This window comes from Peribacillus sp. NPDC097197, from assembly GCF_050278025.1.
In the GTDB taxonomy this organism is placed as follows: Bacteria; Bacillota; Bacilli; order Bacillales; family DSM-1321; genus Peribacillus.
Genome location: NZ_JBNNST010000003.1, coordinates 57672 through 115342, shown reverse-complemented (window position 1 = coordinate 115342; position 57671 = coordinate 57672). Strand labels below are relative to the sequence as shown.

The 57671-nt window shown below is 43.5% G+C and carries 58 protein-coding genes (2 of these 58 cut by a window edge); 40 read left to right on the top strand and 18 right to left on the bottom strand.

The genetic code is table 11. The features are described 5' to 3' along the window. Together ACQKL6_RS05180 and ACQKL6_RS05175 are read left to right on the top strand one after the other, a co-directional pair. Positions 1-1013, top strand: partial view of a putative polysaccharide biosynthesis protein gene (locus ACQKL6_RS05180; protein ID WP_402957837.1) — the 3' portion only. 589 nt of this gene lie to the left of the window's left edge; the window shows 1013 of its 1602 coding nt (coding positions 590-1602); the start codon falls outside the window, past its left edge; the stop codon is at positions 1011-1013. A 124-nt stretch (positions 1014-1137) separates the two neighbouring features. After that, entirely contained in the window at positions 1138-1860 is a 723-nt protein-coding gene (locus ACQKL6_RS05175; protein WP_402874702.1) for a pseudouridine synthase, read from the top strand. 81 nt (positions 1861-1941) lie between these two features. Here ACQKL6_RS05175 and ACQKL6_RS05170 read toward each other — a convergent pair whose 3' ends face one another. After that, complete coding sequence (locus tag ACQKL6_RS05170; RefSeq protein ID WP_402874705.1) at positions 1942-2163, bottom strand: DeoR family transcriptional regulator; 222 nt, start codon at positions 2161-2163, stop codon at positions 1942-1944. A gap of 522 nt (positions 2164-2685) precedes the next feature. Between ACQKL6_RS05170 and ACQKL6_RS05165 the strand changes: the two genes are divergently transcribed. Then, the gene (locus tag ACQKL6_RS05165; RefSeq protein WP_402874708.1) at positions 2686-3036 is read left to right on the top strand and encodes a hypothetical protein; all 351 of its coding nucleotides are present in this window, start codon (positions 2686-2688) and stop codon (positions 3034-3036) included. A gap of 58 nt (positions 3037-3094) precedes the next feature. Here the strand turns inward: ACQKL6_RS05165 and guaC are convergent, their stop codons facing one another. Continuing rightward, positions 3095-4078 (bottom strand): GMP reductase, encoded by a 984-nt coding sequence (guaC, locus tag ACQKL6_RS05160; protein WP_427650704.1) that lies wholly within the window; start codon positions 4076-4078, stop codon positions 3095-3097. Between the two features lie 320 nt (positions 4079-4398). Here guaC and ACQKL6_RS05155 point away from each other — a divergent pair, with 320 nt between their 5' ends. Continuing rightward, a complete protein-coding gene (locus ACQKL6_RS05155; protein ID WP_427650703.1) occupies positions 4399-5451 on the top strand; it encodes an NAD(P)/FAD-dependent oxidoreductase in 1053 nt (350 codons plus the stop codon). A gap of 51 nt (positions 5452-5502) precedes the next feature. On the opposite strand, the gene ACQKL6_RS05150 is transcribed toward ACQKL6_RS05155, so the two are convergent. From ACQKL6_RS05150 to ACQKL6_RS05135, 4 genes are all read right to left on the bottom strand, one after another. After that, positions 5503-7449: an FtsX-like permease family protein gene (locus ACQKL6_RS05150; protein WP_402986705.1), complete on the bottom strand. Its 1947-nt coding sequence runs from the start codon at positions 7447-7449 to the stop codon at positions 5503-5505. Next, positions 7439-8200, bottom strand: a complete 762-nt coding sequence (locus tag ACQKL6_RS05145) for an ABC transporter ATP-binding protein (protein WP_402986704.1) — start codon at positions 8198-8200, stop codon at positions 7439-7441. Before ACQKL6_RS05145 ends, ACQKL6_RS05150 begins: the two co-directional genes overlap by 11 nt. Before the next feature lie 101 nt (positions 8201-8301). Next, positions 8302-9306, bottom strand: a complete 1005-nt coding sequence (locus tag ACQKL6_RS05140; RefSeq protein ID WP_427650702.1) for a sensor histidine kinase — start codon at positions 9304-9306, stop codon at positions 8302-8304. After that, positions 9303-9992, bottom strand: a complete 690-nt coding sequence (locus ACQKL6_RS05135) for a response regulator transcription factor (protein ID WP_402874724.1) — start codon at positions 9990-9992, stop codon at positions 9303-9305. The genes ACQKL6_RS05140 and ACQKL6_RS05135 overlap by 4 nt, the downstream gene beginning before the upstream one ends. 434 nt (positions 9993-10426) lie before the next feature. Between ACQKL6_RS05135 and codB the strand changes: the two genes are divergently transcribed. After that, positions 10427-11686, top strand: coding sequence for a cytosine permease (gene codB, locus ACQKL6_RS05130; RefSeq protein WP_403122213.1), 1260 nt, complete (start codon positions 10427-10429; stop codon positions 11684-11686). Continuing rightward, positions 11676-12956, top strand: coding sequence for a cytosine deaminase (locus ACQKL6_RS05125; protein WP_402874730.1), 1281 nt, complete (start codon positions 11676-11678; stop codon positions 12954-12956). The genes codB and ACQKL6_RS05125 overlap by 11 nt, the downstream gene beginning before the upstream one ends. Positions 12957-13134: 178 nt before the next feature. Here ACQKL6_RS05125 and ACQKL6_RS05120 read toward each other — a convergent pair whose 3' ends face one another. Both ACQKL6_RS05120 and ACQKL6_RS05115 read right to left on the bottom strand, forming a co-directional pair. Beyond that, positions 13135-14523 (bottom strand): amino acid permease, encoded by a 1389-nt coding sequence (locus ACQKL6_RS05120; RefSeq protein ID WP_402874732.1) that lies wholly within the window; start codon positions 14521-14523, stop codon positions 13135-13137. Between the two features lie 268 nt (positions 14524-14791). Beyond that, positions 14792-16195, bottom strand: a complete 1404-nt coding sequence (locus ACQKL6_RS05115) for a tetratricopeptide repeat protein (protein WP_427650701.1) — start codon at positions 16193-16195, stop codon at positions 14792-14794. Between the two features lie 238 nt (positions 16196-16433). Here ACQKL6_RS05115 and ACQKL6_RS05110 point away from each other — a divergent pair, with 238 nt between their 5' ends. The 5 genes from ACQKL6_RS05110 to ACQKL6_RS05090 all read left to right on the top strand — a co-directional run bounded on the left by ACQKL6_RS05110 (position 16434) and on the right by ACQKL6_RS05090 (position 19518). Then, positions 16434-16625: a hypothetical protein gene (locus ACQKL6_RS05110; RefSeq protein WP_402874739.1), complete on the top strand. Its 192-nt coding sequence runs from the start codon at positions 16434-16436 to the stop codon at positions 16623-16625. 236 nt (positions 16626-16861) lie between these two features. Next, the gene (locus tag ACQKL6_RS05105) at positions 16862-17188 is read left to right on the top strand and encodes a hypothetical protein (RefSeq protein WP_402874741.1); all 327 of its coding nucleotides are present in this window, start codon (positions 16862-16864) and stop codon (positions 17186-17188) included. A 195-nt stretch (positions 17189-17383) separates the two neighbouring features. Next, positions 17384-17989 carry a hypothetical protein gene (locus tag ACQKL6_RS05100; RefSeq protein WP_427650700.1) on the top strand — a complete coding sequence of 202 codons (606 nt, stop codon included), beginning with the start codon at positions 17384-17386 and terminating at the stop codon, positions 17987-17989. 114 nt (positions 17990-18103) lie between these two features. Next, positions 18104-18436, top strand: coding sequence for a zinc ribbon domain-containing protein YjdM (locus ACQKL6_RS05095; RefSeq protein WP_402874746.1), 333 nt, complete (start codon positions 18104-18106; stop codon positions 18434-18436). A gap of 116 nt (positions 18437-18552) precedes the next feature. Continuing rightward, entirely contained in the window at positions 18553-19518 is a 966-nt protein-coding gene (locus tag ACQKL6_RS05090; protein WP_427650699.1) for a nucleoside hydrolase, read from the top strand. A gap of 76 nt (positions 19519-19594) precedes the next feature. Here the strand turns inward: ACQKL6_RS05090 and ACQKL6_RS05085 are convergent, their stop codons facing one another. Together ACQKL6_RS05085 and ACQKL6_RS05080 are read right to left on the bottom strand one after the other, a co-directional pair. Next, entirely contained in the window at positions 19595-20098 is a 504-nt protein-coding gene (locus ACQKL6_RS05085; protein ID WP_427590669.1) for a DinB family protein, read from the bottom strand. A 209-nt stretch (positions 20099-20307) separates the two neighbouring features. Further along, positions 20308-21774, bottom strand: a complete 1467-nt coding sequence (locus ACQKL6_RS05080; protein WP_427590668.1) for an NAD(P)-binding domain-containing protein — start codon at positions 21772-21774, stop codon at positions 20308-20310. A 302-nt stretch (positions 21775-22076) separates the two neighbouring features. Here ACQKL6_RS05080 and ACQKL6_RS05075 point away from each other — a divergent pair, with 302 nt between their 5' ends. From ACQKL6_RS05075 to ACQKL6_RS05060, 4 genes are all read left to right on the top strand, one after another. Next, positions 22077-23141 carry an ABC transporter ATP-binding protein gene (locus ACQKL6_RS05075; RefSeq protein ID WP_427650698.1) on the top strand — a complete coding sequence of 355 codons (1065 nt, stop codon included), beginning with the start codon at positions 22077-22079 and terminating at the stop codon, positions 23139-23141. Positions 23142-23435: 294 nt separating this feature from the next. Further along, positions 23436-24959: a phytoene desaturase family protein gene (locus ACQKL6_RS05070; protein ID WP_427650697.1), complete on the top strand. Its 1524-nt coding sequence runs from the start codon at positions 23436-23438 to the stop codon at positions 24957-24959. Further along, the gene (locus tag ACQKL6_RS05065; protein ID WP_427650696.1) at positions 24959-26419 is read left to right on the top strand and encodes a phytoene desaturase family protein; all 1461 of its coding nucleotides are present in this window, start codon (positions 24959-24961) and stop codon (positions 26417-26419) included. Before ACQKL6_RS05070 ends, ACQKL6_RS05065 begins: the two co-directional genes overlap by 1 nt. Beyond that, positions 26412-27245 (top strand): phytoene/squalene synthase family protein, encoded by an 834-nt coding sequence (locus ACQKL6_RS05060; RefSeq protein ID WP_427650695.1) that lies wholly within the window; start codon positions 26412-26414, stop codon positions 27243-27245. Before ACQKL6_RS05065 ends, ACQKL6_RS05060 begins: the two co-directional genes overlap by 8 nt. Positions 27246-27447: 202 nt before the next feature. Here ACQKL6_RS05060 and ACQKL6_RS05055 read toward each other — a convergent pair whose 3' ends face one another. From ACQKL6_RS05055 to ACQKL6_RS05040, 4 genes are read right to left on the bottom strand one after another with little or no spacing between them, the layout of a single operon-like run. Continuing rightward, a complete protein-coding gene (locus tag ACQKL6_RS05055; RefSeq protein ID WP_427650694.1) occupies positions 27448-28938 on the bottom strand; it encodes a phytoene desaturase family protein in 1491 nt (496 codons plus the stop codon). Further along, complete coding sequence (locus ACQKL6_RS05050) at positions 28935-30038, bottom strand: glycosyltransferase (protein WP_427650693.1); 1104 nt, start codon at positions 30036-30038, stop codon at positions 28935-28937. Before ACQKL6_RS05050 ends, ACQKL6_RS05055 begins: the two co-directional genes overlap by 4 nt. Before the next feature lie 13 nt (positions 30039-30051). Then, positions 30052-30714: a lysophospholipid acyltransferase family protein gene (locus ACQKL6_RS05045; RefSeq protein ID WP_402986676.1), complete on the bottom strand. Its 663-nt coding sequence runs from the start codon at positions 30712-30714 to the stop codon at positions 30052-30054. Next, positions 30711-31466: a carotenoid biosynthesis protein gene (locus ACQKL6_RS05040; protein ID WP_402986674.1), complete on the bottom strand. Its 756-nt coding sequence runs from the start codon at positions 31464-31466 to the stop codon at positions 30711-30713. Before ACQKL6_RS05040 ends, ACQKL6_RS05045 begins: the two co-directional genes overlap by 4 nt. A gap of 274 nt (positions 31467-31740) precedes the next feature. Here ACQKL6_RS05040 and ACQKL6_RS05035 point away from each other — a divergent pair, with 274 nt between their 5' ends. After that, complete coding sequence (locus ACQKL6_RS05035) at positions 31741-32178, top strand: ferritin-like domain-containing protein (RefSeq protein ID WP_402957805.1); 438 nt, start codon at positions 31741-31743, stop codon at positions 32176-32178. A 30-nt stretch (positions 32179-32208) separates the two neighbouring features. Here the strand turns inward: ACQKL6_RS05035 and ACQKL6_RS05030 are convergent, their stop codons facing one another. After that, positions 32209-33099 (bottom strand): DMT family transporter, encoded by an 891-nt coding sequence (locus ACQKL6_RS05030; RefSeq protein WP_402957803.1) that lies wholly within the window; start codon positions 33097-33099, stop codon positions 32209-32211. 151 nt (positions 33100-33250) lie between these two features. On the opposite strand from ACQKL6_RS05030, the gene ACQKL6_RS05025 reads away from it, so the two are divergent. The 6 genes from ACQKL6_RS05025 (at position 33251) to lepB (ending at position 37063) form a co-directional block, all read left to right on the top strand. Further along, on the top strand, positions 33251-33700 hold the full coding sequence (locus ACQKL6_RS05025; RefSeq protein WP_402957801.1) for an RrF2 family transcriptional regulator: 450 nt from the start codon (positions 33251-33253) through the stop codon (positions 33698-33700). Positions 33701-33775: 75 nt separating this feature from the next. Further along, positions 33776-34480, top strand: coding sequence for a DsbA family oxidoreductase (locus tag ACQKL6_RS05020; RefSeq protein ID WP_402874783.1), 705 nt, complete (start codon positions 33776-33778; stop codon positions 34478-34480). Between the two features lie 158 nt (positions 34481-34638). After that, positions 34639-35442, top strand: a complete 804-nt coding sequence (locus ACQKL6_RS05015) for a uroporphyrinogen-III synthase (RefSeq protein ID WP_402957799.1) — start codon at positions 34639-34641, stop codon at positions 35440-35442. Between the two features lie 79 nt (positions 35443-35521). Beyond that, entirely contained in the window at positions 35522-35698 is a 177-nt protein-coding gene (locus ACQKL6_RS05010) for a DUF4083 domain-containing protein (protein ID WP_402874789.1), read from the top strand. Positions 35699-35787: 89 nt separating this feature from the next. Then, positions 35788-36210, top strand: coding sequence for a DUF4064 domain-containing protein (locus ACQKL6_RS05005; protein ID WP_402874792.1), 423 nt, complete (start codon positions 35788-35790; stop codon positions 36208-36210). Positions 36211-36514: 304 nt separating this feature from the next. Further along, complete coding sequence (gene lepB, locus ACQKL6_RS05000; RefSeq protein ID WP_402986666.1) at positions 36515-37063, top strand: signal peptidase I; 549 nt, start codon at positions 36515-36517, stop codon at positions 37061-37063. Positions 37064-37098: 35 nt separating this feature from the next. Here the strand turns inward: lepB and ACQKL6_RS04995 are convergent, their stop codons facing one another. Continuing rightward, the gene (locus tag ACQKL6_RS04995) at positions 37099-37773 is read right to left on the bottom strand and encodes a VOC family protein (RefSeq protein WP_427650692.1); all 675 of its coding nucleotides are present in this window, start codon (positions 37771-37773) and stop codon (positions 37099-37101) included. A gap of 219 nt (positions 37774-37992) precedes the next feature. Here ACQKL6_RS04995 and ACQKL6_RS04990 point away from each other — a divergent pair, with 219 nt between their 5' ends. The 7 genes from ACQKL6_RS04990 to ACQKL6_RS04960 all read left to right on the top strand — a co-directional run bounded on the left by ACQKL6_RS04990 (position 37993) and on the right by ACQKL6_RS04960 (position 45916). Next, the gene (locus ACQKL6_RS04990; protein WP_402874802.1) at positions 37993-38478 is read left to right on the top strand and encodes a DedA family protein; all 486 of its coding nucleotides are present in this window, start codon (positions 37993-37995) and stop codon (positions 38476-38478) included. A 229-nt stretch (positions 38479-38707) separates the two neighbouring features. Further along, positions 38708-40120: a dipeptidase PepV gene (pepV, locus tag ACQKL6_RS04985; protein ID WP_427650691.1), complete on the top strand. Its 1413-nt coding sequence runs from the start codon at positions 38708-38710 to the stop codon at positions 40118-40120. Positions 40121-40141: 21 nt separating this feature from the next. Further along, positions 40142-40996 (top strand): D-amino-acid transaminase, encoded by an 855-nt coding sequence (gene dat / locus ACQKL6_RS04980; protein ID WP_427650690.1) that lies wholly within the window; start codon positions 40142-40144, stop codon positions 40994-40996. Between the two features lie 209 nt (positions 40997-41205). Then, on the top strand, positions 41206-42438 hold the full coding sequence (locus tag ACQKL6_RS04975; RefSeq protein ID WP_427650689.1) for an Nramp family divalent metal transporter: 1233 nt from the start codon (positions 41206-41208) through the stop codon (positions 42436-42438). 272 nt (positions 42439-42710) lie between these two features. Further along, positions 42711-43265 carry an RNA 2',3'-cyclic phosphodiesterase gene (thpR, locus tag ACQKL6_RS04970; RefSeq protein WP_427650688.1) on the top strand — a complete coding sequence of 185 codons (555 nt, stop codon included), beginning with the start codon at positions 42711-42713 and terminating at the stop codon, positions 43263-43265. A gap of 24 nt (positions 43266-43289) precedes the next feature. After that, positions 43290-44276, top strand: a complete 987-nt coding sequence (locus tag ACQKL6_RS04965) for an NERD domain-containing protein (RefSeq protein ID WP_427650687.1) — start codon at positions 43290-43292, stop codon at positions 44274-44276. An 857-nt stretch (positions 44277-45133) separates the two neighbouring features. Continuing rightward, positions 45134-45916: a phosphotransferase gene (locus tag ACQKL6_RS04960; protein WP_402874818.1), complete on the top strand. Its 783-nt coding sequence runs from the start codon at positions 45134-45136 to the stop codon at positions 45914-45916. On the opposite strand, the gene ACQKL6_RS04955 is transcribed toward ACQKL6_RS04960, so the two are convergent. After that, positions 45913-46191, bottom strand: a complete 279-nt coding sequence (locus tag ACQKL6_RS04955) for a YtzH-like family protein (protein WP_407406261.1) — start codon at positions 46189-46191, stop codon at positions 45913-45915. The genes ACQKL6_RS04960 and ACQKL6_RS04955 overlap by 4 nt on opposite strands. A gap of 246 nt (positions 46192-46437) precedes the next feature. Between ACQKL6_RS04955 and trmB the strand changes: the two genes are divergently transcribed. After that, positions 46438-47076, top strand: coding sequence for a tRNA (guanosine(46)-N7)-methyltransferase TrmB (gene trmB, locus ACQKL6_RS04950; RefSeq protein ID WP_402874824.1), 639 nt, complete (start codon positions 46438-46440; stop codon positions 47074-47076). Between the two features lie 52 nt (positions 47077-47128). Here the strand turns inward: trmB and ACQKL6_RS04945 are convergent, their stop codons facing one another. Further along, positions 47129-49243 (bottom strand): sigma 54-interacting transcriptional regulator, encoded by a 2115-nt coding sequence (locus ACQKL6_RS04945; protein ID WP_427650686.1) that lies wholly within the window; start codon positions 49241-49243, stop codon positions 47129-47131. A 296-nt stretch (positions 49244-49539) separates the two neighbouring features. On the opposite strand from ACQKL6_RS04945, the gene ACQKL6_RS04940 reads away from it, so the two are divergent. The 10 genes in view from ACQKL6_RS04940 to ACQKL6_RS04895 are tightly spaced (at most 59 nt apart) and all read left to right on the top strand, a layout consistent with a single transcriptional unit that may run on beyond the window. Beyond that, positions 49540-50328 carry an enoyl-CoA hydratase/isomerase family protein gene (locus ACQKL6_RS04940; RefSeq protein ID WP_402874830.1) on the top strand — a complete coding sequence of 263 codons (789 nt, stop codon included), beginning with the start codon at positions 49540-49542 and terminating at the stop codon, positions 50326-50328. A 22-nt stretch (positions 50329-50350) separates the two neighbouring features. After that, entirely contained in the window at positions 50351-50560 is a 210-nt protein-coding gene (locus ACQKL6_RS04935) for an acetyl-CoA carboxylase biotin carboxyl carrier protein subunit (protein ID WP_402874831.1), read from the top strand. A 23-nt stretch (positions 50561-50583) separates the two neighbouring features. After that, positions 50584-51972, top strand: a complete 1389-nt coding sequence (locus ACQKL6_RS04930; protein ID WP_402957777.1) for an acyclic terpene utilization AtuA family protein — start codon at positions 50584-50586, stop codon at positions 51970-51972. Beyond that, positions 51953-52306, top strand: a complete 354-nt coding sequence (locus tag ACQKL6_RS04925) for an AtuA-related protein (RefSeq protein ID WP_402986647.1) — start codon at positions 51953-51955, stop codon at positions 52304-52306. The genes ACQKL6_RS04930 and ACQKL6_RS04925 overlap by 20 nt, the downstream gene beginning before the upstream one ends. A 4-nt stretch (positions 52307-52310) precedes the next feature. After that, a complete protein-coding gene (locus tag ACQKL6_RS04920; RefSeq protein WP_402957775.1) occupies positions 52311-53486 on the top strand; it encodes an acyl-CoA dehydrogenase family protein in 1176 nt (391 codons plus the stop codon). Beyond that, a complete protein-coding gene (locus ACQKL6_RS04915) occupies positions 53483-54640 on the top strand; it encodes an acyl-CoA dehydrogenase family protein (RefSeq protein WP_427650685.1) in 1158 nt (385 codons plus the stop codon). The genes ACQKL6_RS04920 and ACQKL6_RS04915 overlap by 4 nt, the downstream gene beginning before the upstream one ends. A gap of 53 nt (positions 54641-54693) precedes the next feature. After that, positions 54694-56229, top strand: a complete 1536-nt coding sequence (menE, locus tag ACQKL6_RS04910; RefSeq protein WP_402874842.1) for an o-succinylbenzoate--CoA ligase — start codon at positions 54694-54696, stop codon at positions 56227-56229. Between the two features lie 2 nt (positions 56230-56231). Continuing rightward, on the top strand, positions 56232-56681 hold the full coding sequence (locus tag ACQKL6_RS04905) for a MaoC/PaaZ C-terminal domain-containing protein (RefSeq protein ID WP_402874844.1): 450 nt from the start codon (positions 56232-56234) through the stop codon (positions 56679-56681). Then, positions 56675-57466: an enoyl-CoA hydratase/isomerase family protein gene (locus ACQKL6_RS04900; RefSeq protein WP_402874968.1), complete on the top strand. Its 792-nt coding sequence runs from the start codon at positions 56675-56677 to the stop codon at positions 57464-57466. The genes ACQKL6_RS04905 and ACQKL6_RS04900 overlap by 7 nt, the downstream gene beginning before the upstream one ends. A gap of 59 nt (positions 57467-57525) precedes the next feature. After that, a protein-coding gene (locus ACQKL6_RS04895; protein WP_402874847.1) for an acyl-CoA carboxylase subunit beta crosses the window boundary here: on the top strand, positions 57526-57671 show its start. The gene runs 1432 nt beyond the window's last position; the window shows 146 of its 1578 coding nt (coding positions 1-146); the start codon lies at positions 57526-57528; its stop codon lies off the right edge, out of view.

Here is a 57671-nt window from a genome sequence, read left to right as displayed (position 1 = left end):
CGACTGTCGGAGCACTCGGCGGTTTAGTCGTTTTGTTTTGGTATTGGAAGAAACAAAAACCGTATTTGGACAGCTTGAAGGAGAGAGACCGGGGGACGATGTCCATCTCTTTGATCCAGATTTATAAAGAGATTTTCTTATCATCGATTCCATTCATCTTTGTCGGGATCGCGATGCCTCTGTTCCAATTCGCGGACTTGATGACCTTCAACAGGGCAATGTCTTCGATTGGCTTACTGCATGTGGCCGAGGAGGCACTAGGGGTTCTCAACGTATATGCCCAAAAGCTTGTCGTGATTCCGATGACACTTGCTACCGGATTTTCGATGGCGTTATTGCCAACGGTGACGAAAGCTTTTGTAAGCGAGGATCAAACCGAGTTCACCCGCCAGCTTGATCAGGCTTTTCAAATCTTATTATTCATAACCATTCCGGCGGTCGTTGGGATGTCGGTGCTTGCTGATCCGATTTATAGTGCCTTTTACAGTCACGATTTGCTTGGGATTAGTGTGCTTAAGGCTTATGCGCCCGTGTCGGTTCTATTTGCGCTCTTTTCGATTTCTGCTGCTGTATTACAAGGTATCAATCAGCAAAAATACACGGTGCTCAGTTTGCTAGTCGGATTTTTGGTGAAGTTGAGCTTGAACATTCCGATGATCAAATTATTTGAAACGGAAGGTTCCGTATATGCGACGGCACTGGGCTATCTGGCCGCAGTCCTATTGAATTTGTACGTCATCTCCTACTTTACGGGCTATCGTTACAGCCTTACGATAAGAAGGACCGTCTTGATGGCGACTTTTTCCGCGATAATGGGACTTGCCGTTTGGGGTCTGCACAGCTTGTTATCCCTTTGGTTAACTTCTGAAGGCCGATTCCAGGCAATCTTGATTTCCGCCGTATGTGCGATTTTTGGGGCACTGATCTACGCGGCGCTCTCCTTGAAGAGCAAACTTGCCCATCGCCTATTCGGTACGAGAATTGATAGGTTGAAGAAGAAGTTGGGATTATAAAAAGATTGTGTTTTAAATGTAAGAAAAAGGGTAATGTTATATTATCCCCTGATTTAAATATATTGGCCTTGCCTGTCATGAAAATGGGCAAGGCTTTTTACTGAAAAGGCTTTAGGAGGAAACAATGAGAATTGATAAGATTTTATCCAATATTGGGTACGGAAGCAGGAAAGAAGTGAAGAAGCTCCTGAAGTCCGGAGCCGTGAAGGTCAACGACCGGATATTGAAGGACGCGAAGGAACAGGTGGACCCTGATGTTGAAATCGTAACAGTTCATGACGAACGGGTTGAATATAGAGAATTCATTTACCTAATGATGAATAAGCCTCCGGGCGTATTGTCGGCAACGGAAGACAAACACCAAGAGACGGTCATCGACATCCTTGAGCCGGAGGACGCGGTCTTTGAACCATTCCCGGTCGGCAGATTGGATAAAGATACAGAGGGGCTATTGTTGATCACGAATGACGGCAAGCTTGCACACCAGCTGCTATCCCCGAAGAAACATGTGCCGAAAACATATTTTGCGGTCATTGATGGTGAAGTCACGGAACGGGATATTGAAGCATTCCGTAACGGTGTCACCCTGGACGATGGGTATGAAACGAAACCAGGCGAATTGAACATTTTAAAATCGGGCCTGACTTCTGATATCGAGTTGACGATAATGGAAGGGAAGTTCCATCAAGTGAAGCGGATGTTTGAATCTGTCGGAAAGAAAGTCGTATATCTGAAGCGTCTTTCGATGGGAAGCCTGCAACTAGACGAGGATCTTGAACTTGGGGAATACCGGGAGTTAACGGCAGAAGAACTTGAACAGCTGAAGGCAGGTCAGCCTGCTGAATAAACAACAAAAAATGAGGCGGACTAGTAGTCCGCCTCAAATTACTTTTTACATATCGATTTTATTCGGGTGGTCATTCTTTTTTTAAGATGACATCTTCACTTTTTTGCTTGTTGTTGTCCAAACACCACGGCTTGGGCTTTGAACAAGGTCATTGTACTCTAGGACATTTAAATCGCGTTGCACTGTTCGAGGAGTGATGCCAAATTCTTCTACAAGCTCTTGAGTAGAAACCGTACCGTTGTTACTAATGAACATATAAACGGATTTAATACGGGTTAACATGCGATTTGTTGAAGGTTTCAAACAAAATCACTCCTATTCTTTTCATTGTTATTCTGAACAAATGAAAACAACCGATATGTCGGACAGCATTTCAGCTGCCACTATGTACGTACTATACCCACCCTTTAACTCCTCGGAAACATTAAGAAAAAACAAGATGCCATATGCTTTATTTTACCCCTATACATATCTAAATTCCATACCAAATTTTAGAATTAACTAAATATTACATCTATTATATAGTTTTTTTAACCAAAATATTCATTTAAATTCAAAAATAAATGAATTTCAAGGTAGAATGAAAGCATGCCTTTATTTTGTCAAAAATTCCAAGGAGTATTCATGGGTAAGGGAAAAATTCACTCCACTTCTAAACGATCATGTCCTTTTGTGAAGATAACCTTTCATCGGCAACCAACATATACTATGATATTTACAGTACCATTATCATAGAGTATGAGATGAACTTGATGGTTTGTAAGGAAGTACACTTCAAGATGATTCTTTTAGAATTGAAATATAACCATATACGAGGTAGAGCATATGAACGAAAGATTAATGGAGTTTCTATTGCGGGACGAAGTGTCCAGACTTACGGGCATGAAGCGGCAAGTATATGAATTTATCGTGTATGAAGAAGATTACCTGGCTTCAAAAGCGGAAACGGTCGATCAATTTATGAGATTATTAGTAAAGCATTCTCCGCCGCGACTCGCGGCCCGACATTTTAACATGCCTTATGAAGAAATCATTCGGTTCATGTGTGAGATCGAAGAAGAGCTGAATGCCCGGTTAGAAGAACGATGTAAAAAAGTGAAATGGATGGATTTTACGGAAAAGAGCCAGCGAACGCTTGATGATCATGATAAGAAGTTGTATCTATTTGTGAATTGAATAAGAAAAACGGTGCAACGCCTTAACGCTGCACCGTTTTTTGTATGGGGTTGAATGATCAATAAACTTTATCACCATTAAAAATTGAATTTTTCACGATGACATAATCTACAGTTCGAATCGCTTCTAATTTCGTTCCACCAGCATAAGAAATGGAGGATTGAAGATCTTGTTCCATTTCTTTTAATGTGTCTTTTAACGCACCTTTGTGCTCGACAAACATTTTCTTGCCTTCTACATTCTTCTTTTCACCTTTTTGAAACTCTGAAGCTGAACCAAAGTACTCTTTATAGATCTTTCCATCTTTCTCAACTATTTCGCCTGGAGATTCATCATGGCCAGCGAATAATGAACCAATCATCACCATAGTGGCACCAAATCTAATAGATTTCGCTATATCCCCATGTGTACGAATGCCACCGTCCGCAATAATCGGTTTACTTGCGGCCTTTGCACATAGACGCACCGCTGCTAACTGCCAGCCACCCGTACCAAATCCTGTCTTGATCTTCGTGATGCAAACCTTACCTGGTCCAATTCCAACTTTTGTTGCATCCGCCCCGGCATTTTCCAATTCTCTTACGGCTTCTGGAGTACCGACGTTACCTGCAATTACGAAACTATCAGGTAAGTGATGTTTGATATGTTGGATCATATTGATTACAGCATTGGAATGGCCATGCGCGATATCTATCGTAATGTAGTCCGGTACAATACGCTCTTCAGCCAATTCTTGTATGAACCCATATTCTTCTTCTTTGACTCCGACACTGATGGAAGCGATACACTCACACGCATGCATATCTTGAATAAAAGCTTTGCGCTTTTCTGGTTCAAAACGATGCATGATATAGAAGTACCCATTCTTAGCCAAGGATGTAGCGACTTTCTCATCTATAATGGTCTGCATATTCGCAGGTACCACAGGTAACTTGAAGGTATGTTTACCTAACTTTACAGTAGTATCACATTCCGAACGACTATTAACTATACATTTAGCGGGAATTAATTGAATATCTTCGTAATCAAACACATTTTCCATTGTTTACACCTCTATATACGAATGTTGTAATATTTTTTTATGAAATTGTTCGCCCATTGGTAATTTACATCATTTTCATCATTAAGTCAAAGCTTTTATTTTTAAAAAAATCAAAAAATTATAAAAAGAAGCGGTTCTGCATCCTATGAATCTCCTTATCACGTACAATCTAAGCCCCAGGTACAACAGGTGTAAGCGACCCACATAAAAAAAGAGAAAAGAACTTCAGTAGAAAAAATTGTAAAAAAGAAGAAAAGAGTGTACATTTAACTTATGAGAATGAGAATCAATTACATTTAGTTTCCGAGGAGTGGTCATGAGTGAAACAGGACGATATCTATGATGTAACCGTAATTGGGGGAGGGCCGGCTGGCCTTTATTCCGCTTTTTATAGTGGGTTAAGAGAAATGAAGACAAAGATCATTGAATATCAGCCACAATTAGGTGGGAAGATCCATGTATATCCTGAGAAAATGATTTGGGATGTCGGGGGACAGACACCTATTACGGGAGCTGAGTTAATTGATCAACTTGTGGAACAGGGATTAACCTTTAATCCCACGGTAGTATTGAATGAAAAGGTGGAGTCGATCAAGCGGGATGAAGATGGGATGTTTGTCTTGCTTACGTCTTCTGGCGGCCTGCATTATTCGAAAACGATCATCGTGGCCGTCGGTGGGGGGATCTTGAATCCGCAAAAGCTGGAAATCGATGGGGCAGAGCGTTATGAAGTGTCCAATCTGAATTACACAGTGAAGTCCTTAGAACGATTCAAGGATAAGACGGTAATCATTTCAGGCGGCGGGAATTCTGCTATCGATTGGGCGAATGAATTGGAGCCTATCGCCAAAAAGGTCTATGTGGCCTATAGAAAAAATGCGTTGGCAGGTCATGAATCACAGATAAGCCAATTGATGAAAAGTTCTGCGGAATGCCTGTTCAATACGTCCATTACAAAACTGGTCGCTTGTACCAATCATGAAGTCATTGAACGTGTAGAACTAACGAGTCATGAAACAGGGGAGGTTTCCCATTTATCAATCGATGAAGTGATCATCAACCATGGGTATGAGCGTGATGCCTCGCTACTTGAAAACAGTGAAGTGAAGGTGGATATGGCCGATCATTATTATATTGCAGGCAATGCAACCAGCGAATCCTCTGTAGAAGGGATGTATGCCGCAGGGGATATTCTTCAGTATGATGGGAAAGTGAACTTAATAGCGGGTACCTTCCAGGATGCCGCAAATGCAGTCAATCAAGCGAAACAGTTCATCCAGCCTGATGCGCACAAGGTGGGAATGGTTTCTTCACATAATGAAATATTCAAAAGACGTAATAGGGAAATCGTTCAACAGATGATGACGCGATAAGACATGCAGAAAGCTCCAGTCCCCTTATGGGCTGGAGCTTTTTGCGTGTATTTAAAGGGATTCCTTAATCACCTTTTTGTAATGGAAAACGGAAAGGATACCGAAGATCGAGTACAGTATCGTATAGAGGACCATGACAATGATCATAGGTGTCCAGACTTCCGTACCAAAGAAGAACCAGCCGGATTTAACGGCAAAATAGCTATGGAATAACCCAACGACTAGAGGAATCCCAAAGTTGAAGACCTGTTTGGCCTGAATCCCTTTTAACAAATCACCTTGTGTGAAACCAAGTTTTCGTAAAATGGTATAGTTCGCTTTTTCATTTTCGCTCTCATCCATCTGTTTGAAATAAAGAATGCATCCTGATGTGATCAAGAACGTTAATCCTAAAAAGCCGACGATGAACATCGTAAGACCCATGTTTATTTTTATACTTTGCAGTTCTTGGTATTGTGAACCACTATATTCTTTATCCTGGAAGGAAATCGTATCGAAAATCTTATTTGCCTTTTCGATATCACCCTTATTCTTTAAGTCAATCCCATAATAAACGGGAGAATCCAGTTGGAGTTCAGGGTCCAAATCCTTTTTCAGACGGTCAAAAACTGCTTGATCCACAATGGCTACTGGCATTCCGCCATTCGTTAAATAATAGGGAAGGATGGAGTCATCTTCTGGCCCTAAATAGTTTTGGGGAATGCTCATGTTTTTTCCCTTCAATTCGATTTTCCCGGAATCTTTAAGAGATGTTAAACTCTGTAGCGTTGGACTATACCCGCTGAAGATGGTCTCTTTCGGTGTGACATCGATCCTCTTCACCGACCGATCACTGACAATGGCAAGATTCATGATATTCGGGTCAAAGCCCGCTTCTTCTATGGAGCTATCCAGTATATCCTTTATATTGACCTTTGCCCGAATGACCTCTATCTTATTTTCGTTATATCCGATTGATTTTGCTGCCAATGCCTCTTTTAACTTGTTTGAATCCTCGCCATTGGACAGGGAAAAGTCAGTAGGTACATAGGATGTGGCCATTTTCTCCGATGAGTAATAGGAGATATAGGTCAAGGATAATAATCCGATTGCAAGAGCGGAAACGGTCGTGATGATGGTCAGTAAAACGGAATTGGATTTCATCCGGAACATGATGGATGAAAGCGAAAGCACTTCATTGATGTTCAGGTATCCATTCTTCCTCTTGCGGACAATATTAAAGAGGAAAGACACCGATCCCTTATAAAATAGGTAGGTTCCGATGATGACGGACCCCAGAATGAATAGCATGGCTATTAAAAGGGAATTCGCCTGAGAGAAAGAACCATCAAATAACTTCGTTGAAACATAATAGCCAGCAATGATCAGAATGATTCCAGCTATCCCAAGGATCATTTCAAAAATCGAAACCCTCTTCACTTTTCCTTCCGTGTTCGAAGTCACCCTAAAAAGTGATAAGATGGTCTGTCTTTTGATGAAACCAAAGTTCATCAACATGATGAATAGATAGATGATACTGAATACGATAAGTGTCTGAATGAATGGTTGCATGGTAAAGTGAAGGGCGGCGATCGCCTGGACTCCCGTAAGCTTGAATAATATCATGATGATCAATTTTGAAGCCGCAAACCCTACGAATATCCCCAGGAATACGGAACAGAAATACAGGATTAAATTTTCGACGCTCAGGATGCGGAAAATCCTGTTTTTGGTCATTCCTATTAATTGAAATAAGCCAATTTCCTTGCTGCGACGTTTAATGAAAATGCTATTCGCATATAAAAGAAAGATGGAAACGATGGCAATCAACAGAACGGAGGCTGCTTGAATGGCAGCTCCCCCTTTAATCCCCCCACTTACTTGATCCATTGACGGATCGTATTGCAAGGTAACAAAGGCATAATAAAGGGAGGCACTGAAGACCAAAGCGAAAACGTATAGATAATAATTCTTCAGGTTCTTTTTCAGACTGCGAAAGATGAGTTGATTAATGCTCATTATGCACCCCTCCTAGTACACCTTGTGTTTTCATGATATCTCTGAAGAAGGATTGTCTCGTTTCTTCCCCTTTATTCAATTGAGAATAGATCTGTCCATCTTTGATGAAGATGACGCGGCTACAGTAACTGGCTGCCACTGAGTCATGCGTAACCATGATGATGGTGGCATTACGCTTTTTGTTCAATTCGCTCATCTTGTTCAATAAATCGGAAGCGGCTTTTGAATCAAGGGCGCCTGTCGGCTCATCGGCAAAAATGATGCTTGGTTCATGGATGAAGGCCCGTGCCGCAGAGGTACGCTGTTTTTGGCCGCCGGAAATTTCATTCGGATATTTGTCCTTGATTTCATATATGCCAAGTTCATTTGCGAGTGTTTCGAACTTTTGCTCAGCTTCTTTTTTCGGCGTTTTGGTGATCGATAATGGTAAAAGAATATTTTCCTTGACCGTCAGAGTGTCCAATAAGTTATAATCCTGGAAGATGAATCCTAGGTGATTCTTACGAAATTCAGCCAGCTTCTTTTCTTTCATGCCGGAAATTTCTTTTCCTTCGATGACGATGGTTCCATTACTGATCTTATCAATCGAGGAAAGGACATTCAGAAGCGTGGTTTTTCCTGAACCGGACGCTCCCATGATACTGACGAATTCCCCTTCGTGTATGTTGATATCCAAGCCTTTCAAGACTTCTTGTTTATTGAATTTATTGCCGTAGCTTTTATGGATCTTTTTCGCTTCTAGTATATTCATTCCAATACACTCCCTTTATTTCGATATCTTCATTATAAAAGCCTTTCCCTTTCTTTTCCTTCGATTGGCCGAACAAAGAACAAAAGCATGTGACATCTTTGTCACATGCTAAGGAATTTAACGAATTGATTTTTTTGCGGGAAAGTCAGGATGAAAGTGGTCCCGATTCCGGGAGTGGACCGGACGGTTATATCGATGAATAAGGAATCCGCCACTTTCTTGGTTAAGTATAACCCCATTCCCGTCGCCCCGTGGTCTTGATGATTGGTCGTTGATGTGAATCCTTTATCAAAAATGCGGGGAAGGTCCCTTGGGTCGATGCCGCGGCCAGCATCCTTCACTTCAAGGATCGTTTGTCCATTGGATTCGTGGCTCTGTATCAAAATATCGGATCCTTCACTATATTTGATGCTATTGGTCAATAGTTGCCGAATAATGAATGCGACCCATTTACTATCGCTTAAGCACTCGGCTTTTTCCAATTGGATATCGAATCCAATCCCTTTTTGCATGCACCAAGATTGTAACGTCTTAATCTCGTCGAAAATAATCCCTTCCAAATCGGTGTTACCGATATATAGATCATTTTCCATGAAGGGTAGCCGCCGTTGATGCAACTGTTGATCAAGCAAAAGGTGGATGCGGAGCCATTCATATGTCATATGGGATTTGAGTTCTTCATCTTGTATGCGATCAATCATTAAACGTAGGGCCGTCAAAGGCGTCTTCACTTCATGAATCCAAGATAATAGTTCGTCCTTTTCCTGCTCCAATGTCATTTGTCCGTATGAAGCCGTCCGTTTCAGATATTCGATTTGATTGCTGATGCTACGTTCGATGATCTCTTCAAAAGGGCTTCCCGGTTCCGCTAATTGACTTACATCCAAATTATCTTCCCGTTCCACTAAACTTCGATAGAATTTCGTTTCCTTGTGGTAGCGGACCACCAAAAAGATGATGAACATGATGAATGATAAAAAGACCATGTAGAGAATGGGGGATAAAGGAATGGCCGAATCAAGATAGGCGACGAATATGATGAATAAGTGAAAGAGGATGTAGAAAGTAATCCAGCTAAACCTTTCCCATATAAATTTCTTAATCATACATGATCCTCTTCGACCGCAATGTAACCTTGTCCCACTTTTGTTTCGATATACTGTCCCAACCCCACCTCATCGAGCCTTTTCCTCAATCGATTTACATTGACCGTCAAGGTATTATCGCTGATAAAGCGCTTATCATTCCATAAACTATTGATTAAATCATCGCGGCTCACTATTTTATTCTTCTGCTCAATCAGCCTTTTTAGGATGAACACTTCATTCTTTGTCAGCTCGATTGTTCCTGTCTCGGTTACAACTGTATTCTTCTCATAGTCCAAGGTGGCGCCGCACCAGGTTTTTAGTTCGATCTTTTCTGTATTGTAATTATAGACACGACGAAGCGTCGCTTGTATCTTGGCAATCAGTACATCAAAATGAAAGGGTTTCTGGATGAAATCATCTGCCCCAAACTGCATGGACATCACGATGTCGGTCGGGTGATCGCGTGAAGATAAAAAGAGAATGGGTACGTTCGAGTGGGTGCGAATCATCCTGCACCAATGGAACCCGTCGAATTTTGGCAATTGGATATCAATGAGGACCAAGTCGGGTTTAATGGCAGTGAATTCCTGCATCACCTTACTGAAATCGTTGATTCCATATACATCATAGGACCATTGTGCCAATCTATCTTTAATCTCATTGAATAATGTGGTATCATCTTCAATTAACAATAGTTTAAACAAGTAAGGGTCACCACGCTTTTCATCAATTTAATGAAAGTATATAGTAAATTCATTTAAGGTTCTAGAGGAGAAAGAGATTTAGGGTGGGATCTAGTTACAAAAGGTGACATCCATTCCTGAAAAAAACACCCATGTTTGAATTTCATCTGAGTCTCTGTATGTAGTCCTTTTTGGTTTGTAAAGGAATCGCATAGAAAATTAGTATTGACTTACCGTCTCTTTTTTGGAATAATGTTAATAATCAAATATTGGTATCTTTAATTCAGTCCCGTGAGGCTGACAAGGACAACGGATTTTTATGATGTGGGAGACGTCCATGCATTTTTTGCCTGGCTACTACTACTCGTCATAATGCAGAAGAGGTTTATTGTCGGTTGATGACAATAGACCTCTTTTTTCTTTGTGGGTATCAGTTTAAAAATGGAGGAAACGTTATGGGAAAAGTAGATGCAGAGTTTTCATGGCAAGCTGTACCGCAAGGAAATCGTAATAATTTTTGGAAGATTCTATCCATTATGCTGGGGTTCACTTTCTTCTCGGCAAGCATGTGGTCGGGAGGGGAATTGGGAACGGGATTAACATTGGTTCAATTCCTTCTCATCGTATTGGCGGGCAATTGTGTGCTGGGCCTGTATACGGGGGCGTTGGCCCATATTGCCGCGAAGACCGGCCTTTCTACACATCTGCTTGCAAAGTATGCCTTTGGTGATAAAGGCTCTTATGTGCCCTCCTTATTGCTGGGGTTAACGCAAGTAGGTTGGTTTGGAGTGGGGGTAGCGATGTTCGCGGTTCCGGTTGAAAAGGCAACAGGGATTAATATCTATCTATTGATTATAAGTTTTGGAGTGATGATGACGATATCTGCCATCTATGGTATTAAGGCACTCGTGCTGTTAGGGTTCGTTGCTGTGCCGGCCATTGCCATTCTGGGTAGCTACTCGGTATTTGAGGCAACCGAAACAATCGGTGGGTTTCAGGGGTTATTAGATTATCAGCCTACTGAAATGATGGGAGTGGGCGCTGCCTTAACCATCTGCATTGGTTCATTCATCAGCGGGGGTACCTTGACGCCAGACTTTGCCCGCTTTGCCAAGACGACCCGGTCAGCCGTTGTCGCAACGGTGATTGCCTTTTTTCTAGGCAATTCACTTATGTTCATATTCGGGGCGATTGGGGCAATGACGTACGGTGTTTCGGATATTTCTGAAGTCATGTTCTTGCAAGAGCTGATTTTGCCGGCAATCATTGTATTGGGACTGAATATTTGGACAACGAATGATAATGCGCTATACGCTTCGGGATTGGGATTTGCCAATGTTACGAAAATTTCCAAGAAGAAACTTGTCGTGGTTAATGGAATCATCGGCACATTGCTAGCAATGTGGCTGTATACTAATTTCGTCGGTTTTTTGAATGTACTAGGAGCAGCAGTCCCGTCCATTGGGGCCATCATTTTAGCAGACTACTTTATCGTGAAACGTAGAAAATATGGGAAATTCGAAGAGATGTCTTTCAAAAAGGTCAATTGGTTATCGATGATTGCTTGGGCAGGAGGCGTCGCTTTGGCCCAGTTCGCACCTGGCATCGTGCCAATTAATGCTCTAATCGGGACCATCATCCTGTATGTTGCCTTGATGAAATATGTACCTATCAACAAAATACTAAGAAGAGGTGTACAGTCAGATGCTTATTAAACATGCTAAATTAAGAGGAAAAGAAGGTCTTTGGAATATTGTCGTCAGAGAAGGAATGATAGAATCGGTTACGCAGAGCCTTAATGAGAACGTTGAGAACGAGTTGAATCAGCCGATTTATGATGTGGAGGGGTCACTTGTTCTCCCTCCCTTTATTGAACCGCATATCCACCTTGACACGACGTTGACGGCAGGAGAGCCAGAGTGGAACCAAAGTGGGACGTTATTTGAAGGAATCCAGCGGTGGTCCCAACGAAAAGAGTCTTTGACGAATGAAGATGTGAAAACCAGGGCGAAAACGGCTTTAAAATGGCAAATCGCTCAAGGAATCCAGCATGTCCGTACACATATCGATGTGACCGATCCGGAACTTACGGCACTAAAAGCCATGCTCGAAGTAAAAGAAGAAATGTCGGATTTCGTTGATTTGCAGTTAGTGGCTTTTCCACAGGAAGGAATTCTCTCTTATCCGAATGGAACTGGATTACTGGAAGAAGCGCTAAAAATGGGGGCCGATGTTGTAGGGGGCATCCCCCACTTTGAGTTCACTCGCGAATATGGCGTGGAATCGATGAAGATTGCGTTTGATTTAGCGGAAAAATACGATCGCCTCGTGGATATACATTGTGATGAAATCGATGACGAGCAATCACGTTTTGTCGAAGTCGTCGCAAAAGAAGCTTACGAGCGGGGACTAGGTACACGAACGACAGCCAGCCATACGACGGCAATGGGTTCGTATAATGATGCCTATACCTATAAGTTGTTTCGCTTATTGAAGCTTTCGTCCATTAACTTCGTATCTAATCCATTGGTGAATATTCATCTTCAAGGAAGATTCGATACATATCCGAAACGAAGAGGCTTAACACGTGTCAAAGAATTACAGGAAGCAGGACTAAACGTATGCTTTGGTCACGATGACATATTCGACCCATGGTATCCACTAGGAACGGGAAACATGCTGCAAGTGCTGCATATGGGCATTCATGCTTCTCAACTAATGGGTTACGAGCAAATCGTCAATTCCATCGATTTAATTACCGCCAATAGTGCAAAAACCTTGCAAATCGAGGACCACTATGGAATCGAGGCGGGAAAACCTGCCAACTTCATTGTTTTAGCGGCAGAAAATGAATACGAAGCAGTCCGTAAACAGGCCATGGTACGCTATTCCTTCAGAAACGGGAACGTGATAGCCGAAACAAAGCCAAGGGAAACGACCATTAATCTGGGACAAGGTACAGAGAACATTACTTTCAATAAATGATGGAAAAGCTAGGCACACAGGGTGTCTAGTTTTTTTGCGCTTGTAGGCGCTATTCGCAAATTGGTAGAAATTCCATCAATTGCCGTGTGCGAAAGTGCGTAGTTGATTGGTCATGTATGATTCCAAAAATAAATGGCTGCTGCAGATGTGAACGTCCACACTGCAACAGCCATATTTGTTATTTGTTCAAAATACTGTGCTTTTTACCGTAAGTAAAGTAAATGATTATACCGATGATCATCCAAATAAGGCACGCAATCCAGGTGTGTGCGGATAGTTGGGTCATCAGGAATATGCATAAAATAAATGAAATGACTGGAATGGCTGGGAAGAAAGGTACCTTAAATCCATCATTCGGAATGTCTTTGTTTTTGCGTAAGTAAATGACGCCGATTGATACAACAGTGAAGGCTAAAAGAGTACCCATGTTTACAAGCTCTGTTAACTTATCCAATGGGACGAAGCCTGCGCATAAGGCAATGAGAGTCGCAAAAATCCATGTGTTTTTTACTGGTGTTTTACGTTTCGGATGAACTTCGCATAATAATTTTGGTAGTAAGCCGTCACGACCGAATGCGAATACTAGGCGAGTACCACCGTAAAGCATAACAAGGATTACGGTCATCATCCCAACGACGGCACCTATGGAGATAATACCGGCCACCCAATCTTGATTAACCACTTTCATGGCAAAGCTTACAGGGTCACTTACATTTAACTGTGTGTAAGAAACCATACCCGTCAATACAAGGGATACAGCAACATACAATAAGGTACAGATAAAGAGCGAACCAATAATACCGATTGGCATGTTACGCTGTGGATTTTTAACTTCTTCGGCTGCAGATGATACTGCATCGAAGCCAAGATAGGCGAAAAATACTAAGGCCGCGGCACTTAGAACCCCGCTTGTACCAAATGGGGTGAATGGCTTCCAGTTTGTCGGTTCAACGTAGAATGCGCCGACTATAATAAATAGTAAAATAACGGCCACTTTCACACATACCATAATCGTATTGAATTTTGTCGATTCTTTAATGCCTAATGTCAACAAGGCGGCAATAAGGAAAATGATCAATATAGCTGGCAGGTTAATGTATGTGCCGTTGGCCGGATCAAATGAACCGGATATTTCGTGAGGAAGCAAAATATTAAACCCGGCAAGTAGCGAGCTAAAATAGGATGACCAGCCTGTAGCAACGGCAGCAACAGCTAAGCCGTATTCAAGTAATAGGGACCAGCCGACTAGCCAAGCAATGATCTCCCCAAAGACAATGTAGGAGTATGTGTATGCACTCCCTGTAACTGGAACGGATGAAGAAAATTCAGAGTAGCACATTGCGGCAAATGCACAAACAAAGGCGGCAATGATAAAAGAGAACACAATCCCAGGTCCTGCATGCTGGGCTGCAACGGTACCTGGAAGGATGAAAATTCCTGTACCCACAATGGCACCGACACCGAGTAGGATTAAATCAAACGCTCCTAGTGTCTTTTGTAATTGTACTTTTCCATGATTTTGTAAAAGTTGATTCACGGATTTTTTTCGAAATAAGTTCGTTTTCATTTTAAACACTCAATTCTTTTTTTGAATATCATAAAGATTCTAAACATTAACGGATTAAATGTCAAATAGATTTGTCGATATAGTGCATTTTTTGTCGAATTATGTGTACGTTTTATAAATCTTCAAAGCCTCACATGGATAGTATTCCATATTTCGGATCAATTAAGCGAGCCATATGAAATGAGCTTTATTTCTTAAATAAACTCTTAAACCGTATAAAAAAGGATTAGAAGGGTGAGTTCTAATCCTTTTTATATTTCATTGCACGTTATTTCATTTGATCTAATATTTGATGGTAAGCAAAGGCCTCTTTAACCATCCCTTTGTTTTGATACATTTTGGACAGCTGCGATACGGGAGCGGGGTCATCCGGGTACAATTCCATCTCCCATGAGAAACATTCGATGGCTTCATCGTATTGCTTAAACTCTGCATAATATTGTCCGAGTTCCATCATTTGATCGGGATCATCCAGCAAGGTCATCATTTTGTTTATTTTCCGGAACACCGGAGAATGGGGAGCTGATTTTTGGATAGGCAGCAGCTTTTCATGTACCTCTTTAAGATCATAGGTTTCAAGCAATTTACCAATAAGTTGTAGTAACCTTTGTTCGGATTGCTTCTCGCCATCTTCTAGGACGAGCTGTTGAATCATAACCATGAAGGTATCTATATGGGTGGCAATAAACGTCGGATCTAAATGTTCCCATAATGTATGCAAGATCTCCTCATAGGTATCCGGTAGGGCATTAAGGAAATTCATTAAATAGAGAGCGGCTGTTTCATAGTGTTCCTCCTGAAGCATCTCTTCAATCATGGATTTGGTTTGTGGTAGCACCTGAAATGGGTTGATGTGTAAATAGTCTAAGGTTACGATCCACTTTTCCATGGATACGAATTGCAAGGCCATCGTGGTATATGCTTCAATGGAAGTCACCTTCGAATACTTTTCGACTTTCTCCATCCAGAATAAGAGAAGGGTCAAGAAAGAGTCCTGTTTCCTCAATAAACCTTCTAACATTTTTCCTTCATCAGGTTGTAAGCGATATTTGAAGCAATGCCATTCAACAAAAAGGGAATCTTTCTCCTGGATGGTAGATAGTGATGAGGATGTGTAAAATTCCATATAGGAATGGAACTCCAATGAGTTTTTAATCTCTCTCGCAGAATTCAGGTCGGGAGCGAAGTTTGCCAAGATCTTAATGATTTGAAAGGCCTGCATGAAGTTGCCGTTTCTTCTATAGTGGTAAAAGATTTTGTATATGACATTGCTCAGTTGTTTCTTTGTGAAAAATGAGTCGAGCGTCGTAGCGATGTAGGCTACTTCCTGGAGGGAATATTGATTTTGAAGTTGGGAGAAAAGCTTATTCTTATTTGGAATAGTGGCGGTTTGGCTGGGGATTATTGCGGAGAGGAACGGATGGTCTGAGTGTAAGACGATACCCATTTTCCGTATTTTATCGATAAATGAATGTTTCTCTATCTTTTCTACCTTTTCACCATATACAAGATTATTCTTATAGTAAATGAGATAATAATTTTCATTTAATGATGATTCTACTTCAATCATCGTACATCGTGAGAATACGACGACTTGCATCACTTTCCCTTGTGAGAGTTTCTTTTTTTCTTTGATGGAAATTTCAACTGGCATAATAAGTTCATTATTCATATGTAACACAGCCCCTTTTGATCGTATGCGAATTCATGTGATTTTTATTATCCATTATAACATAGCATTTACTGGATTTTCTTTTAGAAAAGCCACTACGATTGAACTTTGTGATGTTAACAATAGTATGAAACTACTTTTCCCTTTTGAGAAAACTTTAGTGTTGCTGGTGAAAAAATGCGTAAATGGTATACTTGATGGGTGAGTTTTTAGCACCTGAAAGGAAGTAACGATAATAATGAAGTACTTCAAGACGCAAATGAAACAGCTAATGAAAGAACACTCGGAACTACAAACGCAATTGAAAGTGTTGATGAAAGAACACAATCTAGAGAAGAATTTTGCCCTTAAGGCTTTATATCATGCAGAGGTTGCTGATGGCGGAAAGTACCAGAAGGCCTATCAAGCCCTTGATTCTCCTAGGGACTGATATTCAATGAAATTGAGAAAAGTGTGAGATTTAGCATAGTTATAGAATATCTCCCGTACTAATAAACGACTTATGTATCGTTTGTTTTCTTATAGGGAGTTTTTTTATGCCCATAAAGCGGGGACATATTTGTTCTGCTGGGGAACTCCTATCTAAGATAAAGGGTTAAACCCATCCATAAATTGATTGGGAGGTGAATATAATAAACGACTTGGAGGTGAAAGGGAGGCTCAGGCATGATTATATGGAGAGGACTAGGTTTTTTAGTTTTTGTCATTATGGTGCCATTGGTGTTCTTATTCGGTTGGATCTTGGAGATGACGGTTGACCGGTCGCTGCCCGAAGATACTTCATTAATCATCGGTTTATTCGTGGCCGGGATCATCGTCTGGTTTTTGGGTAGAAAACTAAATGGTGGTTCTGAAAAGGTTCTTGTCGATCAAGAAACAGGAACGGCCTATAAAATGGGAACCCGACATAGTCTATTCTTCATTCCGATGCAATTTTGGGGACCGATCTTTATAACGATCGGAGTGATTCTTACCATTAAACTATTCATCTGATCAATCATCATCGAGCCTATGGTATAAAGCAGTACAGTTGACACTGTGCTGCTTTTTTTACGGAAGGGATGACGAACCAGCTCCCTGTTCCATATGGAAAAGTACCTATTCTGAAAGATAATGCATAATTATTCAGTCAATGATATAATGTGTAAGATTTTGTGAATTTTAGTTGATAAAGGAGTAGGGAAACGCATGAAGAAGATTTTATACACGGCACTATTGACCATGCTGGCCATCGTTTTGGGGGCATGTACCGGTAATCAAACAAATACCATCTCGGTGGCGGATTTGACGGATAGGGAAGAGGATATTCTTTCCCTGACCACGAGTGACGCATTCTTATTCGATTTCATTATCGATGATACATATCAAGAAGTTTCTTTTTGGATTGAAAAATATGAATCTGGTAAATTGGTTGGTAAAAAGATCAATGATGCTACTGCTCCGGTTTACGGAAATGGTTCATTGATGTTCGCCAGAACCCAAAATCCGGACAATGAGAACCAGTTTACCTTCATGACTGGAATAAAAACGGAGGGTGATGATGAAAGTGATCATTCGAGTTTTAGCAGTTTAGTGACAGAGCAGAGGGATCTTGAAAAGGCTTCGATTACAACGGGAAAAATGTCAGAAACCCTTCCCATAAAGGATGAAATGGTGCTAGCGAGTATTTGTTATACACTTGATGAGGAAGGTGCAACTTCCCTATCCAGTGATTTTTATGAAGATCCAAAAAGCAATATGGATGAGTTAAAGGATTTCGATGTGGTGTATTTACTTAAAGGTGAATTTAAATAAGGCCAAAATGCCAAAGAAGGGAACCATATGTGCATGGTTCCCTTCTCCAATGCCTATTGCCTGGAAGATGCTGTTATATTAGAATGAGCAATGTTGAATGGAGGAATGAAAATAATGTCCGATTTACCTAATTGTCCAACCTGTCATTCAGAATATACATACGAAGATGGAAGCCTCTATGTTTGCCCGGTGTGTGCACATGAGTGGTCCATAGAATCAGAAACGGAAGAGATCAAGACCATTAAAGATGCCAACGGCAATGTCTTGAACGATGGTGACTCCGTAACGGTCATCAAGGACCTTAAAGTCAAGGGAAGTTCATCCGTCTTGAAAATGGGGACAAAAGTGAAAAGTATCCGATTGGTGGAAGGCGATCATGACATCGATTGCAAAATAGATGGTTTTGGTGCGATGAAGTTAAAATCCCAATTTGTAAAAAAGGTCTAACACAGGTTCACATACGTCTTTTTTCTAAGGTTGCCCAAAAGATAAAGCAGCATCACAAGGGTGATGAGCCCCTTGATGGGAGGAGTATGTGAATTATTAAAAAGGTGGTTTCTTATATGAGTAAAATGCCCGTCATCATCGATACAGATCCTGGAATTGATGATGCCATGATGCTGACACTTGCCTTTGCAAGTGAGGCGATAGACGTACGTTTAGTCACAACCTGTTCAGGGAATATTTCGCAGGATAAAACGAATTACAATGCCCGGACCTTCCTCAGCTACATTGGTGCGGACGTAGAAATAGCCAGGGGACTGGAGCACCCGATATTCCGTGATCTAGAAGTGGCTGAGGATGTTCATGGTGAAAGTGGTTTTGCGAATGTTGTGTTTCCGGAGCCGACATTGCCGGTCAGTGAGCGTCCAGCCATATTCGCGATGCTAGAGACGATTATGGCGAGTGAGGAAAAAGTGACAATCGTTGCTACAGGCCCGTTGACGAATGTGGCAGCCCTTTTGTTGGCACATCCTGAAGTAAAACAGAAAATCAAGTGTGTTTCCTGGATGGGAGGTGCGGCAGTCGGCGGCAATATGTCACCGACCGCTGAGTTCAATGCGTATGTCGACCCGCATGCAGCCGAAATCGTTCTCCGTTCAGGTGTCCCAATCGTAATGAGCGGATTGGATGTAACGCATAAAGCCTATGTAACGTTGGAAGAAGCCCATCTCATTTTGGATATGGGGACGGACTTTTCGGATAAAGTGTACCAAATGCTAACATTCTACCTGAATGTTGCGGAACAAACACCATTTAACGAAGACCATTTTGCAGAAGTGTTACGTTTTCACGACCTTTGTGCCATGATGTATGTAATAAAGCCAGAGCTGTTCATGGGACAGGATTATTATGTGCAAGTTGAATTGGAAGGTCGTTTAACGGCAGGGACAACCGTCGTGGATTATGCAAGGCGCAGTGGCAAAACGCCAAATGTCCATGTGCTGCACGGTGTCGACCGGGAAGGCTTTGTCTCCGAATTCATGAATGCCGTAGAGTTTGTTGGAGAAAGAATAAGAGTGAACTAATAAGGAAAACCGCACCGGATGATAAGGGGCGGTTTTTTTATGTGATGGCCTGGATGTTTTTAGGATACAATCGAGGTTACCCGAATTGGAGTTTCATGCTTTTTATTTGTTCAATATGCCGTTGCTCATGTAAGGATAATAATTCGATCCATTGATCTAAAGAAAGATGGCCGAATAGTGGATGCTTTGCTTTTTTTCTCCGAAAAATGCTCCGATCTTCCTGTTCAAAAATTACATTCAATAAATGATTCCTTGATTCAAACAGGCGATCCAGTAACTTTGGTAACTCCATACGCTCTTGAGAAGGTACCACCATCTTAGGGGCTTTGAATTTTTTTGTCAGATCCGAAGTTAAGTAGATGTCTTTTTGGATGATCTGTTTATAGTCCCGGTCTTTTAAACCACGGACAATGGCCTCGGTAAAAACAGTTTCAGAAAGGAATAGATGATGACAAATTTGGGCGATGCTCCAGCTTTCAGGTGAAGCCTTGTAATCCATCATGGGACTGTTCAATCCTGAAATTTCCTCGATTAATTGATTCCTTGTTTCAAATAATAGACTAATCTCTAGAAAACCCATGAGAACCTCCTGTGTTCAGATGATGTACGGAAAGTAAATGGAATGTAAGCGTTACCTTCATTGTACAACAGGGTGGGAATCTAGTGTTGAAAGAAATGAATAATGGATGAAATGCCTTTGGCTTTTTCTCCAGGATGATAAAAAGCTTGCTGCCTTAGATGTGCCAGCAAGCCATTTATTTGAGAATACCAGGTGGGCTATCCAAATCGTCAACTGGGTATCGAGTGTATGAACGATTGGGGTGTGGAGTCCGTCCTTTGTTCTTTTCTTGGCCATTCTTCGGTGAATTCTACTTGGTCATAGTCAAAGAATGTTGTGAGGATGTCTGTTCGATTGTCGGTGAAGAGCTGTTCAGCTACCGCCGCTACGAGTTTTGGTATGCTGAACTTCAATCCCGAAAGTGCTGAAGCTGAAATGCCGCAACTGATCAAGGCGGAATAGTTAAAGGCGAAAATTCCGTGCAGTCGCCCCTTTCCTTTATCATCACGGCTTTGGAAAGCAAAGCCGGGGCTTAAGTAAGGATGTGCATCAATCGTAGGATTAGCCAGATTTTCCGGGGCGTGATAGCGGTCGCTCCATCGGACAATGTGCTTTTCCACAAGCCGTAATTCAGGCCGTAAAGAAGGATCTGTGACAAGGCCGGTACTGATGATCAAAAAATCAAAAGTGAATGTTCCCTTAGGCGTTGTCACGACAGCTTGATCATTTACGTTCTTTACTTGAAGCCATGGGGAGCCCAGGTGCATGTCGAATCCGGGCCATGAGGAGGCACGTTGAAACATATCTGTGGTCGGTGGTTGATTATGCTTAAAGAAATGGCTCATCACGGCATACTTATCAGCATCCGGTAGGGTATGGAAACGCTCGATTATGCCGGAAGCCTCCATATGCCGGATCGGATTGATGCGGGGAATCTCTTTGCGCCTGATGAAGACATGGGCTTTTGCGACGTCTTCAGAGAGGGCGAAATGGGCATTATCAAAAGCAGAGGCTCCGCCGCCCAAAATAGCGACCCTTTTCCCTTTGAGGGTGGAAAAGTCAATCGGTTCCGAGGTATGTGCATAGAGGTGGCGAGGCAAGTTCTCTGTTATCATGGGTGGAATATGCCATTCGCCCCCACCTTGAATCCCGGTGGCTAAAATGACCTTGCGAGCAAGCAGTAGGGGCGTGTGGGCTCCTTGGCCTTCGATATGCAATTTATGGATTCCTTCTTCGGTAGGCTCGACCAGCTTTAATTTCACCTTATTGATGACAGGCAGGTTGAGGACTTCCCGATACCACTGAAGATAATTCATCCATTCCTGCCGGGGTATCTTATCCATCGCTTCCCAGCTTTCTTGACCGAATTGCGCTTCCCACCATGCGCGGAAAGTCAAGGAAGGGATGCCAAGATCGATGGTCGTCAAATGCTTGGGTGTCCGCAATGTCACCATGCGAGCATAGGTTCTCCAGGGCCCTTCCAACCCTTCGCCATTTTCATCGATGACAAGGATGTTGGATATTTTCTCACGGAAAAGTCCAAAAGCCGTACCTAACCCACTTTGTCCGCCCCCGACAATGATTGCATCATAGATATGTCCTGCCGGTTGCTTGGATGGATCCACCCGATCGTTGCTACCGATCGATAGGTAGGACAAATCAGTTCTAACTTGTTTGGTTAATGTTTCTATGCTCATGATCAATTCATTCCTTTCATGGACGATTTTTATCAATATATGTTTTGTTAAGTGACTTTTCATGTAAGTTTATATAACATACTATTAGATTATCATGGATTCACCGGAAATTCTTTAGATGAATTGTCTGAAATTTCTTTTTATTATTGGTCACAATCACTAATCGAATAAGTGGTTAGTGTAAAATGGTTTTTTTTTACATGCTTTTCATTTAAAAAGTCCATACTACTACATAGTCGGATGGCTGTTACGTTAGGAATGATAGTTTAATTTCGGGTAACGATAAAAAAGGAGAAGAGCTAATGGCTTTACTTGCTTTGCAAGAGATAGCGGTAGCATATAACAAACAAAGGGTTTTAAAAGATCTCACACTTGAAGTTGAAGAAGGACAGCTGGTTTCCCTACTGGGTCCAAGTGGATGTGGGAAGACAACAACATTGCGTTTAATTGCGGGGCTTGTACAAGCTAGTGAAGGGAAGATTCTATATAACGAGAAAGATTATACGAAAGTCCCTGTTACGAAGCGGAATGTTGGCTTTGTGTTTCAGAACTATGTCTTATTTCCGCATATGACGATCTTTCATAATATTGCATTCGGACTGAGGCTTAGGAAATGTTCCAAGATGGAGATAGAAAAACGTGTCATGGATGTGCTGGAAATTGTAAATATGTCAGGGTTTGAAATGAGGTATCCGCATGAGCTTTCCGGTGGACAAAAGCAACGCATTGCGATTGCAAGGGCCATCGTCATCGAACCGGATATCCTTTTATTTGACGAACCATTGAGTAACCTCGATGCAAACTTACGGGTGAACATGAGGACGGAAATACGGCGGATTCAACAAAAGTTAGGGATTACCACGGTGTACGTATCTCATGATCAGGAAGAATGTTTAGCGATATCCGATCAGGTGGCGATCATGAATCAAGGTGCCATCGAGCAGTTTAATAGTCCGGCGGCGATTTACAATTATCCTCGAACCAAATTTGTCGCAGACTTTATCGGGTATAAGAATTTCATTTCCTTCGATGAGCGGCATGATGACGGAGACCATATCGTACTGATTAAATCAGGGTACGTATTTGTTCTCCAAAAGGATGCGCATATGTCTAACTTGACTGGGAAAACAAGTACAATCAGGCCGGATGCTTTAATGATGCAAGCAAAAAGTCCTTCGGGAAATCTGCAACATAATTGTTTACCGGGAAGAATTAAGGTTCGTACATATCTAGGAAGAAGTTATCAATATAGTGTGGGGACACCATTCGGGGATTTTATCGTGAATGGGGAGATGACAGAACCATATCATGTAGGTCAAGAAATCGTTCTGGTCTTTCCGAAAAACCAGATGGTGCTGGTTGATTAGAGTGGGAGGGTGTCGTGAGGCAGAGACGTTGGTGAGTCAACGTTTCTGTCTTTTTCATTTTCATATATAAAAGCGTTTAACATTTGTACAGCTAATGATAGTCCGGGTATTCGATGGGAAAAGGGATGAAAAAGCTAATTTCATAGAAAAATAATCTTGAAAAGTGCCTTTATACCAGCCTTCCGAAGCGTTTTTTATCCAGAGGACCTTCTCGGTTAAATAAAAATTGTAGTATTTGATATATAACCATTGTATAATGTTTGTATAATATTTGTGCAGAGTGGAGGTATCCGAATGAAAAAGCGTATGGCGATTGTGGGGGCAGGTCCAGGAGGGCTCGCTGCAGCCATGATTCTAGCAAGTAAAGGTTATCAGGTTAACGTATATGAAAAGCAATCCTATATCGGTGGTCGAAATGCCGAAGTGAGGTTGGGAGATTATAAGTTTGATATGGGACCGACATTTTTATCGATGGTTCATATCGTCGAAGAATTATTTACGGCCGCTGGGAGAAATTTGCATGCCTATTTGAACGCAGTGGAACTCAATCCAATGTATGAACTGATTTTTGAGAATCGGAAACTGCTCATGACCCGTGATACAGAGCAGATGAAACGGCAAATCGAGTCGGTGTATCCAGGCAATGGCGAGGGATATGAAAGGTTCTTGAAGGAAACGGCAAAGAAAATGGAGGCCCTCTCACCCATTTTGCAATCCAAGATGGATCGGTTCATGCACTATTTTCAGCCGAAAGTTCTTCGTGCGCTTCCTGAACTTGAATTGAATAAGACGTTATATGATGTCTTGTCCCGTTATTTTACCGTGGATGAATTGAAGCTCGCGTTCACGTTTCAGTCTAAATATTTAGGCATGTCACCGTGGGAATGTCCAGGTGCCTTTTCGATCCTTTCTTATATGGAACATGCTTATGGTGTCTTCCATCCGATTGGCGGCGTGAACGAGTTATCTAAATCGATGGCGAAGGTCGTTCGTGAGCATGGTGGGAAAATCCATACGAATAGCGGGGTGAAAAGCCTTTGGATTGAGGGGAAAACGGTGAAAGGCGTTGACCTTGAAAACGGAGAAAGGGTGGAGGCGGATGAAGTCATCATCAATGGTGATTTTGCCCACGTCATGACCCACTTGGTCAGTAAAGGCCAGTTAAAGAAATATACACCTGAAAAGTTGGCGAAGAAGAAATATTCTTGTTCCACATTCATGTTATATCTAGGGTTGAATAAGAAGTTCGACTTGCCGCATCATACCATCGTTTTCTCGAAAGATTATCAAAAGAATGTGGAGGAAATAACGAACTTGAAGATCCTTTCTGAAGATTCTTCGATCTATATTCAAAATGCGAGTGTCACCGATCCAACGTTAGCTCCCGAAGGAAATTCCACCCTGTATATCTTGGCACCTGTACCGAATAATTTTAGCGGGATTGACTGGGAAGAAGAGCAAGAAGCATTCCGGGCACTCATTTTAAAGACGGTCGAAGAGAAGACGGGATTCAAAAACCTGGAGCAGTATATTGAAGTTGAAAAAATGATCACGCCCCGTAATTGGGAAGAAGACAAATTGGTCTATAAAGGGGCGACCTTCAACCTTGGGCATCAGCTTTCACAAATGATGGTATTTAGACCGCATAACCAATTCGAAGAGCTCAAGCATTGCTGGCTCGTTGGTGGTGGAACGCATCCTGGAAGCGGGCTCCCGACCATCCTGGAATCTGCACGCATTACGGCGAATGGCATATTGGAACAGGATAAGCGGGACATCATTCCTGTATCACCGCTTCCCGTCGTGGAGGGATTTTGATGAAGACAGCGATTATTGGTGGCGGTGTCGGAGGGTTGATGGGTGCCTTGTTTTTATCGAAGCAGGGGATCGATGTAACGATTTATGAAAAAGAGGCGCAGCTTGGAGGGAGGCTGAATTTTGTCGAAAGAGATGGTTTTCGGATTGACCAAGGTCCGACCATCGTCCTGTTACCTGAGATGTTTCAACAACTTTTAGATGAAGCGGGCATCGACCGGAAAATCTATGAACTCCTCCTATGTGATCCCCTCTATTCAATCCAATTTCCCGATGGAGTGTCATTCACGAAATATCCGGACTTTGAGCGGCAAGTGGAGGAATTCAGAAGGGTCTTTCCTTCAGAAGTAGAGGGTTTCAAGCGTTTTATGAAAGAGGGAAGCTATCGACTTGAGCTGGGGAAAAAATCATTCTTGGAAGAATCCTTTGTGAATCCCAAAGATTTTTGGACACCAAGCAAGCTCAAAACATTGATGAAGCTAAAACCCTATCAATCGGTACAGAAATTGATGTCTCAATACTTTAAAGATGAAAGGCTACAATCGGTCTATGCACTTCAATCTTTATATGTTGGCGGTAATCCCTTTCAAGTTCCCGCGATGTACTCGTTAGTTTCATTCGCTGAGCATGAGCAGGGAGTCCACTATCTAAAAGGTGGGTACGCAAGCCTCATCCCCGTCCTTGAAAACGAACTGAAACGACGCAATGTGACAATACACCTGAATAGCAGGGTGGAGAATATCCCTACGGAACACCAGAAAGTAACCGGGGTTGAGACGAAGGGTGGATTCATCCCTTATGATTCTGTCGTGTTTAACGGGGATTTCCCAAATATCAAGCATGTATTGGGACGAAAAGAGAAAAGGACATTCACCCCATCTTCAGGCTGCCTTCTCCTGTATTTCGGTTTAAATCGCATATACAAAGAAGCGAATGTGCATCAGTATTTCATGGGGGATAATTTTTCTGAGCATATGAAAGATGTATTCGACAGGAAAAAGCTTCCGGTGAACCCTTCCATATATGCCTTTCATCCATCCATCATCGATGATAGCCTGGCCCCGGCCGGTAAAGGTGTGATGTACACGCTGGTTCCAGTACCGTCCGAGTCGGATATTGATTGGTCCAACGAAACGGAATGGATAAATGGAATAATCAACCGTATGGAGAAATCATCTTTCCCAGGATTGCGCGAAGCCATTGAATGGATGGAAATACGGACACCGACGGATGCCGAGAAATCTGGCTTGTATCGAGGCGGAAGCTTCGGTGTCGCACCAACCTTATTGCAATCTGGCGTTTTCCGGCCGCAGGTGAAACCGTATCCTATTGATAATCTGTACGCAGTGGGAGCATCGGTTCATCCAGGCGGCGGCATTCCGCTTGTTATGCAAGGAGCAAAATTACTTGCGGATCAAATCCAGCGTGATCAAGCCCTGAAAGGAGTGAGTGTCCATGTATGATGTGAAAGAGGCGTACCGGAATTGCGAAAAGGTGATTGCCCACCATTCCAAAACCTTTTATAAAGCCTTTTCGATTCTGCCGAGGGATGAGCGACAAGCGGTATACGCCGTTTATGCCTTCTGCCGGACGGTCGATGACATTGTCGATGAGGGGGAGAACCCTGCAACTGAACTTGCCGTTTTCACGAGTGAGTTCGAGCATTTCCTAAGTGGAATATACGATGCATCCAACCCCATGTGGGTGGCTCTTCATGATGTGTTTCGACGCTATGAGATGGATGAACAGCATTTCCGTGAAATGATCAAAGGCCAGGAAATGGATATCACGATCAATCGCTATGAGACGGTGAATCAACTCTTGAACTATTGTTATCATGTAGCGAGTACAGTGGGTCTGATGCTCCTGCCGATCCTTGCACCGAAGAAAGTGGCTGCTTTAAAGGACGGCGCCATTGCATTGGGTTTGGCCATGCAGGTGACCAATATACTGCGTGACATAGGAGAGGATTTGGGTCGTGATCGAATTTATTTGCCTCATGATGTGATGAAGGCCCATGGTTTGACGGAAAAGTCGCTATGGTCTGGAAAGGTGGATGTCCCTTTTGTGGAAGTGTGGGAGCATCTAGCGAAAGAGGCTGAAGGGTTTTACCAAGAAGCTTTTCAAACCTTGAATGAATATCCAATCTATTCAAGGATACCAGTCAAAAGTGCCGCCTATTTATACCGTGAGATTTTAACGGCCGTCCGTTCGAAGAAGTATCATGTTTTTCATAAAAAGCATTTTGTGACCAATCAGATGAAGCAACGGATACTCGTCAATATGTAGAAAAACAGGTCACTTCCTGTGCGAAGTGACCTGTTTCAGTATGTAGACACACTCGGATAAAAATAGAGACTGTCTATATTATGGAGGGTGATTTTCACTCCAGGCACTCGCTTTCCGCGGGCGGTCCGTGAGCCTCCTCGGCTTACGCCTGTGGGGTCTCCCGAAGACACGCGTTTCCCGCAGGAGTCTCGCACCTTCCGTTTCAACTGATTTTGTTATATTGTTCCATTTTTATGATAGAGCGGGCTACGTTTAGACCGCTAATCGTTACCATCGGTGAACCGCCGCCAGGGTGAGTGCTACCACCGACAAAGTACAGGTTTTTGATATCTTTACTGGTATTTTGTGGGCGCAGGAATGCGTCTTTTTTTCGGTTGGCAGAGACTCCGTATAAGGCCCCGCGATGGGCCCCGAATTGTGCGGCGATATCGGAAGGGGTTATGATTTTTTCTTCCACGATATGTTGAGTGAGATCGAGGCCATGGGAAGATAACGTTTCAAAGATCAATTTCTTATAGGCAACCGGTTCTATTTGCAATTTTCCATTCGGAGGCAGGGCGGGGGCATTAACCAGGATGAATAAGTTATCTCCTTTTGGCGAGCGGCCAGGATCCGTATGGGACGAATTGCAAATGTAGATGGTCGGCTTGGCACTGTATTTTTTGTTGACGAAGAGGTCATTGAACTCCTGTTGATAATCATCGGAAAAATAAACGGTATGATGCTTCAATTGGGTAAAACGTTTGTTGATCCCGGCCAGTATAACGAATGCCGAAATGGAGGGGTCGATTTTATCCACCTTATCGTTTTTAAAAGAAGGACGGTCCTTTTCAGCAACTAGTTCAGGATAGGCTTTCAATAAATCGGCGTTCATGATCACATGGTCAGCCATCACCTTTTCCCCGTTTTGTAACTCGACTCCGGTTGCTTTATTGTCGGCCACGAGCACCTTCTTTACTTGCGATTCACTATGAAGGCTGACACCCATCTTCTTGGCAAGCGAAGCAAAGGCTTCCGCGATTTTCACATTGCCCCCTTTTACATAGTACACCCCTTCGACCATTTCCAAATAGGCAATCATCGCAAACGTGGCGGGTGCTTGGAATGGGGAAGAGCCGATGTATGTGGCATATCGATTATAGGCTTCGATGATGCGAGGATTGGAAAAGTAAGAACGGAAAAAAGAATCCAATGTCTGCAAGGGGCGTACGCGCATCATCGCCGCCCCCAATGAAGGCGAAGCATAATCACGCCATGAACGAAACGTTCTGGGGAGGAAATATCGTTCCGAGAGCTTGAATAACCTGGTGATTTCCTTAATGAAAGAATCGTAATGGCGAGCCCCGGCAGGATCAACTTTCTGAAGTTGAGAAAGGACGGTTTGCTGATTGCTGGAAAAGTCGAAATGGGTTCCATCCGGAAAGATGTTGCGTGTATGATTCTCCAGTTTGATCATCTCGAAATAATCATCGGCCCGTTCTCCCGTTTGTTCGATCACCTGTTTAAACACCGAAGGCATCGTGATGGTATTGGGACCGAAATCAAACGAGTAATCACCAAGTTGAATTGGCATCATTTTCCCGCCGAAATGACGATTCTTTTCGTAGAGTTCGACGTGGAATCCTGCATGTGCTAGGGTGATGGCCGACGATAGACCGCCGAGACCGCCCCCGATGATGATCACTTTTTTCATGAATAGTGCCGTCCTTTCCATTCATAAGATTGTCTGGACCATGATTTCCACATGGATGCATGCATGATGCCGATGAATGAAGCCGCGGATAACGGCATCAAAAATGATAGATACCCTCCTTGGTTCGTCACACGGTCCACAATGTAACGCTGGCATGTAATGAGGAGATATGGAATGAAACAAACCGGCTGGAACTCGATAAGCCCGTATGCAAGCAAGAGAAGGGGGCCTATGTAAAAGAAACTATAAAAAACCGTCAATAATACGACCAGAGGAAAAGAACGGCCTAGGCCATTGTAAATGTTTTTTAAAAACCCATCCCATACTTCCTGGTTCGTCTCATACATCCGGCAGGACACTTCATCGGTGATGTTCGCAAGCATTACCTTAAATCCTTGCTCTTTCATCTTACGTGCAATATGGACATCCTCGACCAATGAGGATCGTACCGTCTCGTGGCCGCCCATCTTCATATAAGCCATTCGTTCAAATAGCATAAACCCTCCATGTGCAGCGGTCGTAGCTAGGATATTCGTCCGGTTGGCAAACATGATCGGCAAATGGAACAGGACGACAAAGTGTTGCATGGGGACAAGGAGCTTACTTAGAAAAGATGGGACTTCAAACGCGGAGAACCCAGTTAACAGGTGCGCCCGGCTTGTTTTCATTAGTGAGAGTGATTTTTCGAGACAATGGGGTTTCAAACGCACATCCGCATCGATAAAAAGGAAGTATGCCCCGTTCGCCTCTTGTTGCAGTTGATGACATGCATGGACCTTGCCTACCCATTGTTCAGGCAGCTTTTCCCCGGAAAGGATGCGAAACCGGCTGTCGCCTTCGGTTGCCTTTTCCAGGATGGAACAGGTTTGATCTGTGGACTGATCGTCCAACAAAATGAATTCAATGTTCGGATAGGTCAAAGCCTGTAAGCACCGGACCATGGATTCGGCATTCCGTTCTTCATTTCTCATGGGAACCATGATGGAAACGAGCGGTGTCTTGTCTAGGTTTGCATGTTTGGGCAGCCTAGGCAGGGATAGCGCATTCAGCATCGTCCAGAGGATGAAAATCGTTAAGCAGATGATGAAAGAAAATAACATGTAGCACACTCCCCTAAAGTAAAATCGAAAACTTGTTGAATTGTTTTGTTACGACAAGCTGCTTTAATTCATCCAACTGCTCGGTGCAAACTTGTTCCAGTCCAGCCGTTTTTTCGTTCCGTGACCTACCGGGTAAATCGTGATGATATAGCGGATTTCCTGCTTCTATGTACACTTCTGGCTTTTTCCTTTGGCCAAATGAATAATAAAAGCTAATCGGGACGACCGGTGTATGCGGACAGTGTTCCAATACATATGTAACGCCTGGTTGAAAGCCTAGCGGACGCATTTCTAAATGAAATTCATCTCCTTGTGGAAACATCCAGACACTCTTTCCACCTTCTAATAACTGTTGCGCATATTGGAGGGATTGCAGGATATCTTTTGGATGATTGCGGTTAATGGAAAAGGCTCCTAATCTTTTAAAATACGGATACTGCTTTAACCCTGATTCATGCATCATGATATAGAGGTCTCCAGGAAGGACGGTTCGGCTTAGATGAAAAAAGATGAGTCCGTCCCACCAAGAACTATGATTCGCGATATAAATTGCCGGCGTTGTTGGAAGGGTTCCTTTGGAATATAAATGGATTTGATCAAAGGACCGTCGTAATAAACGTTGATGATAAAGGGAAAACATGGAGTGGAATAGTCGGTTTTTATTGGCACGGATCATGTTGCTTCCCTCCTTCTTAAGGCGAGTAATAGGATGAAGCTGGCTAATAGAGCAGTGAGCGAGCTTGCTAGCCAAAGTTTTCCGAGTAGACCTAATAAGATGAACATCCCAATCATTAGCGCAAATAAAAGAACCATGCGTTTTTCCCATCTTATATTTTGATTTGTGTCTTTCTTCCATTTGAGAATGAACAAAAGAAACAAATGAAGGACAAAGGCGACCAGAAACCAGCCGACAAAATTACTAAAAGGGATCCCATAGTACACGCCTGTTTCTTCCCATAGCCAATATTGTTTCACTTTATAGGAAACCGGATCGATGATTAAATCGATGACCACCGCGATGCATCCTCCGACAATGGCATATAAGAGCCCGCCATGTGGAACGATTTTTTTTGCCAATACATGAGATGTTCCCATCACCATCAGCCATGCGAACCCAATCGCAATGGGGACTCCGAATAAATTGGGGGCGAATTTTTCTGTGTAGCCATATTGTCCGAACAAAATACTGTAGGCAGAGCCGAGGTATTCAATAAGAAAGGAAGACGAAAATATGACACTACTAATCAAGAGCCCGTACTGCCAATTAAACTTCTTGATGAAAAAGATCACCCCTAACAATCCGGCCAACACCAAAAACATGGCATTGGCCCATTCTAGCCACGGCGCTATCCAATCAAAGCTAAGAAGGATGATTCCGCATGCATACCAAAAAAGGAATACTTTATATAAGACTTCATCCAATGTCATGTATATATGATACCTCCCTAAATGAATATATCTATACAAACATTGTACAATATATGTACAAATATTGAAAATGGTTTTTGTTTAAAGGGAAGGCTCACGAATCGTACACATATTTAGCGAAGTATCTACTCATTTTTTACGCAACATAAAATAAACCGGCCTGCTGTCGGTAGGATCTGTAGGATTCAATGCGAGATTGGTCGTCAATATACTAGGCACATGTTCCGTCACTTGTCATAAGATAAGGGTATATGGAATGGGGAGGTCTTTTTAGATGTATGATTATATAGCGAATGATCAGGAAGAGAATCGCCAGCAGGACTTGATACACAAGTTAGAACAGGCGATTAATGGGGAGTATAGCGCCATCTTGTGTTACGAGAAACTAGCTAGGATGGCTCCTAACGAAACAGAGCGGAAGCAAATCCTTGAGATCAGGGAAGATGAGATGAAACATTTTCAGGTGTTTTCACAAATCTACATCAATCTGACAGGATACCAGCCAACACCGAAAGTGACGGAAACATGCCCGGATTCATATAAAGCAGGCTTGGAGTTTGCCCTTGTGGATGAACAGAAAACCGTGGATTTTTATTTGGAAACAGCAGATGGTGCAGCAGACCGGTCGGTAAGAAAGGCATTTCGTCGTGCTGCCGCAGATGAGCAAAACCACGCCGTGTGGTTTTTGTATTATATGGTGAAAAATAAATAGAAAGAGCGCCGAAAGCGGTGCTCTTTCTATTTATGATAGGGAAGTCTTCTCGATTGGAGCAGGTGCCTTCGGTGAAAAGGTCAGTGAAACAATTCCACATAAAAGCAGTCCAACACCAAACCAGTTCAACAAGCTCAGGCTCTCGCCGACAAGAAAGACACCAAGAAGTGCCGCTACCAATGGTTCCGCCAATGACAGCGATACGGCAGTTGATGATGGGACGGATAGAAGACCTTTGTTAAAAAGCAAGTAAGCCAAAGCTGTCGCAAAAAGGCCAAGGTGAAGGCTGATGGCCAACCCATTAGTGGTGATGATCCAGCTACTATCAAAGATGAATAGCATAGGCGACAATAGCAAGGCGCTTAAAGTAAAGATGACCGCAGCCGTTGCTTCTGGAGGCTGTTTGCCCAGAATTTTCTTGCTTACGAGTGTATACACGCTAAAGGACGCCCCGGCACCAAGTGCAAGTAGGATGCCGATTGGGTCAATTGGTCCTTGCCCTTCATTGGCAAACAGAAGTAAGCATCCCGCAATCGATAAACCTGTCGCCAACCACCAAATCATGGAAGGTTGTTTTTTTTCAATCACCCATTCAAGGAAACCGGCAATGATCGGAGCGCTGCTCAGTGTAATGATGGTACCAATGGCGATTCCGGTGAGGCTGACACCCATGAAAAAAAGCGGTTGATAACAAGCCATGCCTAGCGTGGCCAAGAGTGTTTCCTTTACTGGCCAATTATGGACCGTTACTTTCCTTTGCAAGAAAGCGATAAGTACGAGAACAATTCCTCCGAAAGCGAGGCGGACCGCACCAATTGCAAAGGGATGGGCGCCATCCGGGGCGAATGATTGGGCGGTACCCGTCGTTCCCCACAGCATGGCACCCATGATGACGAACAGATACCCAGACTTATCCCTCATTTACTCTCTCCTATTGGTATAGATTCATTATTCTGATAATTTTACCATACTATTTGAGCGAAAATCGAAGAGAAAGGCCATTTGTTCGGGAGATAGGAACATAGTATACTAGTCTCACAGTAGTTCATAGAAGATATAGGAGGAAATAGTGATGTCATCAAGTACTAAAAATAACCAAATCGGTCCCGCTCGGTTTGCCGTTGCTATTCACTCTCTGGTTTGGCTGGCGCAAAGTGGGAAGCTGCTGACGAGTTCCGTGATTGCATCAAAGGTCCATTCACATGCTACGTTTTTACGGAGGGTGATGGCCCAGCTTGCGGTAGCTGGAATCGTCGAGACCAAGGAAGGGCGTGAAGGTGGATATAGTCTTCATGTACCCGCCGATATCCTGACCTTGGCAGATGTATATCTGGCAGTGCGACCGGAATGTCTTGATTTCCTGGATACGAGTGAATGCGGGGAAGTCGGGAAACAGCTTGATCGTGCTTTGGAAGAAATCATGAATGAGGCAGAACAGGAAACCCTGAAGCTCTTGAAAGGGTACACGCTAGAACAGTTCATGGACAAAATTGATTTTTCCGAAAGTGCGTACCTAGGCTAATATCCTTGCAGAAGGATATTCTGCCCTATATAATGTGCTTAAAGTAATTGCATTTAATTCAAGGAGGGTCTTAACATGAAGGTGGAAATTTGGTCGGATTATCAATGTCCGTTTTGTTATATTGGAAAGCGTCGTTTCGAGGATGCGTTGAATCAATTTGAAAATAAGGATCAGGTCGAGGTTGAATTCCGTAGTTTTGAGTTGAATCCGGAAGCGGAACGGGATATCAATATGAGCCAAAGTGAGATGTTGGCGAAGAAATACGGCATGTCACAGGCTCAGGTGGAAGCCAACAGCCAAAATATGACCCAACAAGCTGCAGAGTTGGGGCTTGACTATCATTTAGACAAAGTCGTCTTGACGAATTCCTTTGATGCTCACCGCTTGATGCATTTTGCCGAATCAAAAGGAAAAGGGAAAGAAATGAATGAACGTCTGTTCAAAGCATACTTCACGGAAGGCAAGCATATCGGCGACCATGCCACATTGGCGGATTTGGCAGAAGAAGTCGGTCTTGATCAGTCTGAAGTGGAAAAGATGTTAGCGGGCACAGCCTTCACGGCGGAAGTAAGGGGCAACGAACAAGAAGGAAGTTTGCTTGGGATTACGGGAGTTCCATTCTATGTGATCAACCGAAAGTACGGCGTCTCAGGAGCTCAGCCTGCCGAAGCGTTTTTAGATACATTGAGGAAGGTATGGGCAGAGGAAAACCCGTTGCAAATGGTGAATGAAACAGGGGATGCTTGCACGGATGGTTCTTGTAGCGTACCGGAAAAGTAAACGCTACGAATGGAGACTTGGACATGTTCTGAGTCTCTTTTTTTATGTAAAGGATCCCGGGGATACGGAAAGAAGCTTCTTTTTTATAGTTTCATAGACTGAAAATTTGTATAATGGGGATAAGACTATAGATGAAGCATACATATGGAGGGTCATGAATGAGTAAGCTTAACGGCAGGACAGTTGCTCTTTTGGGAGCAAGGAAAATGGAAGAACTCAGTAAAATCGTTGATAATCTAGGGGGCGTCCCGCTTGTCCGGTCAGCACAAGGCACGGTATATCTGGATGATTCCCATCTGGAGGAGGATGTTACCCGTTTAATAGAAGGAGAGTTCGATTGGATCATTCTTACGACGGGAGTGGGCACGGAACTCTTATATAATACCGCTGTAAGAATGGAAGCGGGGGACCGTTTTATAGAAGCTTTGCAAAAAATGAAGATTGCCGTTCGTGGGTATAAAACGAAAAACCTGCTTAAGAAGCTTGGCCTGGAGCCTGACGTCCGTGATGATGATGGCAGTACGGCAGGATTGGTTCGCAATCTGGATGGACATTTGCTCGGCGGTGTGAAAGTCGCCTTGCAACTGCATGGAGATCCGGCACCGCTTTTGATGAACTGGTTGGATGAACAAAAAGTCGAACATAAAGAGATATTGCCCTATGAACATATTGCCCCGGAAACCGAAACGATGCATCTCTTAATTGGGGAAATCCTCGATGGGAAAATAGATGCCGTTGTGTTCACGAGTGCGCCCCAGCCTCGAAATTTGATGAGATTTGCCCGTGAACTAGGTGTGGGAAAACGCTTAATTGACCGCTTTGCAACGGATGTCGTGGCCCTGGCTGTCGGTAAAGTGACGGCGCAAGTCATCATCGAGGCAGGGATTGACCGGGTCATCTATCCAGAAGATCAACGGATGGGCAGTGCGATGGTCGAGCTGGTGAAGTTTTATACGAGTTAAATGAAATCTATCGTAAAGCGTTAGTCTTCTAATCTTTCATTCAGTAAGCCGCCGATTGATGACAGGGGGGAAGCCTTATATGGAATGGACTATTGGTGATGTATTGTGGCAATTATTTTTCCTGGGACTTCTTGTATTACTGGTTGTGATGATCGTGAAAATCATTCGTTTTTTTCAAAAACATACGAAAGGCGTTTCCAGCGTGGAAAAGAAGACGAAAGAACTTGAGGGACGCATTGATAAAGACAAAAAGTGAAGAGGACCCGGTTATATTACATACAATCTTTACTTCCTTCCTAAACGGGGTAGAGTACCTAAGTAACTTTTTCTTGGGGGGGAGTATATATGAAACGTACCGGTGAATTTGTGTTAAGCATTATTGGAGTATCGATCGCAACCATTTCCTTACTTGTGGGAATCATTACGGCTGTCTACACCAGCACGGTCGACCTAACTGAACTGGTTGAATATTCATTAGGTTCCGACGTGGAGATGGCGGCTTCCGAAATGGAGATGACACTCCAACTGTTCCACGTACTATTGTGGGGAGGAATTGTATCGTTGGCGTTTGCTCTGCTAGGTGGACTGATTGCCATCATTCTCTTGAAAAAAGGCAGAGTGAAAGCGGCCGGAATTGTATTCATCATTATCGGCATTCTTACCATATTCCATATATGGCCACTGATCTTCTTCATCGTGCCGGGAATTATGTGCCTAGTAAGGAAAGAAAGAATCCAAAATGAAGAGATTGAATATAACCAGTATTAAATATCATTCTCCATGTCTAGTTGCTTACATCAAATGAAGGGGCGCATTCGATTTACCTATCGAATGCGCTTCTTGCTAGGTTACATAAAAGTCACAAGCTGAACGGAGGAATCGAACCAATTGTTCCTTTGTCCGTTTATTATCTGTTACCTCATTCAACCATCTGAAAGGATAATTCAACCGCTATAACGAATAATTCAATAATATGCCAAAGTTAGGGGGAAATGTGGGCATTTGTATGAAGTGATTATGTCCTTACTGTGATATAATGACTAGACTAAAACACAAGAGAGAGGGACTTCGATTGGAAAAAAGCAAAGAGGTTTTTTCGTGGGTTAAAGCGATTGGGATTGCGGTCGTATTGGCTTTTCTGATTCGAACATATATATTTGCCCCTATAGTCGTGGATGGGGAATCTATGATGCCGACTTTACAAGATCATGAAAGAATTGTGCTCACTAAGTTTGGCACGAGTATTGGTAGCATTGACCGATTTGATATTGTCGTCTTCCATGCAACGGAAGATAAAGATTACATAAAACGGGTGATTGGCCTACCGGGTGATCATATCGAATATAAGGATGACACGCTTTATATTAATGGCAAGAAATATGATGAACCCTATTTAGATGAATATAAAGAAGAAATGGGCGGGGAGCCATTGACTGGTTCTTTCAAGCTTGAGGAAGTGTCAGGCAGCATGACCGTACCGGATGACCACCTGTTCGTGATGGGGGACAACCGCCAGAATAGTCTGGACAGCCGTGAAATCGGACCCGTTTCCATAGAGGAAATAGTCGGTAAGGCGAATTTGGTGTATTGGCCGATCAAGGAATTTAAAATCGTGAAATAAAAGGAACGGACTCGACAATGGAGTCCGTTCTTTCGTTATGTTTTAGAAATCCGCGTTTCGCCTGCACCATCTTGGATGATGCGTGTTTTGAAATCGACTTCTATCATGAGAGGATGGATTTCTGCATATTGCTCTGAAAAAATCCACCGTCGTCCTGGTTTGCCCAACAATAGAAATGCCCCTTCGCTACCCATGAAAGTAAGACCATCGGGATTCAAGGATTCATCATCCCGGATTGGGATATTCCTGTTGATCAGCTGTTGGCCAATCCCCTCGATATCCCAAGTCGTCAGATTGATTTCCCCGATGCTTAATAAAGAGTTCATTGAGAAAGGCTCATTGTTCTCAGGTGCGATGGAATGCCTTGCGATGAACTCGACAACATTATGGCTAGGGTCGGTGAAATAAAGAGAATGGGCATGGATATTCTTGAAGTACACTTCATCAACCCCCTCTTCCCTATTTAAAGGAGCGCGGGCGGTGATCCATTTTTTCGCCTCCTTGAATTGATTGGAAGGGATGTTGAAGGCCAAATGATAGAATGGCTTGCTACCGCTTTTGGCTTCAGTGAAAATCAATTCACTTGCCCCTATCTTTATCGAAAAGCTATTAGGTGTCTCCCCGAGTAATTTGGCGCCAAGCCGGTTCAGATAAAAAGCTTTTGTTTTTGCTAGAGAATTTGAAGCGAGGTTTACTTTGTTGATCAGCATAACTTCACACCCCTTTTCCTTATTTCTTCCATTATAAAATAATTCGGCTAGATAAGCGCCAAAAGGAAATTTATCTGCAAATTTCGAAGTTTTTTTTAGAAAAACCACTCATTTGGGTTAAATTGGGTTATTCTATAAGATAGAAGTAATCACGTTAACCAGACCCGTACCGAAATTGGATTACTTCTTACATAGGGTGTCTGAGATGGAGTACGAAGAATGGACATGGTAAAAGAGTTAATTTCAAACTATGGTTATTTTGCGATATATGGACTTTTAGCATTAGGGATCATCGGGTTGCCTGTTCCCGATGAGTTCATGATGACGTTTGTCGGCTATTTGGCTTCTATTTCTGTTTTGAATGTACAAGGTGCATTCTTTGTCAGCTTTCTAGGTTCGGTTTCGGGGATGTTGGTCAGTTATTTCATCGGGAAAAAAATTGGCAAGCCTTTCCTAAGGAAACATGGAAGGTGGATTCGGATGACTCCGACACGGTTGGAGAGTCTTGAGAGATGGTTTAATAAATACGGACCGTGGACCCTTATCATCGCCTATTTCATTCCGGGAATCCGCCATTTTGCCAGTTATTTTTCTGGAATGAATGGAATGGGTAAACGCAAATATTGTATCTTTGCTGGTGTAGGGGCATTCAGTTGGTGCTTGGTGTTTACTGCTGTTGGCTATTTCATTGGTGTTTTGACTTAAAGGATAATGGGCCTTGCCTGGCAACAAAGACTGGTTCCTTTATATATGATGGAGATCCGTTCTGTTCGTGGAAGCGGGTCTATTTTTTATGAGTGGATTGTGATTGAATCATGTACCTGTTTTATGAGCGTCAAATTACGGGAATAAGAAAGAATGGTCTCAACACTTGGCGATAAATATAGAAATAGTGATAAAATGAGAAATATATGAAAAAGGGAGTTGTCATGATTTGAGTGAATTGAATTGGCGCGAAGAAGTAGAAAAAAGAAAAATGGACCTTTTGGTCGATACACAGAACCTATTGAAGATAAAGAGTGTATTGGATGAAAGCCAAGCAACAGAGGAGGCTCCATTCGGCAAAGGAGTCAAGGAAGCATTGGATTATATGCTCCAGTTAGCGGAAAAAGACGGATTTACCGTGAAAAATGTCGATAATGTTGCCGGGCATATTGAAATGGGCGAGGGTGAGGAGTTAATCGGGATTTTATGTCATGTCGATGTAGTTCCTGAAGGAGATGGCTGGAGCTCTGATCCATTTGGAGCCGAGATACGCAACGGGCGGATTTACGCGCGTGGGGCAATCGACGATAAAGGGCCGACGATGGCAGCTTATCATGCCATGAAACTTGTCCGGGAGCTTGGCAAGCCATTGAACAAGCGTGTTCGAATGATCATTGGTACGGATGAGGAATCAGATTGGCGTTGTGTCGATCGCTATTTCGAAGTGGAGGAAATGCCGACGATGGGCTTTGCCCCGGATGCAGATTTCCCTATCATCAGTGCGGAAAAAGGAATCTGGGATTATTCCATCATTCAGCCAGCGGATGCAGGACCCGGAACGAATTCAGAAGTGAATGTTTTGGAATTTTCTTCAGGCCGAAGAACGAATATGGTACCCGATTTCGCAACGGCCATTGTGGAAGCGGCCAACCCTGCTGAAATCGTTGCAGGCTACCAGAACTATTTACAAAGATATTCGCTGAAAGGACAGGGTGTGCCACAAAAAAATCAAGTCCTACTAGAACTGAATGGGGTTTCAGCCCATGCGATGGAACCGAAAAATGGAGTCAATGCGGGTCTGCATTTAGCTGTGTTCTTGGCGGACTTATCACTAGATCCCCATGCAAAATCCTATTTCACTTTCATCAAGGATTATCTATTTGAAGATTCCCGTGGCACTAAGTTGGGTGTCGCCTATACGGATGAACAAACAGGTGAATTGACGATCAATGCCGGCACATTCAATTATTCGAAACAAGGCGATAGCTCCATCGGATTCAGTATGCGTTACCCGGTCACATATGAATGGGAAAAGCAAAAAGAAGCGTTAGAACAAAAGCTTTCCACATATAATCTACGTGTGGAATCCAATTCGCTTTCGACTCCTCACTATGTGAACAGTGATAGCTTCTTGATCAAGACGCTCCAAGAAGTGTATGAAGCGGAAACGGGTGAACAAGCGGAGCTCCTTTCCATCGGTGGCGGAACATATGCCCGCTCATTGAAGGAAGGCGTCGCATTCGGTCCTCTATTCCCAGGTAGTGAGGATATCGCGCACCAAAAGGATGAGTATATCGATATAGAAGATATGCTGAAGGCAACGGCCATTTATGCCCGTGCCATTCATGAACTAGCCAAATAAGAGGGTAAGAAGGAGTAAGACATGGGGAAGATCATTTATAACGGTGAATTGAAAGACCGGTCTGCCATCCAGATAGATGTCGAGGATCGAGGATACCAGTTCGGCGATGGTGTTTATGAAGTCATCCGTGTTTATAACGGAAAACTATTTGCAGCCGACATGCACCTAAACCGACTCATGGACAGCGCGAAACTGATTCAACTGAAGGTTCCTTTTACAGTGGCAGAGATCAAGGAAAGGACAAAAGAACTGATTACTGCAGAGAATCTGGAATATGGTATTGTCTACATGCAATTGACGAGAGGCACTTCGCCCCGTAATCACGCATTTCCAATAGGTGAAGTAGACCCTGTTTTTGTCGCTTATACCAAGGACATGCCATATACAGGAAGTAAGCCTGGGGTCAAAGCTGTCACGGTTGAGGATATCCGTTGGTTACGTTGCAACATCAAGAGCTTGAATTTGCTAGGTAATATATTGGCTAAGCAGCAAGCCGTTGAAGCAGGCTGTGACGAAGCGATCCAACATCGGGATGGAACGGTTACGGAGGGAAGTTCATCCAATGTGGCGATCATCGTGAAGGGTACGCTGAAGACGCACCCGGCAACGAATCTGATCCTGAATGGGATTACCCGCCAGATCCTACTTAAGCTGTGCAACGATAAGGGCATTTCTTATGTTGAAGAACCTTTCACCCTCTCGGACATGATGGATGCGGATGAAGTCCTGTATACAAGCACAGGCGTTGAAGTCACGCCAATCACCGCAATCGATGGGCAATTGATTGGGGATGGAAAGGCCGGAAGCATCACACTCCAACTACAAAAGTTATTTACACAGGAAATCGAGCGACAATGTGGTAGTTTAACTGAATAGATTCCCAATCCCCCTGTCTGAATGGAGGCAGGGGGATTTCTATGTGTACATTTTTCGAAACGCAACATGCTTATGAATCCGTTCCCTATACGGTCCGTTTTTAGTAAGCATCCATTTTGACATTTTCAAACTACAGGCATATACTTTTTCATATCAAAAGTTTACCTTGCGCAACTTTTTAAGCCGCGTATAAAAAGGAGTTGGAGTGCATGTCTTCTTTACATGGAGATACGAGAGGCTTTAAAAAGCTGCTCCCCTTTTTAGGGCCAGCTTTTATAGCCGCCGTTGCCTACATTGATCCAGGGAATTACGCAACGAACATTGCCGCGGGTTCAAAATATGGCTATACGTTATTATGGGTTATTCTTGCGTCCAATTTAATGGCGGTCTTGATACAGTCCTTGTCTGCAAAATTAGGAATAGCAACAGGGAAAAACCTTCCTGAACTATGCCGTGAGACATTTTCCAAAAAGTCTTCGTTCTTTTTATGGATTCAAGCCGAAATCGTCATAATGGCGACGGATTTAGCCGAGTTTATCGGAGCGGCACTCGGGATTTATTTACTGTTCGATCTTCCGCTTATCACTTCCGCGCTTATTGCGGCAATCGGGTCATTTGCCATTTTAGAGTTTCAGCGCAGAGGATACCGTACATTCGAAGCGTTGATCACAGGGATGATATTCGTGGTGGTGCTTGCTTTTGGCGCCCAAGTTTTTTATGCAAAACCGGACACCTCAGCACTCCTTATGGGGCTTCTTACACCCAAGTTCGAAGGAGTCGATAGCATTTTACTATCAGCTGGGATGCTTGGGGCGACTGTCATGCCACATGCGATATATCTACATTCTTCTCTGACGCAAAAGCGAATCGTTGGGAAGGACGAAATGGAAAGGAAACGGATTTTTCGTTTCGAGTTTATCGATATCGTCATTGCCATGCTCATAGCGGGTGCCATCAATGCTGCCATGCTAGTGGTTTCGGCTGCATTGTTTCATAAAAGTGGGGTGCTTGTAGAAGATTTGGATGTGGCCTATGACCAATTTGCCTTGATGCTAGGGCCATCTGTTGCCATGTTTTTTGGAATCGGCTTATTGTTTGCCGGTCTATCAAGCTCGTCCGTCGGTATGCTCACAGGGGATGTCGTCATGCAGGGGTTCATAAAAAAACATATCCCCATCTATTTGAGAAGGCTGATCACGACGATTCCTCCATTAGTGATCATTTTGATGGGAGTGAATCCGTCCAAAGCACTCGTAATGAGTCAAGTCGTACTATCGTTTGGGATTGCATTTGCGCTCATTCCGCTCATACGGTTTACAAGTGATAAGAAAATCATGGGCAATCTAGTCAATCACAAAGTGACGTCCGGGTGTGCCTGGGTCATCGCAGTCCTCATTATCGGACTGAACCTGTTTTTGCTATATGAGACGCTACTTGGGTAATGCCATTAAAATTGGATAAAGCAAAGGGGAGGACCAGCTGGCTGATGGTCCTTCTCTTTTGCTTTCCTTTCCTTTCCTAAGGAAGGTGTAAGAAGCGGGGGTAGCCTAATGGAAGAGCGATGGATATACGAATTGTTGTAGTCATAAGGTGGCATGAATAACGGGGAAAAGGGGAGACTGAGAAGGGCTCCGCGTTTGATGCCACTAGGGAAGTTTTTGCGTGGGAATTATGGTAAAATTATATAGAAAACGGGAAGGGATGTTAGTGTCCGATGAATACTCATTTTTTCTTTGCTTTAGTACTGCCAGATGATATTAAGCATCATTTACATAACCAGACAAATGAAGTGAAATCGGAGTTTCCATTTAAGAAATGGTTACATCCAGCCGATTATCATATTACGATGGCATTTCTGGGAAATGCCGAAGATACAATGAAAGAAGAAGCGCTGGAAAAAATAAAACGTGCACTCGCCAATGAACAGTCGTTTGAGCTCGAGGTAGAGGGGATCGATGTTTTTGGTAAAAAAGAGAGCCCGCGTATTTTGTGGGCAGGCGTCAAACAGGAAGAAAGGCTGACTTTCATCCAAAAGAAAATCTATGCATCATGCGTAGAGGCAGGTTTTGAATTGGACAAAAAACCGTTCAAACCGCATATTACTCTGGCCAGGAAATTCGAGGGTGAGACCCCTTTTTCCATCAATGAGGCCCGTCAGCTGGCAAATCCGGAAGCGAAAGCATTTCAAGCTTCCCAAATAGCCCTTTATCAGACACATCTTGGGGCATCCCCCTCATACGAACCAGTATATACAATAAACCTTCAATAATAGAGGAAGATGGGTGGTGGTCGAATGGCACAGCTCATAAAAATACAGGATTATATTTCCCGGTATGAGCAGAATATTTATCGATATCCGTCACAATTTGCAAAGTTAAAAAAACAACAGTGGGATAAACTGCAGGCCGCCTATCACGCAGGGGAGCTAGAACAGCTGTACAGTCAACCGGATGAAGAACAAACCCTGTTCAAAGGCACGACGACGGAGGAAGAGCCAAAGGGGCTCTTCCGTAAAGTAAAAGGATTGTTCCAAAGGTCGGACGGTCAAGAGAAAGAGGCCGAAGAAATTCATATACCGAATCCCGTGATCAATCATAATGTCTTTTCGTTAAGGGTACCTGCAAATCCAGCAAACTTGGATGAACTTAAGCAGAATTTCTTAAACCAGTTACTTCGTTTCCAGATGAAATGGGGCAGCTCGACGCTTCGTGAAAGGTCTTATGTGGACCAATCATTCTTTCTAGAAGAAAAACTCCGCTTTTTCCTGCAGCGTTTTCCTGATACATTTCTTGTTTTATATAAACCTATCTTTCTATTGAAAAATGCTCCGATCGAAGTCGATGTCATTTTGCTTACGCCAGTGGATGTCTGGTGCATCACCTTTCTCGAAGCGGAAGAGGATGCAGCCTTTATTGGATCGAGCGATCGGTTTTGGCTACGGCGGCATCATAAGTATCCGGACAAAAAAGTTCTCAATCCTTTCTTGGCCGTTAACCGGATGGGAAGTATAGTTTCTCAGTTATTTGAACTGTATGAAGTGAATCTACCGATAAAAAAAGTGGTCCTTTCGCGGAATGGCTATATGGATTACCCGGAGACTCCATACGACATTGATTTATTGGATAAGCGGACTTTTCCGGAATGGTTTGACAGGATGCGGTCGATATCTTCCCCGCTTAAGGCGCAACAGCTAAAAGGGGCACAGGCTCTCTTGGATTATTGCCAAACGACTTCAAGCCTACGTCCGGAATGGGATGCCGATCAACAACAGGATTCATAATCGTTGGAGGGGATGGTCTGCTACACGAAGTCATAAACGGAGCGGATTCATTCCCTTATGCAACCACTGGCCCCCCATTCCAGGTGGTTCGGAAAGGACTATGTAAGAGGTGTTCAGAAACGGCTAATCGAATGAATCGCTTTCTTATTTTTTTGTATGATGTCTGCAATCACCTATGGAGTGAACCGTTCCCCCCTTAAATAAATGGTTGAATTTTATAAAAACGGGTAAATTAATTTATCTATTCATTTTATCGAAAAATTATTTTTACATACCTTCAAGGGCCTAAGGACTGATGGGGAAAGAGCTCCCTTGAGCTACGAGCTACGTACAGTCGATGATATCTCCATCTTTATAAAGCATGGATTGTGCTTCCTGAACGCATGATGGAAAGGTGTAAATGAAGAACATGGACTCTATTTCCGGTAAAGTGAGAGCCGTTTAGAATTTTCGATCCGCCGAAGGTCAGGCAGATGGAGAAAATATCGGGATGAATGAGGTAGAAGTAGGGGTCCTGAAGGAGAAATTTCGGGTCATGTTCAAGGGTAGTCAATGCTTATCCTTTTCGAAATGATTCCTTTGTACTTGTTTTATGGGTATAATCGTTTTATAGTACTTGACGAAGAAACCATATTTCAACTAAAATTTAATTTATGGCTATTGTTAGATTGCTCAATAGCTATTTTTTATTTTCTTATCATAATGATGTTTTATTGCGGGATTAGTTCCGATGCACGTATACATGCAGCTACGCCAACAGGCGGGTTCTTTAATAAACATTAGGTAGTGGTATTACATACACTAGGTGAACGTACTTACATTTGTATGATTAAGCGAGGAAATCGAAGGTGAGCCAGTTGGAACATTTAATAGGTCAGGAGTGGGATATATCCCCTGCTGGAGGAGCTACGGGAGAAGCGTTCATTGCCGAGAAAGATGGGCAAAAGCTGTTCCTGAAACGAAATTCATCGCCATTTTTAGCTGTTCTTTCGGCCGAGGGCATTGTTCCAAAGTTAGTGTGGACAAAACGCCTCGCAAATGGGGATGTGATTACGGCCCAGCATTGGATGGAAGGTAGGGAGCTAACTCAAGCAGAAATGGCCAAAGAGAGGGTTGCCAAACTGCTTCAGAAAATACATCAATCCGACCCTTTATTAAGCATGCTTAAAAGGCTTGGTAAAAGTCCTTTACGGCCTGAAAGTATACTTACAGACATAGAAAACGGTTTATCTTTAGAGGTAAATAACCTAATGATCATCAAGCAGGCCATTCAATTTCTAGAGAATAACCTACTGTTGATTGAATGCGATGAGAATGTCGTGTGCCATTGCGACGTGAACCATAATAATTGGCTTATGACCGAAACCGACGGATTGTTTTTAATTGATTGGGATGCTCCGGTCATTGGTGATCCAGCCATCGATCTTGGCATGCTATTGTATTCTTATGTGCCACGCGGCGAATGGGAACAATGGTTAGCCCGTTACGGTAAAAAGCTGGATGCGGGATTGGAAATGAGGATGAAATGGCACACAGTTTCCCAACTCGTGCTTTCCATCCAGTGGCATCATAGTAGAGAGCGGTACGAGGAAAGAAATGATTTACTGATGAAACTTGAATCACTATTAATGGACGGTTAATTAAATTGATCGATGTCATCAATCCATTGGGACAAATCGTCCTGATGGGAATTGATATGTGCCTCTAAATCCGAGGCTCCGATGCCTGTCTGGCTATATTCGTAAATTTCTTTTAGTATCGTTTTTACATTTTGATCGATATCGGCATTGACCATCAATGATTTGACAAGCCTTTCAACTTGTTCATATTCGGCGACGGAACCGCAACAGTCCGTGTTTTGGTTGTATAAAATGTCTTTTAACAGATGTAATTGGTTTTCATGGGAAAGCGGCATATTATCGCTCCTTTCTAATTATGAAATCAACTGGATCCCTAAAGATTTTTTTGCTGTTCTCTTGATTATGGTGTGTGTTGCAAAAAGTTTTATACATGATAATCGCAGAGACTGCCGCCTGGATGGCCGGCAGTTTTTTTGTTTAATGAGGGAATGGAGCAGTCCGATTACGAGAAAATGAACTTGCAGGAATCCATAATCTCGTGTTATGGTTTGAACGATTATATTATAAATAGGGGTGTCATCATGCGTTTAAGAAATAAACCTTGGGCTGAAGACCGTTTGAATGAATATCCGCAATATGTGATTCAGCAGCCAGTGAGCCATAAAGGTAAATGGCATGAAGTATTCGGTAACGATAATCCGTTATATATTGAAGTAGGTACGGGAAAAGGCCGTTTTATTACAGAAATGGCAAAAGCCCATCCTGATGTGAATTTCATTGGAATTGAAGTATATAGAAGTGTAATCGTTGCGGCACTCGATTTGCTTATTGAAGCGGATGTGCCAAACTTAAAGCTGTTGAACGTGGATGCAGCCAATTTAGCAGATTACTTTGCAAAAGGTGACGTGGACCGCGTTTATTTGAATTTTTCCGATCCATGGCCGAAATCGCGTCACGCGAAGCGCCGGTTAACGTATAAGACCTTCCTTGAAACGTATGAAAGCATTCTTCCGGATCAAGGGGAAATCCACTTTAAAACGGATAACCAAGGTCTGTTCGAGTCATCCTTGAAGAGCATTTCCGAGTATGGCATGCTGTTGAAATATGTGAGTCTTGATTTGCATAACAGTGATTTCGAAGGCAATATCATGACGGAATACGAAGAGAAGTTCTCAAGTAAAGGCAATGTGATCTACCGTTTAGAAGCAAAATACCGGTAACGTGCAAAAAAACCAGGCGATGGGCGTCTGGTTTTTTTGTTTGGAGTAGCCTTTATTGGAAAGTAGTGATCACTCCGTATCTTTTCAACTTTTGATAGATGTTCGATCGGCTGATGCCAAGTAATTGTGCAGCTTCTGTCTTATTTCCTTTTGTTTGTGCGAGAGCTTCAAGTAAAATTTCTTTTTCGGTATCTTCAATTTGTTTCTTTGGGAAAAGGGTCTTGGTTGGATAAGATGGGTTTAGTGTGTTTTGGTTTGGCTGCGGGGTAGTGGTTTCTAATTGGATATGGTAGTCGGTTATCCAGTTTTCTGAACAAAAGTGATAGGCACGTTCTAACACATTTTCAAGCTGGCGCACATTGCCTGGCCAATTATATTTTTGTAGCTTCTGAATGGCATCCGTCGTTACACCGATGACGCCTTTAGGATTATAGCGCTGAAATTTTTGCATGAAATGCTCACATAAAATCGGTATGTCTTCCAGTCTTTTTCGGAGTGGAGGGATTTCAAGTTGGATGACATTGAGCCGGTAATAGAGATCTTCCCGAAATTTCCCTTCTTTAATGAGCTGGAGGAGGTTCCGGTTGGTCGATGCGAGAATCCGAACATCGGATTTGCGTGTTTTAGTGCCGCCGACGCGCTCATACTCTTTTTCCTGTAATACGCGTAGAAGCTTTACCTGAAGGGATAGCGGCATTTCACCAATCTCGTCAAGCAAGAGAGTGCCACCTTCCGCAAGCTCGAATTTCCCGGGTTTCCCGCCTTTTAACGCTCCTGAAAAAGCTCCTTCATCATATCCGAAAAACTCAGACTCAAGCAGGGCTTCCGGGATCGCCGCACAATTAATTTTAATGAAACTTCCTTTCCGTCCTGATGCGAGATTGATGCCATTGGCGAGCAATTCCTTTCCAGTCCCGCTTTCACCGACTATCAGGATGCTGGAAAATCCCTGGGCCGCAGTAAAAGCCTCCTGCTTCAAGCGCTGGAGGAGGGGACTGATGGTTACTAGTTGGGAAAATGTCATGTTAAGTTGGGATACTCTGCTCAACTCCTGGCGGTAATGGTTGAGTTCATGTTCTAGCTTGTCCATATGCGCGAATAATTCCTTCCACGCATCAAGTTGTTTATAGATGATTTTAATGATGGTCCCGATGCTGCGCCCTTCTTTCTTCATTGTTTTCTTTGTCAATATCGCTTTATTCCTCTTAACATTTACATACATTCCTTGTGTTTCCTCACCCAGGCTTGCCATGGACCTGAAAATTTCCGGGGCAACTTTTCTCAATGGTTGGCCAATCACTTCAGCCAATGAGTCCACCTCGATCATATTCAAAAATCCTTGATTCGCTTTAGTAATCATTCCTGCAGAATCTGTGAGCAGGACAGCATCATAGGCAAGTTCCAATGCATTGTCGAGAGTTTGCTCGATTTTCTTCGTGGACTCCAATTCACTGGCAATCTTTTCATATTTGGTCACATCCTCTAGTACAATCATGGCGCCAATAATTTGATTCCATTCCTTAAGTGGCAAAACAGAATACATGAGAGTCGTATGATTGATATCGATTTTCATCGTCTCAAAGGCGGTTCCGGTTTTTAAGGCTTCCTTAACAGTGGGCAATATGGAAGGTATGACAGAAGAAATAGGCTTATCGAGAATCTGATCATTCTTTTGGTTTCCTAGGAGGTTTTGGGCAGCTTCATTTAATGAGTCGATTCTTTCGTCCATATTAACCGAAATGACACCCGAACTTAAATGATTCATTAATACCCTGAGCCGTTTGGCAAGGTGCTCCGACTCGGTAATCAGGCCCGTGACGATACTGGCCCTGGATAAGATGCCAGTAACCTCTTTCTTGCTATTCATGATGACGGAATGGGCAATATTTGAATGCAACAGCACTTCCTTCGCTTTGAAAACGCTATCATCTTCCAGGAAGCTGACAATGGGATTGATGATTGCCCGCTCAATTGAATCCTCTAATTGGGCACGCTGCAAGATTAAGCGTGTTATCGAATTCCTGGTTACGATTCCGGTGAATTCCCCATCCTTGAACACGCACGCAATATCTTGCCGTTGTTCTAGAAATAGTTCCAAAACTTTCTGGATGGTGGTCTCGGGAGTCAATCTTATGAAGTGGTGGGTCATGATATTGGTGACCTGCATAACATCCCTCTTCCTTTTAAAAGTTCCTCATACCTATGATTATACAAAATATTCCAATAAATACAATGTAATTAAATGTCCACTTTTAAAGACAGATGGTTTGAAAAAAACACAAATGTTCACTGAAGGAACGACATTCATGACGAGTAATCCGGAGGAGGAGGTTTGCCCCATTGATAAAAAAATGGTGGTGTAAGCAGATTCAGTCAAAAGTTCCATTTTAAAAAAGAAAAAAACGTAAAGTTGGCATGAGGCTTGCATTAATACTAAGTATCAAAATGGTGAGGTGAAAATTATTGAGCAATTATCAGACGATAACCTATGAAGAAACCGAGCAGGTAGCGTTAATCCGTTTAAACATGCCGGAAATGAGAAATCCCTTGTCGATGGAAATGTGTAAGGAACTGGTCCAGGCCATTCGCTTTGCGGATGACAAAGAGGATATCCGTTCCATTTTATTGACGGGTACCGGTAAAGCTTTTTCAGCTGGAGCGGATATTAGAGGATTTCAGGGGAATTTGACTAAGTCTGCACCCCAACTATATGAAGAGGGAATTGAAAGTACAGGGCTCTTTAAACTAGGTTCCACCGTCAAAACGCCCATTATCGCCGCAGTGAATGGAGCGGCCCTTGGAGGGGGAGCCGGGTTGGTTGCGATGAGCCATCTCGCAGTAGCCTCTGATAAAGCGAAAATCGGATTGACCGAACTGAAGCTGGGCATTGTTCCCTTTGTGATCATGCCGCTTGTAAGGCGCGCCGTTGGCGATCGTAAGCTGCTTGAAATGATGCTTACGGCAAATACCTATACGGCATTGGAGGCAAAGGATTTACAGCTGGTCCACAAAGTCGTCCCGCATGATCAATTGGAGGAAGAGGCGTGGAAGCTGGCAAAACAGGTGGCATCCTATAGTCCGCTTGCCGTACGGCTTAGTCTGGAGGCCTTCTATTTGACGGAACAGGTGGATTTGCCAAAATCAATGGATTTATTGTCGATGATGCGGATCGTGTCTTTTCAGAGTGAGGATTTGAAAGAAGGAGCCATGGCCTTTATAGAAAAACGGTCACCGGTTTGGACAGGAAGATAAAACGAAAAGGAGATGGATGAAGATGAAAGTAACGGCGCCGATGAGTGGGTCTGTTTGGAAAATCACAAGTGAGTCAGGGAAACAGGTGGAAGCGGGTGAAACGATCGTCATTTTGGAATCCATGAAAATGGAAATCCCGATCACTGCGGAAACGGGGGGAACCGTAAAGACCATTTCCGTTCAAGAAGGGGATTTCATCCAGGAACATGATGTTGTGGCTATTATCGAATGAAGGTTGAAAGGGGTGGAGCTAAAATGAAATCGGTTCGAGTCGGAGCGGCACAAGGCTTTTACGGAGATACGTTTAATGGGGCGCTCATGAATGTTCAATATGGGGATATAGATTACCTATCATTTGATTGTTTAGCTGAACTGACGATGGCCATTTTGGCAAAGGATAAACAAAAGCGGGAAGACACGGGCTATACGAAAGATATTGGCATCGCTATGAATATGCTGTTGCCTCTTGCAAAGGAGAAAGGGATCAAGATCTTGACGAATGCGGGTGGTATTAATCCGATCGGTGCACAAGAAGAAGTGCTGAGTATCGCTAGGGAGCTTGGCCTGAACGATTTAAAGGTCGCAGTCATTACGGGTGATAATATTTTGCCACATATCGATGAACTAATTGAGCTTGGAATGGACTTGGAGGATTTGGAAACAGGCCGGCCATTCACGAAAGAAGTTCAGCAAAAATTACTGTTTGCGAATGCATATATCGGCTCACAGCCACTTGTGGAGGCCTTAAGGCAAGGGGCGGATGTGGTCATTTCCGGAAGGTCAACGGATACCGCGCAGTTCCTCGCCCCTTTGATTTATGAATTCGGTTGGGAAAAGGATGATTGGAACAGGCTTGCAAGCGGCATTTTCATGGGTCATTTGTTAGAGTGTTCAGCACAATCGACTGGCGGTAATTTTAGTGGCAGGTGGCAGGACATCGAAAACTTTGAAAATATCGGTTACCCGATAGCCGAGATGTATGAAAACGGTGAATTCATCGTCACCAAGCCAAAGGATAGCGGTGGTCTCGTTTCCGTGGATACGGTCAAAGAGCAAATGCTGTATGAAATCCACGATCCATCCGCTTATATCACGCCAGACGTCGTGGTGGATATCACAGGCGTTACGCTAGAACAGGTCGGCAAGGATGAAGTGAAGGTGAAGGGAGTGAAGGGGAAGGAAAGCCCGAAAACGTTAAAAGCTGTAATGGGATTTGAAAACGGTTACATGGGTCAGGCACTCATTGGCTATTCGTGGCCCGATGCATTCGAAAAAGCGAAAAGTGCAGACCGAATCATCCGTAACCAGCTAGAGCAGAGGGGACTTCCTTTCGACGAAATTCGCACTGATTTCGTCGGTTACAATTCGCTTCATGGCCCACTTGCTAAGTTACCGCAGGAGGATATTAATGAATTGTATGTGCGGATTGTTGTCAAAGCCCAGGATAAACGGGTGGCAGACGGTTTCCGCAGGTTGATTCCCCCGCTTGCCTTGAATGGTCCGCCGACATTGTCGGCAGTAGGCAATATCCCAACCAGACAGTTGCTTGGCATGTGGTCGACGCTGATTGATCGGGAATGGGTGGAAGCAAATATTTCGGTATCGATCAAGGAGGTTGAAGCGTATGCCAAAAGTGACTCTTAATCTCATCGCACATGCCCGCTCAGGAGATAAAGGCAATACAGTCAATATCGGTGTCTTTGCCAATAGTGAGGAACTGTATCCGTATCTTAAAGTACAAATGACGTCCCAGGCGGTGAAGGAGTTCTTTACAGAGCTTGTGAAAGGGGAAGTCATCCGTTATGAGATGCCAAATATCTCCGCCTTGAATTTCGTTTGCCATGAAGCATTGGGCGGCGGCGGATCGTCATCGCTTAGAATCGACAACTTGGGGAAATGTTTCGGTTCCAATATCTTGCGTTTCCCGATTGAAGTCCCGGAAGAATTGGCTAGCAAACTATTAAAGGTTGGGGTGTGAAGAAATGAGCTATGAACCATATTTTACTGACGAACATCACGAACTAAGGAAGACGGTTCGAAAGTTTGTTGAAAAAGAAATTACACCATACGTAGCAGAGTGGGAAAAGGACGGAATTTTTCCTCGTGACCTATTTAAAAGAATGGGGGATTTAGGGTACCTCGGTCTTCGTTATCCGGAAGAGGTCGGTGGTCAAGGTTGGGATTACTTTGCTGGCGTGGTTTTTGCCGAAGAAATGGCCCGCAGCGGCGTGGGTGGCTTTCCGATGGCGATTGCGGTCCAAACTGATATGGCGACACCGCCGATATTGGAATTCGGCACCGATGAACAGAAGGAAACCTATTTAAAACCCGCCATCCGAGGTGAAAAAATTGCGGCTATCGGGATTTCCGAGCCAAATCATGGTTCGGATGTCGCCTCGATTGAAACGCGGGCGCGCCGTGATGGGGACACATGGATCATCAACGGTGCAAAAACCTTCATTACGAATGGTACGCGCGCTGATTTCATCACGCTTGTCGTAAGGACGTCAGATGCACCTGGACATAAAGGGATTTCGATGATTCTAGTGGATTTGGACCTTCCCGGTGTAACCGTAGCAAAGAAGCTGGATAAACTCGGGATGCGTTCTTCGGATACAGCAGAGCTTGTATTTGAAGACGTACGTGTACCATATACGAACCTTCTGGGCGTCGAGGGGAAAGGTTTCATGCAGATTATGTGGGAACTACAGGGCGAACGGCTGATTGGAGCTGCGGGATCAGTAGGGATGGCCGATTATGCATATGAGCTGGCACGTGATTATGCAAGAACAAGAAAGCAATTTTATCAGGAAATCGCCAATTTCCAAGTGATCAGCCATTTATTGACAGAAATGAAGACGGAGATTGAGGTCGTGAAGGAGATGACCTATGCAACGGCATACCGCTTCGGTCGTGGCGAGATTCCGGCAAAGGAAATCTCCATGGCTAAATTGGCAGCGGCGAAAATGGCTCATTGGGTCGCCGATCGTGCCCTTCAGATTTTTGGGGGCAATGGCTATATGATGGAATATCCCATTCAACGGATCTGGAGAGACACCAGATTATATAGGATTGGCGGCGGAACCGATGAAATCATGAAAGAAATCATCGCAAAAACAATGGGCTTGGAAGAATACAAGGAGGTGGTCAGACGATGAGCCATTGGATTTTTACAGAAGAGCATAAAATCTTTCGGAAATCGGTACGCAAGTTCATTGAAAAGGAGGTCACCCCTTACGTTGAACAATATGAAGAAGCAGGGGAAACGCCTCGCGTCTTATTTGAACGAATGGCTGAACTCGGGTTTTTAGGGATTAAATATCCTGAAGAATATGGTGGACTCGGTTTGGATTTAGTGACAGAGATGGTGTTTTTGGAGGAACTTTCTAAATGTGGTGCGGGAGGGACCGGTGCGGCCATTGGTGCGCATATCGGGATTGCGACTACACCGATATGGCGTTTTGGGTCCCATGAACAAAAAGAAAAATATTTGGTCCCGGCAATCAAGGGAGAGAAGATTGCCGCACTCGGCATTACGGAGCCCAGTGCGGGAAGTGATGTATCATCCATTGCCACTAAAGCTGTGAGAGAAGGGGACCATTACATCTTGAATGGATCCAAAACCTTCATCACAAATGGAGTGAATGCGGATTTCATCATTGTCGCTGCGAAAACGGCTGACAGCCTGCCACATATGAGTCTGTCTTTATTCATTGTCGAGACGGCCTGGGAAGGTTTTTCCGTTGGCAAGAAGCTCGATAAACTAGGCTGGCGCAGTTCCGATACGGGTGAGCTGTATTTTGAAAATATGAAAATACCGGTCGAAAACATGATTGGTGAGGAAAATGAAGGGTTTAAGAAAATCATGGTCAATTTCCAGTGGGAGCGGTTGACGATGGCGTTCACGAGCGTGGCGCTTGCGGAGAAGGTGTTGGAAGAAACGGTTCAATATGCAAGGGATCGCAAGCAATTCGGAGATTCAATCCTGCAGTTTCAAGTACTGCGCCATAAGCTCGTCGATATGGCTGTCGATATTGAAAAGGCAAAGAACATTACGTACCGGGCCGTTGAACAGTACGGCAAGGGGGTCAACGTAACGACCGAAGCTACGATGGCGAAGGCGTATGCTGCTGAAATGGTGAATCGGGTCTGTGATGAGGCCCTTCAAATTCACGGTGGAAACGGATATATGATGGAATACCCGATACAGAGGTACTGGCGGGATGCCCGGCTTCAGCCAATTGGTGGGGGGACAACACAAATCATGCGCGAGATTTTATCGAAACGCTTGAAAATTACAGATGGGTTTTAACACAAGTCTCTATTAATATGCCCTTGGTATTTTTAAAAGTGAGGTGGCTGGATATGAGTGCTAATGTAGGTTATTGGTTAACCCATCATAGTGAAAATATACCGAATAAAACAGCAATCGTTTATGGAAACCTGCGATTGACCTATATGCAGTTGAACAATCGGGTCAACCGTTTGTCACATGCCCTTTTGGATCAGGGTGTGAGGAAAGGCGACAGGGTCAATGTCCTGCTGTTAAACACAAATGAATTTTTGGAAACACTTTTCGCCTGTGCAAAAATCGGAGCGATATTCGTACCAATCAATATCCGCCTCAGTGCACCGGAAGTAGATTATATCGTTAAGGATTCGAGCAGTTCAGTCTTCATTTACGATGTGCGTCTCCAGTTCATCATAGAAGAGCTAAAGGAAAAGAACGAAACACACCTCCAATTCATTGAAGTGAATCCAGGAGGTGATCGTGAATCCTCTCCCTATGAAAAATTGATTGGTGAGTATCCATCCTCGGAGACTGGTTTTGAGCTGAATGCGGATGATTACTTGATGCTTATGTATACATCCGGAACGACAGGCAAGCCCAAAGGAGCGATTTTGACACATGGCAATACACTAGCGAACATCATGAATGGGCTTTACCTCTTGCCGGTGACAGCCGAGGACATTACATTGACGGTTGCCCCGTTGTTCCATATTGGTGGGCTCGGAATTTCCACAACACAAATGATGTATTTGGGCGGTACTGTCGTGCTGCTTGACTTGTTCACCCCTCAATCGACGCTAGAATGGATTGAAAAGGAGAAGGTTTCGACCGTGTTCATGGTCCCATCGATGTGGCAGTTGGTCATGCATGATTCAAGAATCGAGGATTATGATTTAAGCTCTCTCCGTTTGGCATGTTCTGGAGGGGCGCCATGCCCACTTCCGGTCATCGAATATTTCAAGGGTAAAGGCATTCCATTCATGGAAGGGTTCGGGATGACCGAGACGGCGCCTATCGTCAGTATATTGAAAGAGGAAGATACGATACGTAAAATCGGGTCGGTCGGAAAACCACCCATCCATGTCGGTGTCAAGATTGTTGATCCGACAGACAGGGAAGTGCCTATTGGCCAAGTGGGTGAACTAGCCATCAAGGGTCCAAACGTAACGGTCGGTTATTGGAATAAACCGGAAGCAACCAAGGAAGCACTTCGATCCGGCTGGTTTTATACTGGCGACCTCGCAAAAATCGATGATGAAGGCTACATCTATATTGTCGATCGGAAAAAAGACATGATAATTAGCGGCGGGGAAAACATTTATCCGATCGAAGTTGAACAAGTGCTTGTCAGGATGCCAAATGTGAAGGAAGTTGCCGTCATTGGCATCCCTAATGAAAAATGGGGCGAAGTGATCAAGGCCTATATCGTCTTAAACAGCCCACGTCAGACAATTAAGTTAGACGATATCCGAGAGTATTGTGATGGCAGATTAGCACGATTCAAGATGCCAAAGGAAATAGAGCTATTGGATGAACTGCCGAGAAATGCGACAGGGAAAGTATTGAAACGTGCTCTATCTAAACCATACGAAACGGAAAAGAGGGTGTAAGGATGTTTAATAAATATTTTGATGAGTATGAAGTCGGAGAGGTCTGGACTTCGAAAGGCCGTACAATCACAGAAACGGATATCGTAAATTTTGCCGGGTTAAGCGGGGATTTTTACTCGCTTCACACAGATAAGGAGTATGCCGAAAAGTATTCGCCATTTGGACAGAGAATTGCCCATGGGATGCTGGTATGCTCGATTGCATCTGGCCTTTCTGCATTCGAACCTGGAAGGGTCGTCGCCTTTTACGGGATCGATAAATTACGTTTTACGAATCCGACCTTTATCGGGGACACGATCTCTGTAGAGATTTCCATTTTGGAATTAAAAGATCGGGACGATGGAATGGGCGTCATTACGGCGAAACAAAAGGTGAAAAAACAAAATGGAGATGTGGTGGGCGTTTCGACGATGAAAATCCTGATGGCGAAGAAACAGGAGGTTCTATCGTGATGAAAGAGATCGTTTCATATGAAAAAGACAGGGGCATAGCGGTAGTTTATATTGATAACCCGCCGGTCAATGTGATTGGCGAAAATGTTGTCATTGGCTTAAACCAGGTATTCGATCGTTTAGCTGAAGATGACGAAGTTCGGGCCATTGTATTGTCAGGCAAAGGAGACAAGGCCTTTGTTGCCGGAGGGAACATAAAGGAATTCCCTAAATTGGTCGGCCAGGGTGTGGCATTCAATGAAGCCCGTGCCCGTGATATGCAAGAGCCATTTAATAAAATCGATAACATTGCAAAACCGGTCATAGCGGCCATTGATGGATTGGCCCTAGGAGGGGGATGCGAGTTGGCCCTCTGCTGTGATATCCGAATTGCAGAAGAACATTCCATAATTGGTCTCCCTGAAGTGAAGTTGGGTCTATTTCCGGGGGCTGGCGGGACACAGCGTCTACCAAGGCTGATCGGAGAAGGAAGGGCAAAAGAGCTAATTTTAACGGGAAGAGCCGTTACGGCGGAGGAAGCAGAACGAATCGGATTGGTGAATAAAGTGGTCCCGACCGGAAAAGGCCTGGCAGCGGCGATAGAGTTAGCTGAGGAAATAGCGGGCTATTCCTTCCAAGCGGTTTCAAGAATCAAGAAAACGATCGATGAAGGAATGAAAACGACGTTGGAAGAAGGTTTGCTGATTGAGGCAAAATACTTTGGCGAAGTGTTCCAGACAGAAGATGTTAAGACAGGTGTACAGGCCTTTATCGAGAAAAAACAGCCGGTGTTTATCCATAAATAAAATAGAGGGAAATTAGTTTAGTCAGAACGATAAATCTATTGAAAAGGGTGAGGACCGAGATGGATCAAGATCAAAAGGTTATTGAAAAGGGCAGTGAGAATTCAGAAAGATTGCAGAAGATTACGAGTGAGCTCGAGCGAATTCATAAAGGGGGATCCCCGAAGAATCATGAGAAAATCAAGACGCTTGGGAAAATGTTCGTCCG

Bases quoted from the DNA above. Each gene is read 5' to 3' on its own strand.
- ACQKL6_RS05175 (WP_402874702.1), top strand. From the start codon at position 1,138: ATGAGAATTGATAAGATTTTATCCAATATTGGGTACGGAAGCAGGAAA.
- ACQKL6_RS05165 (WP_402874708.1), top strand. From the start codon at position 2,686: ATGAACGAAAGATTAATGGAGTTTCTATTGCGGGACGAAGTGTCCAGA.
- guaC (WP_427650704.1), bottom strand. From the start codon at position 4,078: ATGGAAAATGTGTTTGATTACGAAGATATTCAATTAATTCCCGCTAAA.
- ACQKL6_RS05150 (WP_402986705.1), bottom strand. From the start codon at position 7,449: ATGAGCATTAATCAACTCATCTTTCGCAGTCTGAAAAAGAACCTGAAG.
- ACQKL6_RS05145 (WP_402986704.1), bottom strand. From the start codon at position 8,200: ATGAATATACTAGAAGCGAAAAAGATCCATAAAAGCTACGGCAATAAA.
- ACQKL6_RS05140 (WP_427650702.1), bottom strand. From the start codon at position 9,306: ATGATTAAGAAATTTATATGGGAAAGGTTTAGCTGGATTACTTTCTAC.
- codB (WP_403122213.1), top strand. From the start codon at position 10,427: ATGGGAAAAGTAGATGCAGAGTTTTCATGGCAAGCTGTACCGCAAGGA.
- ACQKL6_RS05125 (WP_402874730.1), top strand. From the start codon at position 11,676: ATGCTTATTAAACATGCTAAATTAAGAGGAAAAGAAGGTCTTTGGAAT.
- ACQKL6_RS05120 (WP_402874732.1), bottom strand. From the start codon at position 14,523: ATGAAAACGAACTTATTTCGAAAAAAATCCGTGAATCAACTTTTACAA.
- ACQKL6_RS05115 (WP_427650701.1), bottom strand. From the start codon at position 16,195: ATGAATAATGAACTTATTATGCCAGTTGAAATTTCCATCAAAGAAAAA.
- ACQKL6_RS05110 (WP_402874739.1), top strand. From the start codon at position 16,434: ATGAAGTACTTCAAGACGCAAATGAAACAGCTAATGAAAGAACACTCG.
- ACQKL6_RS05105 (WP_402874741.1), top strand. From the start codon at position 16,862: ATGATTATATGGAGAGGACTAGGTTTTTTAGTTTTTGTCATTATGGTG.
- ACQKL6_RS05100 (WP_427650700.1), top strand. From the start codon at position 17,384: ATGAAGAAGATTTTATACACGGCACTATTGACCATGCTGGCCATCGTT.
- ACQKL6_RS05095 (WP_402874746.1), top strand. From the start codon at position 18,104: ATGTCCGATTTACCTAATTGTCCAACCTGTCATTCAGAATATACATAC.
- ACQKL6_RS05090 (WP_427650699.1), top strand. From the start codon at position 18,553: ATGAGTAAAATGCCCGTCATCATCGATACAGATCCTGGAATTGATGAT.
- ACQKL6_RS05085 (WP_427590669.1), bottom strand. From the start codon at position 20,098: ATGGGTTTTCTAGAGATTAGTCTATTATTTGAAACAAGGAATCAATTA.
- ACQKL6_RS05080 (WP_427590668.1), bottom strand. From the start codon at position 21,774: ATGAGCATAGAAACATTAACCAAACAAGTTAGAACTGATTTGTCCTAC.
- ACQKL6_RS05075 (WP_427650698.1), top strand. From the start codon at position 22,077: ATGGCTTTACTTGCTTTGCAAGAGATAGCGGTAGCATATAACAAACAA.
- ACQKL6_RS05070 (WP_427650697.1), top strand. From the start codon at position 23,436: ATGAAAAAGCGTATGGCGATTGTGGGGGCAGGTCCAGGAGGGCTCGCT.
- ACQKL6_RS05065 (WP_427650696.1), top strand. From the start codon at position 24,959: ATGAAGACAGCGATTATTGGTGGCGGTGTCGGAGGGTTGATGGGTGCC.
- ACQKL6_RS05060 (WP_427650695.1), top strand. From the start codon at position 26,412: ATGTATGATGTGAAAGAGGCGTACCGGAATTGCGAAAAGGTGATTGCC.
- ACQKL6_RS05055 (WP_427650694.1), bottom strand. From the start codon at position 28,938: ATGAAAAAAGTGATCATCATCGGGGGCGGTCTCGGCGGTCTATCGTCG.
- ACQKL6_RS05050 (WP_427650693.1), bottom strand. From the start codon at position 30,038: ATGTTATTTTCTTTCATCATCTGCTTAACGATTTTCATCCTCTGGACG.
- ACQKL6_RS05045 (WP_402986676.1), bottom strand. From the start codon at position 30,714: ATGATCCGTGCCAATAAAAACCGACTATTCCACTCCATGTTTTCCCTT.
- ACQKL6_RS05040 (WP_402986674.1), bottom strand. From the start codon at position 31,466: ATGACATTGGATGAAGTCTTATATAAAGTATTCCTTTTTTGGTATGCA.
- ACQKL6_RS05035 (WP_402957805.1), top strand. From the start codon at position 31,741: ATGTATGATTATATAGCGAATGATCAGGAAGAGAATCGCCAGCAGGAC.
- ACQKL6_RS05030 (WP_402957803.1), bottom strand. From the start codon at position 33,099: ATGAGGGATAAGTCTGGGTATCTGTTCGTCATCATGGGTGCCATGCTG.
- ACQKL6_RS05025 (WP_402957801.1), top strand. From the start codon at position 33,251: ATGTCATCAAGTACTAAAAATAACCAAATCGGTCCCGCTCGGTTTGCC.
- ACQKL6_RS05020 (WP_402874783.1), top strand. From the start codon at position 33,776: ATGAAGGTGGAAATTTGGTCGGATTATCAATGTCCGTTTTGTTATATT.
- ACQKL6_RS05015 (WP_402957799.1), top strand. From the start codon at position 34,639: ATGAGTAAGCTTAACGGCAGGACAGTTGCTCTTTTGGGAGCAAGGAAA.
- ACQKL6_RS05010 (WP_402874789.1), top strand. From the start codon at position 35,522: ATGGAATGGACTATTGGTGATGTATTGTGGCAATTATTTTTCCTGGGA.
- ACQKL6_RS05005 (WP_402874792.1), top strand. From the start codon at position 35,788: ATGAAACGTACCGGTGAATTTGTGTTAAGCATTATTGGAGTATCGATC.
- ACQKL6_RS04995 (WP_427650692.1), bottom strand. From the start codon at position 37,773: ATGCTGATCAACAAAGTAAACCTCGCTTCAAATTCTCTAGCAAAAACA.
- ACQKL6_RS04990 (WP_402874802.1), top strand. From the start codon at position 37,993: ATGGACATGGTAAAAGAGTTAATTTCAAACTATGGTTATTTTGCGATA.
- dat (WP_427650690.1), top strand. From the start codon at position 40,142: ATGGGGAAGATCATTTATAACGGTGAATTGAAAGACCGGTCTGCCATC.
- ACQKL6_RS04975 (WP_427650689.1), top strand. From the start codon at position 41,206: ATGTCTTCTTTACATGGAGATACGAGAGGCTTTAAAAAGCTGCTCCCC.
- thpR (WP_427650688.1), top strand. From the start codon at position 42,711: ATGAATACTCATTTTTTCTTTGCTTTAGTACTGCCAGATGATATTAAG.
- ACQKL6_RS04965 (WP_427650687.1), top strand. From the start codon at position 43,290: ATGGCACAGCTCATAAAAATACAGGATTATATTTCCCGGTATGAGCAG.
- ACQKL6_RS04955 (WP_407406261.1), bottom strand. From the start codon at position 46,191: ATGCCGCTTTCCCATGAAAACCAATTACATCTGTTAAAAGACATTTTA.
- trmB (WP_402874824.1), top strand. From the start codon at position 46,438: ATGCGTTTAAGAAATAAACCTTGGGCTGAAGACCGTTTGAATGAATAT.
- ACQKL6_RS04945 (WP_427650686.1), bottom strand. From the start codon at position 49,243: ATGCAGGTCACCAATATCATGACCCACCACTTCATAAGATTGACTCCC.
- ACQKL6_RS04935 (WP_402874831.1), top strand. From the start codon at position 50,351: ATGAAAGTAACGGCGCCGATGAGTGGGTCTGTTTGGAAAATCACAAGT.
- ACQKL6_RS04930 (WP_402957777.1), top strand. From the start codon at position 50,584: ATGAAATCGGTTCGAGTCGGAGCGGCACAAGGCTTTTACGGAGATACG.
- ACQKL6_RS04925 (WP_402986647.1), top strand. From the start codon at position 51,953: ATGCCAAAAGTGACTCTTAATCTCATCGCACATGCCCGCTCAGGAGAT.
- ACQKL6_RS04920 (WP_402957775.1), top strand. From the start codon at position 52,311: ATGAGCTATGAACCATATTTTACTGACGAACATCACGAACTAAGGAAG.
- ACQKL6_RS04915 (WP_427650685.1), top strand. From the start codon at position 53,483: ATGAGCCATTGGATTTTTACAGAAGAGCATAAAATCTTTCGGAAATCG.
- menE (WP_402874842.1), top strand. From the start codon at position 54,694: ATGAGTGCTAATGTAGGTTATTGGTTAACCCATCATAGTGAAAATATA.
- ACQKL6_RS04905 (WP_402874844.1), top strand. From the start codon at position 56,232: ATGTTTAATAAATATTTTGATGAGTATGAAGTCGGAGAGGTCTGGACT.